Source organism: Streptosporangium sp. NPDC023825 (assembly GCF_040639575.1).
Classification (GTDB): domain Bacteria; phylum Actinomycetota; class Actinomycetes; order Streptosporangiales; family Streptosporangiaceae; genus Streptosporangium.
This window is the reverse complement of sequence record NZ_JBFAAE010000002.1, coordinates 225,059-282,729: the sequence shown is the minus strand read 5'-3', so window position 1 is coordinate 282,729 and position 57,671 is coordinate 225,059. Positions and strand designations below refer to the sequence as shown.

At 71.4% G+C, this 57,671-nt stretch carries 43 protein-coding genes (2 of these 43 running past the window's edge); 18 read left to right on the top strand and 25 right to left on the bottom strand.

All coding sequences use genetic code 11. From position 1 onward, the window contains the following. Positions 1 to 916, bottom strand: the 5' portion of a protein-coding gene (locus tag AB0G15_RS03030) for an AraC family transcriptional regulator (protein WP_362834764.1). It extends 74 nt beyond the left edge of the window; only the first 916 of its 990 coding nucleotides appear in the window; its start codon is at positions 914 to 916; its stop codon lies beyond the left edge, outside the window. Positions 917 to 1,100: 184 nt separating this feature from the next. On the opposite strand from AB0G15_RS03030, the gene AB0G15_RS03025 reads away from it, so the two are divergent. Then, positions 1,101 to 1,769 (top strand): alpha/beta hydrolase, encoded by a 669-nt coding sequence (locus tag AB0G15_RS03025; protein ID WP_362834763.1) that lies wholly within the window; start codon positions 1,101 to 1,103, stop codon positions 1,767 to 1,769. A 55-nt stretch (positions 1,770 to 1,824) separates the two neighbouring features. On the opposite strand, the gene AB0G15_RS03020 is transcribed toward AB0G15_RS03025, so the two are convergent. From AB0G15_RS03020 to wecB, 5 genes are all read right to left on the bottom strand, one after another. Beyond that, positions 1,825 to 2,718, bottom strand: a complete 894-nt coding sequence (locus tag AB0G15_RS03020; RefSeq protein WP_362834762.1) for an aldo/keto reductase — start codon at positions 2,716 to 2,718, stop codon at positions 1,825 to 1,827. A 153-nt stretch (positions 2,719 to 2,871) separates the two neighbouring features. Beyond that, complete coding sequence (locus tag AB0G15_RS03015; RefSeq protein WP_362834761.1) at positions 2,872 to 3,759, bottom strand: hypothetical protein; 888 nt, start codon at positions 3,757 to 3,759, stop codon at positions 2,872 to 2,874. Continuing rightward, complete coding sequence (locus tag AB0G15_RS03010) at positions 3,759 to 4,307, bottom strand: RNA polymerase sigma factor (RefSeq protein ID WP_362834760.1); 549 nt, start codon at positions 4,305 to 4,307, stop codon at positions 3,759 to 3,761. The genes AB0G15_RS03015 and AB0G15_RS03010 overlap by 1 nt, the downstream gene beginning before the upstream one ends. A gap of 876 nt (positions 4,308 to 5,183) precedes the next feature. Next, positions 5,184 to 7,241, bottom strand: coding sequence for a glycosyltransferase (locus AB0G15_RS03005; RefSeq protein WP_362834759.1), 2,058 nt, complete (start codon positions 7,239 to 7,241; stop codon positions 5,184 to 5,186). Positions 7,242 to 7,304: 63 nt separating this feature from the next. Then, complete coding sequence (wecB, locus tag AB0G15_RS03000) at positions 7,305 to 8,474, bottom strand: UDP-N-acetylglucosamine 2-epimerase (non-hydrolyzing) (protein ID WP_362834758.1); 1,170 nt, start codon at positions 8,472 to 8,474, stop codon at positions 7,305 to 7,307. A gap of 392 nt (positions 8,475 to 8,866) precedes the next feature. On the opposite strand from wecB, the gene AB0G15_RS02995 reads away from it, so the two are divergent. The 5 genes from AB0G15_RS02995 (at position 8,867) to AB0G15_RS02975 (ending at position 15,825) form a co-directional block, all read left to right on the top strand. Next, positions 8,867 to 10,720, top strand: a complete 1,854-nt coding sequence (locus tag AB0G15_RS02995; protein WP_362834757.1) for a glycosyltransferase — start codon at positions 8,867 to 8,869, stop codon at positions 10,718 to 10,720. 129 nt (positions 10,721 to 10,849) lie between these two features. Then, on the top strand, positions 10,850 to 12,115 hold the full coding sequence (locus AB0G15_RS02990; RefSeq protein ID WP_362834756.1) for a nucleotide sugar dehydrogenase: 1,266 nt from the start codon (positions 10,850 to 10,852) through the stop codon (positions 12,113 to 12,115). A 19-nt stretch (positions 12,116 to 12,134) separates the two neighbouring features. Beyond that, positions 12,135 to 13,223, top strand: coding sequence for a glycosyltransferase (locus AB0G15_RS02985; RefSeq protein ID WP_362689755.1), 1,089 nt, complete (start codon positions 12,135 to 12,137; stop codon positions 13,221 to 13,223). Positions 13,224 to 13,301: 78 nt separating this feature from the next. Beyond that, positions 13,302 to 15,137 carry a DUF4434 domain-containing protein gene (locus AB0G15_RS02980; RefSeq protein ID WP_362834755.1) on the top strand — a complete coding sequence of 612 codons (1,836 nt, stop codon included), beginning with the start codon at positions 13,302 to 13,304 and terminating at the stop codon, positions 15,135 to 15,137. 19 nt (positions 15,138 to 15,156) lie between these two features. After that, a complete protein-coding gene (locus AB0G15_RS02975) occupies positions 15,157 to 15,825 on the top strand; it encodes an NUDIX domain-containing protein (RefSeq protein WP_362834754.1) in 669 nt (222 codons plus the stop codon). Positions 15,826 to 15,929: 104 nt separating this feature from the next. On the opposite strand, the gene AB0G15_RS02970 is transcribed toward AB0G15_RS02975, so the two are convergent. Next, entirely contained in the window at positions 15,930 to 16,556 is a 627-nt protein-coding gene (locus tag AB0G15_RS02970; protein WP_362834753.1) for a Uma2 family endonuclease, read from the bottom strand. Positions 16,557 to 16,615: 59 nt separating this feature from the next. On the opposite strand from AB0G15_RS02970, the gene hisC reads away from it, so the two are divergent. Then, positions 16,616 to 17,677, top strand: coding sequence for a histidinol-phosphate transaminase (hisC, locus tag AB0G15_RS02965; RefSeq protein WP_362834752.1), 1,062 nt, complete (start codon positions 16,616 to 16,618; stop codon positions 17,675 to 17,677). A gap of 166 nt (positions 17,678 to 17,843) precedes the next feature. On the opposite strand, the gene AB0G15_RS02960 is transcribed toward hisC, so the two are convergent. The 5 genes from AB0G15_RS02960 to purD all read right to left on the bottom strand — a co-directional run bounded on the left by AB0G15_RS02960 (position 17,844) and on the right by purD (position 24,761). Continuing rightward, complete coding sequence (locus AB0G15_RS02960; RefSeq protein ID WP_362834751.1) at positions 17,844 to 18,791, bottom strand: EamA family transporter; 948 nt, start codon at positions 18,789 to 18,791, stop codon at positions 17,844 to 17,846. Between the two features lie 435 nt (positions 18,792 to 19,226). After that, on the bottom strand, positions 19,227 to 20,516 hold the full coding sequence (locus tag AB0G15_RS02955) for a GTP cyclohydrolase IIa (protein WP_344746819.1): 1,290 nt from the start codon (positions 20,514 to 20,516) through the stop codon (positions 19,227 to 19,229). Between the two features lie 225 nt (positions 20,517 to 20,741). Next, positions 20,742 to 22,010 carry a UDP-N-acetylglucosamine 1-carboxyvinyltransferase gene (murA, locus tag AB0G15_RS02950; protein ID WP_362689773.1) on the bottom strand — a complete coding sequence of 423 codons (1,269 nt, stop codon included), beginning with the start codon at positions 22,008 to 22,010 and terminating at the stop codon, positions 20,742 to 20,744. Between the two features lie 308 nt (positions 22,011 to 22,318). Next, positions 22,319 to 23,353, bottom strand: coding sequence for a hypothetical protein (locus AB0G15_RS02945; RefSeq protein ID WP_362834750.1), 1,035 nt, complete (start codon positions 23,351 to 23,353; stop codon positions 22,319 to 22,321). Between the two features lie 175 nt (positions 23,354 to 23,528). Then, the gene (gene purD, locus AB0G15_RS02940; protein WP_362689779.1) at positions 23,529 to 24,761 is read right to left on the bottom strand and encodes a phosphoribosylamine--glycine ligase; all 1,233 of its coding nucleotides are present in this window, start codon (positions 24,759 to 24,761) and stop codon (positions 23,529 to 23,531) included. A gap of 522 nt (positions 24,762 to 25,283) precedes the next feature. Here purD and corA point away from each other — a divergent pair. Further along, positions 25,284 to 26,438, top strand: a complete 1,155-nt coding sequence (gene corA, locus AB0G15_RS02935) for a magnesium/cobalt transporter CorA (RefSeq protein WP_362834749.1) — start codon at positions 25,284 to 25,286, stop codon at positions 26,436 to 26,438. Between the two features lie 25 nt (positions 26,439 to 26,463). Here corA and AB0G15_RS02930 read toward each other — a convergent pair whose 3' ends face one another. From AB0G15_RS02930 to fbaA, 4 genes are all read right to left on the bottom strand, one after another. Further along, a complete protein-coding gene (locus AB0G15_RS02930) occupies positions 26,464 to 27,390 on the bottom strand; it encodes a glycerophosphodiester phosphodiesterase family protein (RefSeq protein WP_362834748.1) in 927 nt (308 codons plus the stop codon). Between the two features lie 103 nt (positions 27,391 to 27,493). Continuing rightward, complete coding sequence (locus AB0G15_RS02925; RefSeq protein ID WP_362834747.1) at positions 27,494 to 28,777, bottom strand: adenylosuccinate synthase; 1,284 nt, start codon at positions 28,775 to 28,777, stop codon at positions 27,494 to 27,496. A 220-nt stretch (positions 28,778 to 28,997) separates the two neighbouring features. Next, positions 28,998 to 29,417 (bottom strand): DUF3151 domain-containing protein, encoded by a 420-nt coding sequence (locus tag AB0G15_RS02920; protein ID WP_362689791.1) that lies wholly within the window; start codon positions 29,415 to 29,417, stop codon positions 28,998 to 29,000. Positions 29,418 to 29,521: 104 nt separating this feature from the next. Further along, positions 29,522 to 30,544, bottom strand: a complete 1,023-nt coding sequence (gene fbaA / locus AB0G15_RS02915; RefSeq protein WP_362834746.1) for a class II fructose-bisphosphate aldolase — start codon at positions 30,542 to 30,544, stop codon at positions 29,522 to 29,524. Between the two features lie 312 nt (positions 30,545 to 30,856). Between fbaA and AB0G15_RS02910 the strand changes: the two genes are divergently transcribed. After that, a complete protein-coding gene (locus AB0G15_RS02910; RefSeq protein WP_362834745.1) occupies positions 30,857 to 31,282 on the top strand; it encodes a hypothetical protein in 426 nt (141 codons plus the stop codon). A 150-nt stretch (positions 31,283 to 31,432) separates the two neighbouring features. Here AB0G15_RS02910 and pyrE read toward each other — a convergent pair whose 3' ends face one another. Beyond that, positions 31,433 to 31,969, bottom strand: coding sequence for an orotate phosphoribosyltransferase (gene pyrE, locus AB0G15_RS02905; RefSeq protein WP_362834744.1), 537 nt, complete (start codon positions 31,967 to 31,969; stop codon positions 31,433 to 31,435). Positions 31,970 to 32,139: 170 nt separating this feature from the next. Here pyrE and AB0G15_RS02900 point away from each other — a divergent pair, with 170 nt between their 5' ends. Both AB0G15_RS02900 and AB0G15_RS02895 read left to right on the top strand, forming a co-directional pair. Further along, complete coding sequence (locus AB0G15_RS02900; protein WP_362834743.1) at positions 32,140 to 34,917, top strand: anti-sigma factor; 2,778 nt, start codon at positions 32,140 to 32,142, stop codon at positions 34,915 to 34,917. Between the two features lie 559 nt (positions 34,918 to 35,476). Further along, a complete protein-coding gene (locus AB0G15_RS02895; RefSeq protein WP_362834742.1) occupies positions 35,477 to 36,685 on the top strand; it encodes an NYN domain-containing protein in 1,209 nt (402 codons plus the stop codon). Positions 36,686 to 36,777: 92 nt separating this feature from the next. Here AB0G15_RS02895 and AB0G15_RS02890 read toward each other — a convergent pair whose 3' ends face one another. Together AB0G15_RS02890 and AB0G15_RS02885 are read right to left on the bottom strand one after the other, a co-directional pair. Continuing rightward, positions 36,778 to 37,410 carry a response regulator gene (locus AB0G15_RS02890; protein WP_362834741.1) on the bottom strand — a complete coding sequence of 211 codons (633 nt, stop codon included), beginning with the start codon at positions 37,408 to 37,410 and terminating at the stop codon, positions 36,778 to 36,780. Positions 37,411 to 37,413: 3 nt separating this feature from the next. Further along, on the bottom strand, positions 37,414 to 41,589 hold the full coding sequence (locus tag AB0G15_RS02885; RefSeq protein ID WP_362834740.1) for a HAMP domain-containing protein: 4,176 nt from the start codon (positions 41,587 to 41,589) through the stop codon (positions 37,414 to 37,416). A gap of 120 nt (positions 41,590 to 41,709) precedes the next feature. On the opposite strand from AB0G15_RS02885, the gene AB0G15_RS02880 reads away from it, so the two are divergent. Beyond that, entirely contained in the window at positions 41,710 to 43,248 is a 1,539-nt protein-coding gene (locus AB0G15_RS02880; protein ID WP_362834739.1) for a PP2C family protein-serine/threonine phosphatase, read from the top strand. Between the two features lie 121 nt (positions 43,249 to 43,369). Here AB0G15_RS02880 and AB0G15_RS02875 read toward each other — a convergent pair whose 3' ends face one another. The 3 genes from AB0G15_RS02875 to rho all read right to left on the bottom strand — a co-directional run bounded on the left by AB0G15_RS02875 (position 43,370) and on the right by rho (position 47,476). Then, complete coding sequence (locus AB0G15_RS02875; protein ID WP_362834738.1) at positions 43,370 to 45,136, bottom strand: prolyl oligopeptidase family serine peptidase; 1,767 nt, start codon at positions 45,134 to 45,136, stop codon at positions 43,370 to 43,372. A gap of 176 nt (positions 45,137 to 45,312) precedes the next feature. Further along, a complete protein-coding gene (locus AB0G15_RS02870) occupies positions 45,313 to 46,143 on the bottom strand; it encodes a putative RNA methyltransferase (protein ID WP_362834737.1) in 831 nt (276 codons plus the stop codon). Positions 46,144 to 46,237: 94 nt separating this feature from the next. Continuing rightward, entirely contained in the window at positions 46,238 to 47,476 is a 1,239-nt protein-coding gene (gene rho, locus AB0G15_RS02865) for a transcription termination factor Rho (protein ID WP_362834736.1), read from the bottom strand. A gap of 170 nt (positions 47,477 to 47,646) precedes the next feature. On the opposite strand from rho, the gene AB0G15_RS02860 reads away from it, so the two are divergent. Then, entirely contained in the window at positions 47,647 to 48,393 is a 747-nt protein-coding gene (locus tag AB0G15_RS02860) for an MBL fold metallo-hydrolase (protein WP_362834735.1), read from the top strand. A 185-nt stretch (positions 48,394 to 48,578) separates the two neighbouring features. On the opposite strand, the gene AB0G15_RS02855 is transcribed toward AB0G15_RS02860, so the two are convergent. Both AB0G15_RS02855 and AB0G15_RS02850 read right to left on the bottom strand, forming a co-directional pair. Continuing rightward, complete coding sequence (locus tag AB0G15_RS02855) at positions 48,579 to 49,811, bottom strand: MFS transporter (RefSeq protein ID WP_362834734.1); 1,233 nt, start codon at positions 49,809 to 49,811, stop codon at positions 48,579 to 48,581. A 63-nt stretch (positions 49,812 to 49,874) separates the two neighbouring features. Further along, complete coding sequence (locus AB0G15_RS02850) at positions 49,875 to 50,471, bottom strand: helix-turn-helix domain-containing protein (RefSeq protein WP_362834733.1); 597 nt, start codon at positions 50,469 to 50,471, stop codon at positions 49,875 to 49,877. Between the two features lie 69 nt (positions 50,472 to 50,540). On the opposite strand from AB0G15_RS02850, the gene AB0G15_RS02845 reads away from it, so the two are divergent. Further along, the gene (locus AB0G15_RS02845) at positions 50,541 to 51,821 is read left to right on the top strand and encodes a benzoate/H(+) symporter BenE family transporter (protein WP_362834732.1); all 1,281 of its coding nucleotides are present in this window, start codon (positions 50,541 to 50,543) and stop codon (positions 51,819 to 51,821) included. 12 nt (positions 51,822 to 51,833) lie between these two features. Here AB0G15_RS02845 and AB0G15_RS02840 read toward each other — a convergent pair whose 3' ends face one another. After that, the gene (locus AB0G15_RS02840) at positions 51,834 to 52,310 is read right to left on the bottom strand and encodes a hypothetical protein (protein ID WP_362834731.1); all 477 of its coding nucleotides are present in this window, start codon (positions 52,308 to 52,310) and stop codon (positions 51,834 to 51,836) included. Between the two features lie 114 nt (positions 52,311 to 52,424). Between AB0G15_RS02840 and AB0G15_RS02835 the strand changes: the two genes are divergently transcribed. From AB0G15_RS02835 to AB0G15_RS02820, 4 genes are all read left to right on the top strand, one after another. Then, complete coding sequence (locus AB0G15_RS02835; protein ID WP_362834730.1) at positions 52,425 to 53,540, top strand: FAD-dependent oxidoreductase; 1,116 nt, start codon at positions 52,425 to 52,427, stop codon at positions 53,538 to 53,540. Between the two features lie 101 nt (positions 53,541 to 53,641). After that, the gene (locus AB0G15_RS02830) at positions 53,642 to 54,607 is read left to right on the top strand and encodes a magnesium transporter CorA family protein (RefSeq protein WP_362834729.1); all 966 of its coding nucleotides are present in this window, start codon (positions 53,642 to 53,644) and stop codon (positions 54,605 to 54,607) included. A 132-nt stretch (positions 54,608 to 54,739) separates the two neighbouring features. Then, the gene (locus AB0G15_RS02825; RefSeq protein ID WP_362834728.1) at positions 54,740 to 57,355 is read left to right on the top strand and encodes a DUF4118 domain-containing protein; all 2,616 of its coding nucleotides are present in this window, start codon (positions 54,740 to 54,742) and stop codon (positions 57,353 to 57,355) included. Then, positions 57,352 to 57,671 carry the 5' portion of a response regulator gene (locus AB0G15_RS02820; protein ID WP_362834727.1) on the top strand. It continues 349 nt past the right edge of the window, so only the first 320 of its 669 coding nucleotides appear in the window; the start codon lies at positions 57,352 to 57,354; its stop codon lies off the right edge, out of view. The genes AB0G15_RS02825 and AB0G15_RS02820 overlap by 4 nt, the downstream gene beginning before the upstream one ends.

Genomic DNA, 57,671 nt, shown 5'->3' with positions numbered 1-57,671 from the left:
GGCGGCGGTACTCGCGCGGGGACGCGCCGGTGACCCGCTTGAACGCGTTGCTCAGCGCGCTCTCCGAACCGTAGCCGACCTCACGAGCGATCGCCGCCACCGTCTCGTCGCCGCGGCGCAGGCGCTGGGCGGTCAGTTCGATCCGCCAACCGGTCAGGTAGTCCAGCGGGCCCTGCCCGACGGCCTGCTTGAACCGGGCGGCCAGCGTCGACCGGGAAACCGCCGCGACCCCGGCCAGCTGGGCCACCGTCCAGGCGTGGGCCGGACGGGCGTGCATGGCCCCCAGCGCCGAGGCCACGATCGGGTCGGTGAGCCCGGCCAGCCAGCCGGACGCGGCGCCCGGCCCGGCGACGGCCAGGTGCAGGCGCAGCAGGTGGATCAGCATGATCATGGCGAGATGCTCGGTGACCAGTGTCGAGGCGAGCGGCCTATCGCGCAGCTCGGCGTCGATCTGCTCGAGCGCCCAGCGCACGGTCGCCGCCTCGGCGGTGCGGCCGGGCACGTGGATCACCGGCGGCAGCACATCGAGCAACAGTTCCCGTGCCCGCTCGCCGAAGTCGAATCGGCCGCCGATGAAGACCACGTCCTCGCCGGTTCCCACCCGGGCCACACCGTCGGTGGCCGCCGCGAAGACCGGGTGGGCCGGAACCGGCCGCACCCCCGGCCCGCTGGCCAAAATGAAGGCGCGTGGCCGGGTGAGCAGGAAGCAGTCGCCCTCGGCCAGATCGATCGGCTCCGGCACGCCGTCGACGGTGAGCAGGCCGTGGCCGCGGCGTACCGCGTTGAACTTGACCGCCGGCGGCGGCTCGAACGACAGCGCCCACTCGCCGCCGGCCACCAGCCCGACGGACAGGCGGCTGGTCGTGCCGACAAGGGTGAGGACGTCGTTGAGGGGATCGACTTGCTGGACGCTCACGCAACTATGTTGCACTCTGGATCATTCCAAGTCCAATCCTTGGAGCTTAGAGTTGCGGGCATGCCATGCGTCGGCACCCGTCCAAAGGCGTATCCCGCCCGCGTCGGGTTCGCCGACGGCCATCGGACCTTCCTGGCGGGCGGGTCGACCGAACTTCGCAAACGAGAACCTTGGAGCACCGTTCATGACTACCGTGATGCTCGTCCACGGCGCCTGGCACCGGCCGACCTGCTGGGCGAAGCTCGAGCCCGAGTTGCACGCCCTCGGCCATGACACGCGTTCGCCGGCGCTACGCAGCTCCGGCGAACATCCCACCGCGGGCATGCATGAGGACGCCGCCGTGCTGGCCGAGGAACTGGCGTCGATCGAGGGGCCGGTCGTGCTGCTCGGTCACTCCTACGGGGGCATCCCGATCACCGAGGCCGCCGCCGGAGCGGGCAACGTCGTGCGGCTGATCTACCTTGCCGCGTACATGCCGGACAAGGGACAGTCGCTGTACACCCTCCACGGCGCTCCCGATCCTGACGACATGAGCGGCCTGTTCCCGCTCATCGACGACCCGCGCACCTCGCTCTACGGCGACCTGACCGACGCCGAGGCCGAACAGGCGATGAGCGAGCTGGTCCAGCAGACCGTCCGATCGTTCGCGGAGAAGGTCGACGCCGCCGCCTGGCGGGACATCCCGTCCACCTACATCGTCGCCGAGCACGACAAGGCCATCCCGCCCGCGCTGCAGGAGCAGATGGCGGTCCAGGCCACCGAGATTCACCGGATCACCAGCGCTCACTGCCCGCTCCTGTCACAGCCACGCCGGCTGGCCGCCCTCGTCGACGAGATCGCGCGGCCGGCCTGAGGGGCGTCGCAGGCGAGAACGGACACCGATCGTCAGTGAGCGGACATCCCGGAGATCAGAAGGTGACCGGGGTCGCCCGTTCGAGGCGGGCGACCTCGTCCTCCGAGAGCCGCAGCGCACCGGCGGCCACGTTGGCGACCAGGTGGTCGGGGTTGCCGGTGCCCGGGATGGCCAGCACGTGCGGCCCGTGCCGCAGCGTCCACGCCAGCCGGACCTGCGCGGGCGTCGCCCCGTGGGCGCGCGCGACGGCGAGGACCTCGTCGTTCTCGGTGCCGCTCGCGCCCGTCTCGCGCCCGTCCCCGGCGATCGCGAAGAACGGCACGAACGCGATGCCCTGCTCGCCGCAGGCGTGCAGGAAATCCCGGCGCTCGGGGCTCGCGCCGAGACCGTACCTGTTCTGCACGCAGACCACCGGGGCGATGGCCAGGGCCTCGGCGAGATGCTTGGGCCTGACGTTGGAGACGCCCAGATGGCGGATCAGCCCGGCGTCGCGCAGTTCGGCCAGCGCGCCGAAGTGCTCGGCGATCGAGTCGGGTCCGTGGCCGCGCAGGTTCACCACGTCGAGGTGGTCGCGGCCGAGCTGGCGGAGGTTCTCCTCGACCTGGCCGCGCAACTGCTCCGGCCTGGCCAGGGGCAGCCACGCCCCCGAAGGGTCCTTGCCCGGCCCGACCTTCGTGGTGATCACCAGATCATCCGGGTACGGGGCCAACGCCCGGTTGATCAGCTCGTTGGCGGAACGCAGCGACGAGAAGTAGAACGCGGCGGTGTCGATGTGGTTCACCCCGAGCTCGACCGCGCGGCGCAGCACGCCGATCGCCCGGTCACGGTCGCTCGGCGTGCCGTCGGCGTTCGCCGTCAGCCGCATCGCGCCGAATCCGATCCGGTTGACGACCAGGTCGCCGAGCTCCCACGTACCCGCCACCGCCGCCGTGACGCTCTCCGAATCCATGGACGAAGTCTGCCACCACCGTCCAACCGCCCAGGAACGCCGACCAGCGGGTGCGGATCCTTGCGAATCCGGACAGCTTCGGAGAGAGGCGATCGCGAAGGCTCCTCGAGGCCCCTGTTCGCGAGGTCGACAACGCGCCGCTCGTCCGAGGGGTCAGGAAGGTCGCGGGCAGGGGTCGCCGGCCATGCCCGGGCCGGGCACCTCGGGCCGCTTGGGTATGGGCGTGACGAACAGGGTGGCCTTGCCCGCCTCGCTCATGTGGCCCTCCTGCACGTACCAGGTGCCGGGCACCGAGGAGCGGGAGCCCTTGCCGTCGAAGTACGTGCCCACGGTCACCCCGCGTTCCCGCAACAGCCCGCGCACGAGATCGACGGACCTGCCGAGGAAGGGCACGCAGTGCAGGGGCTCGCCGACCTCCTGGAGCGGGCGCAGCACGGTGTACCGCTCGCCCTGGTTGGCCTTGCGCCCGAGCGTCACGGTCGCCGACCCGGTGAAGTCGACGGGGACCTTCAGCCCGATCGGGCACTGCCACTGGACGGCGCAGGCTCCCGGCTTCCGGATCGCGGAGACATATTCCTCGCTCCGCTCGATCTCCTCCATACTCCGGCCGTCCATCCTCGTGTCCCAGGTGAAGATGCCGCCCTCGACGGCCGGAGGCACCGGTTCGACCCGCATCCGGATGTCGAGACCGCGCTCGCGGAGCTGGGCCTCGTACAGCTTCGGGTCGGCGAACAGGTCCTTGACGGTGACGACGTAGAAGGCTCCCCGCCGCTCGATGTCCAGCGCGTCGGCCTGGCTGGGGGTCACGCCCAGACCGCCCGGCAGCAGCCCGCCGACCATCACGACGGCGGCGGCGGACCCGGTGACCAGCAGGGCGGCCGTGCGCGGGCGGAGCGGTCCCCGGGAGAGTCGCCGGGTGACGGTGGCGGGCTCACGGGGGGTGGCCGTCAGCTCGTCGAGCAGTTCCAGCGCCCCGGCGGTCAGACCCGGGCCGGGGCCGGGGTCGATGTCGGCGACCATGCGGTCGATCCGGTGCCTCATCACTTCGCCTCCATCAGTTTCGTGGCACGCGAGCCGTACCGGGCCAGGTCGAGACCGGCTGAGGCGAGCTCCTTGGCCAGGCGTTTGCGCGCCCGGTGCAGCCGCACCCGTGCGGAGGGCCGGGAGCAGCCGAGCACGACCGCGATCTCCGTCGCGCCCAACCCCTCCCAGCCGGCGAGTGACAACACCTCGCGGTCGTCGGGCGACAGCCGTCCGAACGCCGCGCGGACCGCGTCCGGGTCCTGCTCCACCGCCGACTCGGCCAGCACGGTCAGCTCCGCGCGCAGCCGTACGGCGAGCGCGCCCTGCCGCTTCTCCCCTCGGCGCTGGTTCGCCAGCACCCGCCGCGCCACGCCGTACAACCACAGCCTGGCCTCGTCCGCCGGAGGGATCTCGCCGACCCTGCGCCAGGCGGTCGCGAATGTCTCGGCGATCGCGTCGGCGGCGTCGTCGGGCGAATCGGTCCGGCGCCGTACGTAGCTCGTCACCGTTTGGTAGTTGGTCATGTAGATCTCCTCGAACTGCTGCTTCGAGTCGGGCGGGGCCACACGGATGTCCTTCCCCCGGGGGTCTGCATCAGAGGAGATGTCCGGATATGCCACGTCGTTACAGCAGAAATCCGAGGATCGTGAAAACGTCGCCGCTCGCCCGGGAGGGGCACGGCCGACGCAGGAGACGGCAGCCGAAACCGGCGTCCTTGGGGAGAGTAGAAGTTCGGCTCAGTGACGACCTGCCAGGACCATGACCCGGTCACCGCGCTTCGGGCTCACGCCGAAACCCCCACCGGCCCGAAGTCGCCGCGTGTGGCCTTACGAGCATGGGCGTAGCGGGCGGGATCGGCCTTGATCCGAGCGCTCGCCCGCCAGCCTGCGATGACCTTCTGTGTGGTGACGTCGACATCCGGTTCCGCGGGAAACGATGGCCACCGGATGGGGCGTTCACCACGACACCGAGGCGGGCACCACCGTCTGGTTCCGTCTGCCAGCGGGCGACGTACTCCCCGACGGAACCCCATAAGCCACCCACGGCGAGCGAGCCCTGGCGAGCGCCCCCTGCGCTCCTTTCCGCGCTGGCGCTTCAGCTACGGTGCCTGGCCACGAACGTCGCCGTACGGATTGCTTCAGCGGCAAAGAGCCCGATGGGCGGCCCGTCGCAAAGCAGCTACGGTCTGCATGGCCTACGGCGAGACGAGTCGTGTGCGGAGGTGGGTGGGTGTTCCGGGCGGCTTATAAGAATCCGCAAGCAGCGCGCCCGCCAGGCCGGAGGCCTGACGCACCGGACGGTCACCAACGACGGCCGCCCGGAGCACCCGCCCACCGGAGCGCGAACCCACCTGACGCGCCGGTTCTTACCTGTCGGGAAGCCTGGCAGAGCAGCCGTCGTGCCCATACCTCAGAAAAACTTTCGGGAACCGCTCCACAACGTCAGATCATGACGTGCGCCTCAGGATGCCCGGCGAAGGAGAACTGGGCGTTGCGGGTGAGCTTGATGTCGTCGGCCTGCCACGTGTGCATGGACTTGTCGCCGCTGCGCCAGTAGACGAAGTTGAACCGGTCGGCCGAGTAGATCTTGACGCGGTCCTCCTTGAGGCGGCGGACCAGCCGGGTGTCCTCGCCGCGCGTGACGTCCTCGAACCCGTAGTGCCGGAACATGTCGGCCTTGCCGAGGAAGGTGCCGCCCTGCACCAGGAAGGCGTACCGGTGCTCCAGCCCGGGCAGGCGCAGCATCGTGGTGTTGCTGCCCTCGAAGTAGGCGTAGTGCGCGCCCTTGCCCACCAGTTCGGCGTCGGAGTAGTCGAAGGCACGGGCCAGATCCGACAGGTAGTGCTCGCCGTACAGGTTGTCGTCGTCCATCTTGGCGATCAGCTCGCCCTCGGCGGCGGCGATGCCCATGTTGAGGCAGGCGCCCAGCGACAGCGACTCGTCGGCGGGCAGGACCACCACGTCGGTGATCCCGGCCATCCGGGCCTTGTCGGCGACGACGACGGGGTCGATGTCGAGGCCGTGCAGGACCATGACGAGCTGGACGGGCCGGTGGATCTGCCGGGCCACCGAGGAGATCGCGTGCTCGATCTGGGAGGCGCGGTTGGTGGGCAGGACCACCGAGATCGACCGGGTCCGCTGCTGCACCGGCTTGCCGAGGATCCCCAGGATCTGGTCGACGCGGTGCGAGAACAGGTGCTTGTCGAAGACCTCGCGCATGGCCAGGTGACCCTGGCGGGCGCGCAGCTCCGGGCTGTTGATCAGGTGCAGGACCTGGTTGTACGACTCCAGCTCGTCACGGGCGATCGGGATCAGCGACCCGAAGGTCTCCTCGATGGCCCGGGACCAGCCGGAGACCATCGACGTCGAGCAGGCCGACAGCTCGAAGACGCGGCGGGCGCACATGGTCGGCGAGTCGAGCACCGAGTTCACGTTGAGGAAGACCTTGTACATCTTGTACGCGGCCAGCATCTGGTCGTACGGCAGCTCGCCCACGATGTGCGGGACGTACTCCTTCGGCCAGGCGTACTTCTCGTCCACGGTGCCGTTGCGGGCGAAGATGTGCAGCCCGAGCTCGCGGATCGGGGCGAGGACGGTCTCCATCTGCTCGCGGCGCTCGGGGTGCTTGTCCCGAAAGTACATGCCCGCGAAGACCACGTCGTTCACGCGCCCGCGCTTGTCCTGGATGGGGTTGTGCACCCGGGGCTGCGCGGCGAACTGCAGGACGTCGACCCGGTCGTGGCCCAGCACCTCGCGGTAGCGGGGGACCATGTCGCCGTCGCAGGTGAAGACGTAGTCGAACAGCTTGGCCGTGTCGATGAAGAAGTCGAAGTTCGGCGGGTCCTCCTTGTTCCAGAAGACCGTGGGGATCCCCTCGGCGCGGCACCAGTCGATGAGGGCGAGCAGCTCGGGCTTGGGAGCCTTCGTGCCGGTCATCTGGTAGCGCCAGCGGCCCTGGTTGCCGTGCCAGGCCGACTCCACGAACAGCAGCTCCGGCCGGCGCTCGGCGAAGATCTCCGGCCAGTCGCGGAGCCCGAACTCGATCTGGTCCCACTCGTACTTGAACGCCATCCGGGAGAAGTCGTCCAGGATGACCGCGACCTTCATGTCGGGGCGGACGATCGGCCCCGCGGGCCACTTGACCTGCGGCACGTCGACCACGGGCCCCTGGTTCTTGAGCTCCTCGACCACCTCGGCCACCGGGCGGGGCGGCTTGGGCCCCTTGCGGGCCTGCAACGCGGAGCGCAGCTTGCCGGGCAGCGCGGTGACCCCAGGACCCTTGGCCGCCGTCAGCGCCTCGGCCACCCGGTAGGGGCGCTGCACCTTGGTCGACTCCAGCTTCCACTGCGCGTAATCGGCCCGCGCCTCGGCGATGGCGAGCCGCCGCTCCAGGTCCTGGACGCGCTCCTCGAGGCGTTCGACGACCTTGCGCTCCTCGGGCAGCCAGTTGATCGGCCCGAGACGCTGGAACTTCGGCTCTTCTGGGGTCTCATCGCTCATGGGGAATCGCCTTTGTCAGGGGTCGTGCCAGCGTACGACCATAGCCGTACCGAAATAGTCGTTTTAAAGGGATTTGGGCGATACCGATTGTCCGGCCGGTGAGAGGTTGCCACCGCGCAGCCAGCTCTCGATCACCCGGGCGATCCGGGGGCCCGCCTTGCCGTCCCAGAGCGGGGGCAGCTCGCCGGACGGCGTCGCCGCGCCGTCCGCCAGCGCGCGATCGGCCGCGGCGGGCAGCTGCGCGGGGGTGACGAGCCGGTTGGTGCCGTGCGTGATGGTGATCGGCCGCTCGGTGTTGGGCCGCACCGTGAGGCAGGGGACGCCCAGCATGGTCGTCTCCTCCTGCACGCCGCCGGAGTCGGTGACGACCAGCGTCGCGCCCCGCACCAGTGACAGGAAGTCCACGTAGCCCAGCGGGTCGACGATGAGGAGGTTGTCCCCGTTCACCAGTCCGGCCTCCGCCAGACGGATCCGGCCGCGCGGGTGCAGCGGCACCACGACCGGGAGGCGCTCGCTCACCGACAGCACGGCGTCGACCAGCTCCTTGGCGGAGGCCGGGTCGTCGACGTTGCCGGGACGGTGCAGGGTGGCCACCGCGTACCGCTCGGGGATGCCGAGCCGGGAGCGGACCGGGGCGGGGTCGAGGTGGTCGAGCGCGGAGAACAGGCTGTCGATCATCGGGTTGCCGACGAGGTGCACCCGGGCCGGGTCGACGCCCTCGGCGGCCAGGTGGGAGAGCGCGTCCGGCGAGGTGGCGAAGAGGATGTCGGACAGGCCGTCGGTGACGACCCGGTTCACCTCCTCGGGCATCTCCCGGTCGAAGGAACGCAGGCCCGCCTCCACGTGCGCGGTCGGCACGTGGAGCTTGGCGCAGACGAGGATCGCGGCCAGCGTCGAGTTCACGTCGCCGTAGACGACGACCAGCGTGGGACGGTGCTCGAGCACCACGTCCTCCAGACCGACCAGCAGCGCCGCCGTCTGGCGGGCGTGCGAGCCGGAACCGACGCCGAGGTTGGCGATCGGCTCGGGGAGACCGAGGTCGGCGAAGAACACGTCCGACATGAGCGCGTCGTAGTGCTGACCGGTGTGGACGATGCCCTGTCGCACCCCGAGTTCGGTGAGCGCGCGCACCACGGGCGCGGCCTTCACGAAGTTGGGACGCGCGCCGAGCACGTGCAGGACGAGGGGATTGTCGGGGCCCTGAGCAGCGCCCGGACGGGCAAAGTCCCTCATTGACCTCGCCTTTCATGCGGCAGTGGGGCAAACGTTGCCTATGGTACGGTCACGGCGTGGTATCCGATGCCAACAGGCCAGACTCCCCCTCGGTTCCAGCGAAGGTTCCGGCGAAGCCCCCGGGTCCGGCGACATCCTCGGTGCCGGCGACACCCTCCCCCTCGGTGACGCCTCCGGCCGTTGAGACCCCCGCCGTCGAGCCCGCCGCTTCGGTGACCCCTCCAGACGTCGAGGCCCCCGCCGAGACCTCGGCTCCGGTGACGCCTCCGGCGGCCGGGACCTCCGCCTCCGCGGAACCGGAACGGTCCGAGACGCCCTCCGTTCCGAAGACGTCCCCCGTCCAGGAGACGCACTCCGTCCAGGAGACGACTCCGGTCGTGGAGGAGCCCGCCGTGGACACGCCCACGGAGCCGCCACCCCCGCCGAGCGCGGAGACGTCCCCGGCCCCGGACACGCTTCCCACCCCGGACACGCATCCCACTCCGGACACGCATCCCACCCCGGACACGCCTCCGGTCTCCGACATGCCCGCGGTCACGGCGAGGCCCTCGGACGAGGACGAGGAGAAGGTCCCCGCGTCGCTCCCGGCGTCGTCCACGCCTCCGGCGGCCCCGGTGTCGGCGAAGTCGGCCAGGGCGGGACTGCGCGGGCTGATCAAGGGCTTCGTCCAGCACCCGGTCATCGTCTCCCGGGTCGTGGCGACCAAGGTGAAGTCCGACCCGGTGCGCGTGGCGCAGGCGGCGGCCGAGACGCTCCCGCCGAGCGTCCGCCCCGTCGTGGGCCGGTTCGCCTGGCCCGTCGCGCGGCGCGCCAAGATCGTCGTGCGCAAGCTCGGCATGCGCCTGGTGAAGGGCCCGTGGAGCGAGGCGAAGGAGCACTTCGACTCCGGCCGGATGAGCGAGGCCGCCGCGGTGCTGCAGGCCCACACGCGCTACCCCTTCATCAAACGCCGGCACGCCTACTACGCCGGAGAGCTGGCCGCGATCCAGCCGAACCCGATCCCGCCCAAGGCGAAGGTGATCGTGGGCGAGCGGTTCCAGGGCCGGGTGCTGCACTGCGTGACCAACGCGCTGCCGTACACGCAGGCCGGATACACCGTCCGCACCCACCGCATCGTCACCTCGCAGAAGGCCGCCGGGCTCGACCCGCACGTCGTGACCAGCTGGGGCTGGCCGATGATGCAGGGTCACGCCGACGCGACGCCGTACGAGGAGATCGACGGCATCCCCTACCACCGGCTGATCCCGAGCGGCGAGGTGCCGTTCGAGAGCCAGGGGCGGATGATCCGCGGCGCCGGAGAGGTGACCGAGCTGGTCAGGACGCTGCGACCGCAGGTGCTGCACGCCGCGACCGACCACCGCAACGGATCGGTGGCGCTGGCGGTGCGCGAGCGCACCGGCACGCCGATGGTCTACGAGGTGCGGGGCTTCCTGGAGGAGACCTGGGCCTCCCGCGACCCCAAGCGCATCGGCAGCCAGCGGCACGTGCTCCAGCGCGACCGCGAGGCGTTCATCATGCGTTCCGCCGACGCCGTGGTCACCCTCGCGGAGACCATGGCCACCGAGATCGTCGAGCGCGGGGTGCCGAGGGAGAAGATCTATCTCGCGCCGAACGCGGTGGACGACGCGCTGCTCACCGCCGAGTACGACGGCGCGGCGTTCCGCGCCGCGTACGGCATCGAGCCCGGTGAGATCGTGATGGGCTCGGTGTCGAGCATCGTGGCCTACGAGGGCTTCGCCACCATGATCAACGCGGCCGCGCTCCTGCGGGACGAGGGCGCGCCGGTCAGGGTGCTGCTCGTCGGCGACGGCGTGGAGCGGGCGGCGCTGCTCGAACAGGTCGAGGAGCTGGGACTGGGCGACATCGCGATCCTGCCGGGACGGGTCGGCCCCGACGAGGCCCTGCAGGCGCAGGCGGCGATCGACATCTTCGTCTGCCCCCGTGAGGACCTGCGCGTCTGCCGACTCGTTACGCCATTGAAACCCGTCGAGGCGATGGCCCTCGGCAAGCCGGTCGTGCTGAGCGACCTGCCCGCCCTCTCCGAGCTCGTGGGCTCCGAAGGGGCCGGGCTTCTGGTGCCCGCGGGAGACCCCGAGGCGCTGGCCAAGGCGATCGCCGGGCTGCGTGACGATCCGGAGCGGAGGGCCGAGATGGGTGAGGCCGGACGGGCCGAGGTGGCGGCGAAGCGTACGTGGAGCCGCATCGCGGAGACTTACCGTGATATTTACCGATCGATTGCTGGTTGATGGTCTCGTGTTGGTAACGGGGAACCCAGTCGTTTGCGATGCGTTCAATCGCATTAGGCGTAGCTCGTTCGGACTTGAGATAGCCTTTGCGACCATGAAGTGTTGTTTCCGGCGTTCCAAGGTCATCCAGTGACTGCCTACGACCTGGCCATCATCGGTCTGGGCTACGTCGGCATGCCCCTGGCCAAGGAGGCCACGGCGGCTGGTCTGCGGGTCGTCGGCTTCGAGGTCGACCCCGTCAAGGTCGAGGCCCTCAACGCGGGCACGTCCTACATCGACGACCTGACCGACGCCGACCTTGAGCACATGCTGGCGGGGGGCTTCACCGCCACGCTGGACGAATCGGTCCTGGCCGACAGCCGGACCATCGTCATCTGCGTGCCGACCCCGCTGGACGAGGACCACCGCCCCGACCTGTCGGCGGTCGAGGGTGCCACCGGCACCGTCGCCCGCAACCTGCGCGCCGGCTCGCTGGTGGTCCTGGAGTCCACCACCTGGCCCGGCACCACCGACGAGGTCGCGCGGCCCATCCTGGAGAAGGGTTCGGGCCTGGCCGCGGGCACCGACTTCCACCTCGCCTTCTCGCCCGAGCGCATCGACCCGGGCAACCCCAAGTACGGCCTGCGCAACACCCCGAAGGTCGTCGGCGGCTACACCCCGGCCTGCAAGGACCGCGCGGTCGGGTTCTACTCGCAGTTCATCGAGCAGGTCGTGCCGGTCAGCGGCACCCGCGAGGCCGAGATGGCCAAGCTCCTGGAGAACACCTACCGCCACGTCAACATCGCCCTCGTCAACGAGATGGCGATCTTCTGCGACGAGCTCGGTGTCGACCTCTGGGAGTCGATCGAGGCCGCGGCCACCAAGCCGTTCGGGTTCCAGAAGTTCCTCCCCGGGCCCGGCGTCGGCGGGCACTGCATCCCCGTCGACCCGTCCTACCTCTCCTACACGGTGCGCAAGCTGGGCTACCCGTTCCGCTTCGTCGAGCTGGCCCAGGAGATCAACGAGCGGATGCCGTCGTACGTGGTGGCCCGCGTGCAGCGACTGCTCAACCGGCAGCGCAAGCCCGTCAACGGCTCCAGGGTGCTGCTGCTCGGTGTCACGTACAAGCCCGACATCGCCGACGAGCGCGAGACCCCGGCCCTGCCGGTCGCGCGGGCGCTGCTGGAGCTCGGCGCGGAGCTCGTCTTCGCCGACCCGTACGTCAAGGAATGGCGCGTCGACGACGTCGAGGTGCCGCGTGAGGAAGACCTCGCCACGGCAGTGGCCGAAGCCGACGTGACGCTGCTGCTGCAGCAGCACGCCGCCTTCGACCTGTCGGTCGTCGAGGACCAAGGCAAGCTCGTGCTCGACACCCGAGGCGTGCTCGCCGAGGGTGAACGCGTCGAGCGGCTCTAGCGACGGAGGGCTGCGCGCAGTGCACGTGCTCGTCATGACGGTGGTGCATCACCCCGAGGACGCCCGGATCCTGCACCGGCAGATCCGCGCGCTCGTGGACGCCGGTCATGAGGTCACGTATGCGGCCCCGTACACGGCGCGGGGCGTGATGGCCCGCTCCTGGGTGAACGGCGTCGACCTCCCCCGCGCCGCCGAGCGCAAGCGGTTCGCGGCCGTGCGCGCCGCGCGCAAGGTGTTCAAGCGCATGCGCGGGCAGGTCGACCTCGTGGTCATCCACGACCCGGAGCTGCTGCTCGCGGTGGTGGGCATGCGCAAGCGGCCCCCGGTGGTCTGGGACGTCCACGAGGACACTCCGGCGACGCTGTCGCTGAAGCCCTGGCTGCCCGCGTTCCTGCGCCCGCCGGTGCGGTTCCTGGCCCGCCTGCTCGAAGGCACGGCCGAGCGGCACCTGCACCTGCTGCTCGCCGAGACCGCCTACGCCGGACGGTTCCGCCAGGCCCACCTGGTGGTGCCCAACGAGACCTGGGTGCCCGACGAGGTGACCCCGCCGGGCGACGACCGCGTCGTCTACCTCGGCTGGCTGTCGGGGGCGCGCGGGGTGCGCGAGGCCATCGAGGTGGCCCGGCTGCTCCAGCCGTACCGGGTGGCGGTCGAGCTGATCGGCTACGCCGACCCGCAGTCGCGGCCGACGCTGAACGAGGCGGTCGCGGAGGGCGTGCTGGAGTGGCGCGACTTCATGCCGAACGACGAGGCTCTCAAGCGGCTCGACGGCGCGCTGGCGGGGCTCTCCCTGCTGCACGACGAGCCCAACTACCGGCACTCCATGCCCACGAAGATCGTGGAGTACATGGCCCACGGCATCCCGGTGATCACCACGCCCTCGCCTCGCGCGGTGGAGCTGGTCGAACGCTACGACAGCGGCATCGTCGTGCCCTGGCAGGACCCCAAGGCCGTGGCCCAGGCGGTGCTCTTCCTGCGAGACGACGCCAGGGAGCGGTATGGCCGGGGCGCCCGGGGGTATGCGGCGGCTCGTGCGAACCACCACTGGCCCAACTCGGCCCGCCGTTTCGTCTCCCAGCTGGAGGCGTGGGCGGGCGTCAAGAGCTGATCTCCGGTACGGAGGGGCTCACGGTGCTCGCCCGGCTCCTTATGTCTGCCTGATCACAAGAACGGTAGTGTCCTGAACGTGCGCTGGCTCATCGCTTTCCTGGGGGTGGCGATCCTCGCAGGGGTGGCGGCGTTCGTGGTGACCACCCCCGCCGGGAACGGCTCCCCGACGGCGGGGAGCTCGTCGCTCGCGGCCTCGCCCTCGCCCTCGCCCTCCGCCTCCCCCCTGGTCCCGGTGCCGGAGGTGGCCGAGTTCACCGACCCGTGTGGAACGTTCGACACGACGATGCGCTGGCCGTACGCCATCACCGGCTACTGGCTGATCCCGACCGCCGACCACTGCACCTGGCGCCGGCAGTTCGGCGCGATCCACGAGGTGGGCGGCGACACGGTGATCCGGATCGGCTGGGGCCTGCAGGCGCGCAACGTCGACGACGACGGCCGGATCCTCGACGGCGACGGCAACGTCGACGCCCGCTACGAGCCGTGCGAGGAGGACGGGGTCCCGTGCGCGCTGGCGGCGGAGAACGACCTCAGGGCCGCCAACCCCGGCAACCGGGTGAGCTGGACGTTCGTCTACCGCACCGACGAGGCGTTCGGGCCCGGCCTGTTCCGCTGCCCCGAGTTCGAGCGGAAGATCGTCACGGAGAAGACCGTCTTCTACCGGATCGTCGCCCCCGACGACGGCACCGACGACCCGAGCTGCTCGAACATCCGGGCCAGGGGGCGCGGCTACCACGTGATCCTGGTCGCGGCCGCGCACGAGGACAGCCTCACCGAGTTGCTCGACCTCGGCGACCGGTTCGGGGTGAAGGTCTACCCCGCGCTGCCGCTCGCCCCCCGCGACCCGGCGCAGAAGACCCGGGCCGCCAAGCAGGGCACGGACACGCTCACCACGCTCACCCGGCGGATCATGCAGGACTACGGGGCGCGCTTCCAGGACCGGGAGTCGCTGGGCGGCTTCTACCAGCCGTTCGAGCTGCAGATGCGCGAGATGAAGTACATCGGCGATTCCGAGGACGACCACCCGACGCTCAGGGTCTACGCCTCGCAGCACGAGATCGTCGAGCAGGAGATGCCCGGCAGGCCCGTCCTCGTCAGCCCCTATCTCGACGCCCGCAAGGAGCGGCCGTTCAGCGCCACCCCCAAGCAGGTCGCCAAGGGCTTCGAGGCCCTCGCCAGGACCGGCGTCGGGATCATCGCCCCGCAGGACAGCCGGGGTACGGGCAAGGTCGGGCTGTTCTGGCCCGACCAGCGCGAGGACGAGGTCGACGAGCGGCTGCGCCCGGCCGTCGACGAGAAGACCAACGGCGACGCCTACCACGGCTCGACCCGCGACTACTACCGCGAGATGTCCCTGGCCAGGACCAGGATGGTCGAGCAGGGCTTCAACGTGCAGCTCTGGGCCAACGTCGAGGCCTTCGAGCCGACCGGCGAGGAGCGGTGCGCCGCGGGTTCGGAGCGGGGGCGCACCGACAAGGAGCGGCTCGACACGGCCGTGGCGCAGGTCGGGCGCTACGTCTCCAAGGTCGTCTCCTACATGTGGAGCGACTTCTACACCTGCGGCTCCCCGTCCCTCGCCGAGGAGATCGCCCGCGACCACGACCGGCCCATCGCGGCCGACGCGATCCGCATGCAGCGCGACATCCAGGACGGCGTGGAGATCCGCGGCTACAACATCCCCATGGGCTCCAAGGTCACGCTCACCTGGAAGGGCCAGAAGGAGCCCCACGTCGTCGACGTGGCCGGGGTGAACCTGACCGAGCCGCCGCCGGACCTGCCGGTGCGGATGAGCACGGCGTGGATCCCGTTCGACTGGTCCAAGGTGCCGGACGACACCTGGGTCCAGGTCTCGGTCGCGGCGGCCGACGGACGCGCCGCCACCGAGCCGCTGCACGTCCGCGTGCGGGTCTGACCGGTGTAACGTGCCTGCCATGGTGCCGCGCATTCCCGTCAGCGTGGACCTTGTCGTCCTCACGGTGCGCCGCCAGGTGCTGAGCGCGCTCGTCTGGCGGCGCGACAATCCGCCGTACGAGGGACGCTGGGCCCTGTCAGGCGGCTTCATCCAGCTCGACGAGGACCTGCCCGCGGCCGCGGCCCGGGTCCTCGCGGAACGGGCGGGCCTGCCGGGCGCCCCCGTGCACCTGGAGCAGCTCCAGACCTACGGCTACCCCGACCGCGACCCGCGCCAGCGCGTGCTGAGCGTGGCCTACCTCGGTCTCGCCCCGCACCTGCCGACCTCCACCGAGGCGCACATGAGCTGGCAGCCGGTCTCCGCGCTGCTGCGCGAGATGGCCTTCGACCACCGGCGCATCATGGTCGACGGGATCGAGCGGGCCCGCGCCAAGCTGGAGTACACCCCGCTGGGCGCGGCCTTCTGCCCGCCGGAGTTCACCGTCGCCGAGCTGCGCCGGGTCTACGAGATCGTCTGGGGCCGTCCCCTCGACCCGCGCAACTTCCACCGCAAGGTCACCAAGGCCGAGGGTTTCCTGGTGCCCACCGGCGGCACCACCACCCGCGACGGCGGCCGCCCCGCCAAGCTCTACCGCCGCGGCCCCGCCGTGGCGCTGCACCCCCCGATGCTCCGCTCCCTGAAGGAGTAGCCGGCACCCGGCCGCTGGGCCGATCGCACCGCGCTCGCATGATGTTCCAGGAACACCGGCCGGTCATCGATCAGGGCCTGTACCGGCACGGTCGCCAGACGTGGCTATCGACCGCGAGGGTTGGCGATATCCGTCAGATCGATGTCGATGTCGAAGGGAAGACTGAGCTTCAGGCGATTCTGATGGACACCGGTGAGCGCGTACACCCTTGTCACCGGGTTCAGTTCGTGGACGTGGACGCTGGGGCGGCCCTCGATGTTCTCGACACGCCAGAAGTGGGGGATGCCGGCCTCGGCGTACATCTGGGGCTTGCGGTTGCGATCGCGCTCCTCGGATTCCTCGGAGACGACCTCGACGGCGAGCAGCACGTCCGCCGCCTCGTAGAAGGTCCGTGACATCTCGGAGGGTGCGTGTGCGTGGAGGATCACCAGGTCGGGCTCCGGCCGTTGACGTCGCCCCAGCTTCACCGTCATCTCCTGCTCCACCCGAAGATGGGCGGGAGCAGCCTGATCAAGCTCTTTGTGCAGGAGGAACAGCACGAGAGCGTGAAAACGGGTCTGGGGGCTCACGAACACGAGAGTGCCATCGATGAGTTCCGTGTGAGGGGGGATCCCCGGAAGCCGATCGAGGTCATCGGCGGTGAAGCCCTCTATGGGAGGAATTGCCCAGTCGGGAATGGGCTCGATGTCGGCCAGCGGTGCGATGCTCATGTCGTCCTTCCGGTCGGGCATGCCTCTCACCTCCAGTGTTACAGGATGCCCCATCCGCCCGCTGCTCATAAAGTAAGGCCATGCCTCGTTTCCGCGCGATCCTGGACACGATGCCCGCCTACCGGGCGGGCAAGGCCGTGGTGTCCGCCGACGGCCGGTCCTACAAGCTCTCCTCGAACGAATGCCCCTACGAGCCGCTGCCCTCGGTGGTCGAGGCGGTCGCCAGGGCGGCGACCCAGATGCACCGTTATCCCGACCCGGCGGCCACGGAGCTGACCGGGGCGATCGCCGAGAGATACGGCGTCCCGGCCGAGCACGTCGCCCTCGGCGCGGGCTCGGTGACGGTGGCCCAGCAGCTCTTCGAGACCGTGAGCGAGCCGGGCGCCGAGGTGATCTACGCCTGGCGGTCCTTCGAGGCGTACCCGCTCCTGGCCGACCTGGCAGGGGCGACCTCGGTGCGGGTCCCGCTGCTGGGGGAGACGCACCACCTGGAGGCCATGGCCGACGCGATCACCCCCCACACCCGCATGATCTTCGTCTGCAACCCGAACAACCCCACCGGCACGGTCGTCCACGCGGCCGAGCTGGAGGCCTTCCTCGACCGGGTGCCGGAGAGCGTGCTCGTCGTGCTCGACGAGGCCTACCGCGAGTACGTCAGGGACGCCGGGGTCACCGACGGGCTCACCGTCTACCGCGACCGGCCGAACGTGGCCGTGCTGCGGACCTTCTCCAAGGCGTACGGCCTGGCCGGGCTCCGGGTGGGTTACCTGATCGCCAACGAGCCGGTGGCGTCCGCCGTCCGCAAGACGACCGTGCCGTTCGCGGTCAACCACCTCGCCCAGGCCGCCGCGGTCGCCTCGCTGGCCGCCGAGGACGAGCTGATGGAGCGGGTCGAGGCCGTGGTCAAGGAGCGCGACCGGGTCCGCGAGGCGCTGATCGCCCAGGGCTGGGAGGTGCCGGTGAGCGAGGCCAACTTCGTCTGGCTCCGGCTGGGGGAGCGCACGCTCGACTTCGCCGGGGCGTGCGCGACCGAGGGCGTCGCGGTGCGGCCCTTCGCCGGGGAGGGCGCCCGCGTCTCCATCGGCGACCCGGAGGCCAACGACACCTTCCTGGCCGCCGCGTCGGCCTTCCGGAGCGCCTGACCCGGCTGAACCCGCCTGACCTGTCCGGCTCGGCCCGGCCGCGCGCCGGGCCGTCCCCATTCCGGCCCCCCTGTTCCGGCCCCCGCGCCGGACCGCCTTCGCGCCGGGTGCCCGCGGCCTGCACGGCCTGCACGGTCGCGGGCTGTACGGCCTGGACGGTCGCGGGCTACACGGTCGCGGGCTCCGGCTTCGCCTCCGGTGCGGGCTCCGGCTTCCCGCGCCGTTCGGTGGAGACCACCAGGGCCACTCCGATGACGATCACCACGCCGGCGGCGACCATCGAGCCGGTGACCGGCTCGCTCAGCACGAGGGCGCCCAGCACGACCGCCACGACCGGGTTGACGTAGGCGTAGGTGGAGACCAGCGAGATCGGGGCGTTGCCCAGCAGCCACACGTACGCCGTGAAGCCGACCAGCGACCCGATCAGGATCAGATAGGCCAGCGCGGTCCACGACCGCGCGGAGACGGTGGCGGCGTCGAGGCGCTCGCCCACCACGGCGGCGGTCAGGGCGAGCCCGACGCTACCCGCCGCCATCTCGACGGCGCTCGCGGAGAAGGGGTTCGCGGGCATCGGGATGCGGGAGGCCAGGAACGAGCCGATCGCCCACGACAGCGACGCCAGCAGGATGATGGCGATCCCGGCGCCGTCGGCCGCGTTGCCTCCGCCGCTCAGCGACAGCACCGCCACGCCGCCGAACCCGACGAGCACCCCCACGAGCGTCAGCATCCGTGGCCGGTCCCTGAACAGGATCCTGAAGACGACCAGCCAGAGCGGTGTCGAGGCCACCAGCAGCGCCGCCAGGCCGCTGGAGATGTGCTGCTCGGCCACGGCGACCATGCCGTTGCCGCCGGTCAGCAGCAGCAGGCCGACCAGGGCGGCCCCGCCCGCCTGCTTCCAGGTCATCCGGAAGGCGTCCCGGCCCTTCAGCAGGTACACCGCGGCGCCGAGGACGAGCGCGGCCGTGACGAAGCGGACAGCCCCGCTGAGCAGCGGCGGGATCGTCTCGATCGTGATCATGATCGCCAGGTACGTGGAACCCCACACCACGTACACGATCGCCAGCGCCCCCCAGACGAGGAGCGCTTTGCGGCTGTCAGTACTGTCTTGACCCATAGCTCATGACAATAGCGGTTGAAACCGACAATCCGCTCGCGGGTTTCGGACCTCGGGATCCGGCGGGGCGGACCGTGACCGGCCGGGTGCGGCGACACCTTCGGCGACACCGCGTCCGGCCGGATCCGGCGGAGCGCGTCCCGGGGAGTCGCGGCCCGGGAGCTTCGCCGCACCGGGCCGGGCGAGCCGTAACGGGCTGGCCGGAATGAACGGACCCGGTGAACAGGACCGGTGAACAGGCCAAAACAAACAGGCCGGAATGAACAAACCGCGGTGAACACGCCGGGCCGGGCGGGCCGTGGTGAACAGCCCGCGATGAGGCGCGCCGCGAGCCGGCGGGTCACGCCACGCCGGGACCGGCGCGCCGTGACCTGGGAGGTTCCGCCGCCCGGGTGCGGCGGAAGCCTCCAGGTCGGTGCGGACCGCGCGCGGGGCTCAGCGGGTGCCGAGCTTCTCCACGATCAGCCGGTACAGCTGCCGGGGGCGCCCCGGCTGCGGCGTCCGGTTCGGCGGAAGCGGCCACGCGAGTCCCTCGTCTACCAGCGTGCGCAGCAACCGCCGTGCCGTGCGCGGGGTGACGCCGAGCATCTTGCCCGCGCCCTCCGCGTCCACCACCGTGTCCCCGCCCTCCAGCTTGGCCGCCAGGCGGGCCAGGACCTCCACGCCCTTCGGCTTGAGCGGTCCGGCGCCCTGAGGGGGCATCCTGGGCGCCGGGATCAGCGCCCTGCCCTCGCGGTCGACCGCGAAGCCCTGGGCCTGCTTGCCCGCCTGGGTGCGCGCCAGCGCGGCCCTGGCGTGCGACTCGGCGTCGTGGGTGGTGCGGCCCATGCCGACGCCCACCTCGACCGCCAGGCCCAGCTCGTCGCGGACCCGCGCGGCGAACGGCAGGACCCGGAAGCCCTCGGTGGCCGCGGCGACCGAACCGCGGGTCGCGGTGACCATGTAGCTGTGGTCGTCGACCGCGGTGACCGACGCGTTGATCCGGTTGGCCTCCTGCACCAGCAACCGGTGCAGCGACAGCCGGAGCTCGTCGCGCCAGTAGCGCGGCGCGGCCCGGCGGACCGGCTCGCGCAGCGTGGGCACCTCCACCAGGACCACGGTGAGCTGCGACTCCTCCAGTCTGTGGTGCGCGCCCAGCAGGGCCGCCGTGTGCAGCGCCGTGCGCACCGCGGCGGAGGTGGGGCGGATCCTCACCACGGGCACCCCCGCGGTCTGGAGGCGGTCGGCGACCGCGGGCAGGCAGGTGAGCGCCCCGCTCGTGCTGCCCTGGCGGGCGAGGCGTTCGTGGAAGGCCGCGATCGTACCGGTGGCGCCCGGTTCGTCGCGGCTCTGCACATCCCCCGAGGGGAGACTTAGATCGTTGTACGCCTCCTCGACCTCTGCCCTGCCCAGGACGTCGATGCTGACCCTGCGCGGGTCTATCCGCTCGTCCAGCGCGGCCCTCGCCAGCGCGGCGATCAGCGCGGCGCCGCCGAGCTGGACATACGTCGCGGGCATCGTCAGCACCCCCGATCGCCGGGCCAGGTCGTAGGGGACCGGGCTGGCGAACAGACATGCGTCGACCCCGGCTCCCAGCCGGGTGACCTTGTCGGCTGCCTCCTGCTCGTCACGGTATGCCGCCGCCACCAGGCGGCAGGGTAACGGGGCAGCCGCATGCCCCATCAACATCACCCGTTCGACGAGGTCATGGGGGCCCACCACACCGATAGTGAGGTCCGGTGTCATGGCACCCGGGCGTGACACTCGTGGCGCTTCTTCGGCCCGCTCGACCAATGTTCGTCCCATCATGCCGTCCGTTTGTTTTCGGCTCTCTTTTGGAACGATCGCTCGCGAGGGCCGTAATGTCACGCCCGATTTGCGGCCAATTCCGGAAGCAACTTCCGGGTTAAAGCCATGACTGGCATCGTTTACACAGGTCAGAGCGGTTTTTGAGCGTCTCAAACCTGCTGATTATGAAGCTGAAATCTCTCGCCGCACATCGGCCCCCAGGGACTGCATACGCTCGGCCAGATAAGAGTGCCCGCGGTCGATGAGATATCCGGATTCGATCACGGTCTCCCCCTCGGCGGCCAGGCCCGCGAGCACGAGCGCGATTCCGGAACGCAGATCGTGCGCGGTCACCTGTGTCCCGGTGAGCGGAGTGGCGCCGCGAACGACAGCACTGTTCTCTTTCACCTCAATATCGGCGCCCATCTTGTTCAGCTCTGAGGCCAGAGCGAAACGCCCATCGAAGATGCGTTCATGAATGTAACTGGCACCGTCGGCGAGACAGGCGACCGTCATGATCGGCGACTGCAGATCCGTGGCGAAACCGGGGTAGGTGTCGGTGATCACGTTGATCGGGCGCAGCGGGCGGTCCCTGCGTACGTGGAGCACCGCGCCGTGGTCGGCGAACTCCACTCCCATCTGCTCCAGCTTGTAGCGGACCACGCCGAGGTGGTCCAGGTCGGCGCCGACCAGGTTGACCTCGCCGCCGGTGACGGCGGCGGCCATGGCGAACACGCCCGCGTCGAGGCGGTCGGGCATCACGGTGTGCTCGACGGCCTGGAGCTCCTCCACGCCCTCCACGGTGATGAAGCCCGTGCCGCCGCCGCTGATCTTCGCGCCCATCCGGGTCAGCATCTCGATCACGTCGAGGACCTCGGGCTCCAGCGCCGCGTTCTCGATCACGGTGGTGCCGCGCCCGAGGGCGGCGGCCATGATCAGATTCTCGGTGCCGGTGTGCGAGGGGGTGTCCAGGTACAGGGTGGCGCCGGTGAGGCCCGCCGACTTGACGTGGATGACCGAGTCGCCCTCGTCCACGAGCGCGCCCAGGCGCTTGTAGCCCAGGTAGTGGAAGTCGAGGTTGCGGCTGCCCAGGTTGCAGCCGCCCACGCCCTCGATGATCGCCTCACCGAGGCGGTGCAGCAGGGCGGGCACGAACAGCACGGAACCGCGGAAGCGGCGGGCGATCTCGGCGGGCAGGACCGGGCTGCTGAGCGTCGAGGCGTCGATCACCAGTGTGCGCTCCGCCTCGTGGAGCTCGACCGTGGCACCGACCGTCTCGGCCAGCTCGACCGCACGGCGGACGTCCTCGATGATGGGGACGTTGCGCAGGACCGTCCGGCCTCTGGACGCCAGCAGCGCCGCGCCGATCATGGGAAGCACGGCGTTCTTGGCGCCCTGGATGAAGGCGGTTCCACGAAGTGGGTTGCCACCGCGCACGCGGTAACGGACCATGCGTCATGCTCCTTGAAGTGGTTCGGGTGATTCATGTGGCGCGGGGCGGCAGCCGAGGTTTATCCGGCCAACAGTAGCCGTTGGATGCCCCTGAAACGGCCACTTCAGGGGGGAACTACCCCTCGGATCGCCGGTAATCATCGGCCCTCGCGGCGGCGGGCGCCGGCGGCCCGCCCGCCCGTGCTCCCCGGTGTCCCCGCGCCCCTTCGACCATGTCTCCCGCACCGCTCGCGGCCGTGCCGCGCAGAAGATCATCTCATGGTCCGGCGGCCGTGGGACATGCAGGGGCGCCGCTCTGGCGGGCGGCGCTACCTGTCCTTCGTGCCGCCCGCGGCGGTGAGCGGTGAGGCGGCCGACAGGAGGTTGTCGGCCCTCTGGTCCACGAAGCGGGTGACGACCTGCTGGCCGTACCCGAACGCCATCGCCCAGACCAGGATCGCGGGCTGCGAGCCCAGCCCCGCGAAACCGGGCACGAAGCCCGAGTTCAGGATCAGCAGCCCGAGCACCGAGGTGGCCACCCCCGCGGGCGCCTTGAGAAGGTTCTGGACGACCGCCAGCGAGTAGCGGGTGGACAGCTCCGAGCGGGTCGACAGCGAGGCCGCGGTGGCCAGCGCCGCGCCCAGCATGCCGATCAGGGCCACGAGCGGGACGTCGCCGTGGCCGGGCTGCAGGCCGCCCGTCGGGCAGATCTGGGCGGGCATCAGCCCCTGGGTGCGGATCACCGACTGGTTGCCGCACATCGGGATGACGTTCGGCCAGATCGCGCCGATGACCACCACGCCCAGCACGATCAGGGTCAGCATGACCACCCCGCCGAGCAGCAGGTTGCGGAAGCTGCGGACCCGCCCGGTCTCCATGGCCTGCGCGGTGTACGCGGCCCGCAGCACCGACTGCATCAGCGGCCTGTCGTTCTCCCCCAGGTCCCCCGCCGCGAGCCTGGCCTGGAGGTGGACCAGCCGGGGGTCGTCGCCGGGCAGGTAGGCCCGGCCGATCGCCGCCACCTCCGGGCCCCGCCCGCACAGCTCCGCCGTCGGCAGCACGCCGTACAGCATCACGGTCGCGCTGTTGACGTTGGACCAGGCGCCCTCGACGGCCTGGCCGGTCAGCCAGCGCCGCACGCCGTGCCTGCTGCGCGCGTACGTCTCCGCGCGGGCCAGGTGCGTGCCGATGCCCTCGCCCACCGAGACCAGCTGGCCCGCCTCGTCGCGCATCGTGAGGGCCCGCTCGGCGTCGGCCCTGATCTCCTCGCTCCGGGTGGCCACGTACACCCGCCAGGTGCCGGGCCAGCGCAGCACGCCGGTGTCGCCGATCCGCTCGGGGGGCATCGCGGGGTCAAGCGACATCGTTCCTCCGGGGGGAGCGGCCTGGGACGGGCATGCCGGGGCACTGCCGACTGCCCCAGGCTTACCGCGACATGCCGATCAAGCGCTACGCCCTCGGGAAAACCGGGGATTCGGGCGCTCGCGGGAAATCGGCACGTCGTCCCCGCGGCCATGAGCATCCCCGGGGAACCGCAGGTCAGGCGCCGCGGCCCGCGATGTCGGTGCGGTGGTGCGAGCCGCGCATCCGGATGCGCTCCACGGCCTCGTAGGCCGCCGCCCGGGCCGCGGGGACGTCGGGCCCGGTGCCGACCACGCTGAGCACCCGTCCCCCGTTGGAGACGATCCGGTCGCCGTCGAGGGCGGTGCCCGAGTGCAGCACGTAGGCGTCCTCGACCGGGTCGGACAGCCCCTCGATCACGTCGCCCTTCACCGGCTCCGCCGGGTAGTTCTCCGCGGCGATCACCACGGTCACCGCGGCGCCGTCGCGGTAGGAGAGCGGCCCGAACCGGTCGAGCGTCCCGTTCGCGCAGGCGAGCAGCAGGCCCGCGAGGGGCGTCTCCAGCCGGTCCAGCACGACCTGGGTCTCCGGGTCGCCGAACCTGGCGTTGAACTCGATCACCTTCGGGCCCTTGGACGTGAGGGCCAGCCCCACGTACAGCACCCCCGTGTAGGGCGTGCCGCGCCTGGCCAGCTCGGTCACGGTCGGCATGACGGTCTCGGCCATCACCTGGTCGGCGAGGTCGTCCGGCGCCCACGGCAGCGGGGTGTAGGCGCCCATCCCGCCGGTGTTGGGGCCCTGGTCGTCGTCGTAGGCGCGCTTGTGGTCCTGGGCGGGCTGGAGCGGCACGGCGGTGGAGCCGTCGCAGAGCGCGAACAGCGACACCTCGGGGCCGTCGAGGAACTCCTCGATCACGACCCGCCCGCAGGCGGCGGCGTGCCGGAGCGCCTCGTCGCGGTCGCCGGTGACCACCACGCCCTTGCCGGCGGCCAGGCCGTCGTCCTTGACCACGTACGGCGTGCCGAACTCGTCGAGCGCGGCGGCGACCTCCTCGGGCGTGACGCAGGTGTGCGACCGCCCGGTGGGAACGCCCGCCGCGACCATGACGTCCTTGGCGAAGGCCTTGGAACCCTCGATCAGCGCCGCCTCCCGCGAGGGCCCGAAGCAGGGGATCCCGGCCTCCCTGACGGCGTCGGCGACCCCGGCGACCAGGGGTGCCTCGGGGCCGATCACGACCAGGTCCGCCCCGAGCCTTCCGGCCAGCTCGGTGACCGAGGCAGGGTCGGTCGGCGCCACCGGGTGCAGGGTCGCGACCTGCGCGACACCCGCGTTTCCGGGAGCACAGTGAACCTCGGTGACCTGGGGGTCCGCCGCCAGCGACCGGCACAGGGCATGCTCACGCCCGCCGGATCCAATCACAAGAACGCGCACTCGTCAGAGCCTATCGTCCCCCCGGCGTCCCCCTCGGGCCCGCGCCCGCCACCCCCGGGTCCCGCGGCCCCGGACGGCTTTCCGAGCCCGCGTCCGCCAGGCTTCCCCCGCTCCCCGCGAGCAGGAGGCCGGCACTTCGGGAGGCCCGCGGCGGACGCGGATCCGCGGCGTCGTCCACAGCCTGTGGACGACGCCGGGCACCCGTACCCGGGGGGAGACGCCGTAAAGGGCGTGTGAATTTTGTCTGGTTGTGCATGATCAACACTTGAACCTGGGAGTAAACTGAGAGACGTCCCCCCGATCGTGTTAACTTTTGGGTGGCTTTGCGTGTCTCTTGCTGATTGGAGGTGGTTCGGGATGTCCTCTGGCGATCCCAGCAGTACGTGCTCGCGCACTCCTGCTGTGCGCACCCTCGACCACCCCATCTCGGTGCCCGACCGGCGCCACACGCATCACCTCCCTCACCGGGGGTGACATCGCATCGCGTGTGGATCCCGCCAGGTTGGGCGGGAAAGGCTCGCCATGCGCTCCTCGCTTCTTTTTCCCCGTATCAAGCACACCCGCACGATCCGTGCCGCGCACGTGCCCGCCGTCTCGCTCCGTGAGCGGATGACCGGCGTCTGCGTCCCGCCGAGCGACTCGCTCGTGGAGTACGCCGCCTACGTCGGCGGCAAGAAGATCGACGCCCTGGGCATCCCCGACGCCCTGGAGATCGTCCGCGCCCACAACGCGGCCCACGACGCGGCCTCCGACGGGGGTTCCGGCAAGGGCTCCGGCGGGGGCAACGCCTTCGTCTGGGTCGGCCTGCACGAGCCCGACGCCCCCGAGGTCGAGTGGCTGGCGGAGGTCTTCGCCCTGCACCCGCTCGCCGTCGAGGACGCCGTCAAGGCTCACCAGCGGCCCAAGGTCGAGCGCTACGGCGACTCGGTGTTCGTGGTCCTGAAGACCGTCGCCTACATCGACCACGACGTGCTGACCGCCACCAGCGAGATCATCGGCACCGGCGAGCTCATGGTGTTCGTCGGCCCCGACTTCGTGGTGACCGTGCGCCACGGCAGCCACTGCCCCCTCTCGGAGGTGCGCGCCCGCCTCGAGGACAAGCCCAAGCTCCTCAACCGGGGCCCCACCGGGGTGCTGCACGCGATCGCCGACCACGTCGTCGACAGGTACCTCAGCGTGGCCGACCGGATGCAGGCCGAGCTGGAGGACGTCGAGGCCATGGTCTTCGCCGACGTCAGCGCCCGCGACATCGGCCGGATCTACAACCTCAAGCGCGAGATGATCGAGATGAAGCGGTCCGTCATGCCGCTCCAGTCGCCGATGTCCACGCTGGCCCAGCGCCGGATGATCCCCTCCGAGATGCGCGAGTACTTCCGTGACGTCGTCGACCACCTCGCCCGCGTCTGCGAGCAGGTCGAGTCGTCCAACGAGCTCTGCAACTCCATACTGCAGGCGGCGCTCGCCCGCTCCAACGCGCTCGCCAACGAGGACATGCGGAAGATCTCCTCGTGGGTCGCCATCATGGCCGTCCCCACGATGATCGCCGGCATCTACGGGATGAACTTCGAGCACATGCCCGAGCTCGACTCCGTGTTCGGCTATCCGGTGGTGATCGGCGTGATGGTCGTCGCCTGCACGCTGCTCTACCGAGGCTTCCGCCGCAACGGCTGGATGTGATCTCCCGCGCTCCGCACCCCGGCCCTCAGGCGCTCAGGGGGTGCGCGGGGGTGACCGGCCTGGGGACGCGCATGCCCCGCCCGGCCCACAGGGCGATCATCCGGTCGGGATAGTCGGTGACGATCGCGGCCGCCCCGAGGTCGAGCAGCTCCGCGGCCCGCTCCGGGTCGTTGACGGTCCACACCGCCATCGGCAGGTCGGCCTTCTCGGCCAGCCGGGCGAACTCCCGGTCGACCATCACGTGCTCGGGGGAGAGCGTGGTGCCCCCGGCCTCGGCGGCGGCGGCCGGGACGTCGCCGTCGAAGTCCTCCAGGCGGAGGCCGTCGAGCCAGACGCTGTCCATGGTGGCGCGCTCGATCAGGGCGTACCGCCGGGTCGCGGGGGCCAGCGAGCGGGCGATCCGCAGGACGCGCCAGTCGAAACTGAGGATCGCCGCCCGGTCGAGCCGGCGGTGGCGGTCGAGCTCGGCGACGACCATCTCGGTGAACTCGGCGGGGTCGGCGCTCAGGTCGGGCCGGGTCGGATCGGATTTCAGCTCCACGTGCACCCGCACCCCGTCGGCGCCGTACGCGTCCATCAGCCCCAGCACGGAGCCCAGGGTCGGCATCCGGGTGTTCGGCACCGGCACCTGGGTCGGGGCGAAACGGTCGCCGGGGTGGCGCGGCACCCGTACCCCGCACTCCAGCGTGCGCAGCTGCGCCAGCGTGAGCGCGCCGACGGGCCGGCCCACGTACGGGAAGGCGGGGTCGCCCGCGAAGGCGGGGCGGACGTCGGCGCTGGTCACCGGGGACACGGTGAGATCGTGGGTGAGCACCAGCCGCCGGTCGGCCGTCAGCGCGACGTCGAGCTCCAGCGCGTCGACACCCAGTTCGAGGGCGTGGGCGAAGCCGGGCAGGGTGTTCTCGGGACGGAGCCCGCGGGCGCCGCGGTGACCGTGAATCTCGGCATGCACACAGGGACCTTATCCACCCCGGGCGCCGATCCTCCGGTACGGCTCGCCCCTCGGCGACGCCGGGCGCGGGCCGTACCGGTGAAAACCGCGGAAACCGTGGAAACTAGAGCATCGAGTGGATCTGGAGCGTCTCGGTACGGCCGGGGCCGACGCCGACGGCCGAGATCCTGGCGCCGCTCATCTCCTCCAGGGCCTTCACGTACGCCTGCGCGTTGGCGGGCAGGTCCTCGAAGCTCCGGGCACCGGTGATGTCCTCCTTCCAGCCGGGGAACTCCTCGTACACCGGCTTGGCGTGGTGGAAGTCGGTCTGGGTCATCGGGACCTCGTCGTGGCGGACGCCGTCGACCTCGTAGGCGACGCAGACGGGGATCCTGTCCAGGCCGGACAGCACGTCCAGCTTGGTGAGGAAGTAGTCGGTGACGCCGTTGATCCGGGTGGCGTAGCGGGCGATGACCGCGTCGAACCAGCCGCAGCGGCGGTTGCGGCCGGTGGTCACCCCGTACTCGCCGCCGGTGGTGCGCAGCCACTCGCCCATCTCGTCGTCGAGCTCGGTCGGGAACGGGCCGGAGCCGACGCGGGTGGTGTACGCCTTCAGGATGCCGATCACGCCGGTGAGCCGGGTCGGCGGGATGCCGGAACCGGAGCAGGCGCCGCCGCTCGTCGGGGAGGAGGAGGTGACGAAGGGGTAGGTGCCGTGGTCGATGTCGAGCAGGTTGCCCTGCCCGCCCTCGAGCAGCACGACCTTGTTCTCGTCCAGCGCCCTGTTGAGGATCAGCGAGGTGTCGGCGATGTGCGGCGTGAGGCGCTCGGCGTAGCCGAGATACTCCTCCAGGACCTTGCCCGCGTCGATCGCCCGGCGGTTGTAGATCTTGGTGAGGATCTGGTTCTTCTCGCCCAGCGCGACCTCGATCTTCTTCTGCAGGATGCCCGGGTCCAGCAGGTCCTGGACCCGCACGCCCATCCGGTAGATCTTGTCGCCGTACGCGGGGCCGATGCCGCGCCCGGTCGTGCCGATCTTGGCCTTGCCGAGGTAGCGCTCGGTGACCTTGTCGAGGGCCTTGTGGTGAGGCATGATCAGGTGCGCGTTGGCGGAGATCAGCAGGCGCTCGGAGGAGACCCCGCGGGCCTCCAGCCCGTCGATCTCGCTCAGCAGCACGCCCGGGTCGATGACGACGCCGTTGCCGATCACGGGGACGACGTTCGGGGAGAGCACTCCCGTGGGCAGCAGGTGCAGCGCGTACTTCTGGTCGCCGATGACGACCGTGTGGCCCGCGTTGTTGCCCCCCTGGTATCTGACGACGTAGTCGACCTGGTCTCCGAGCAGGTCGGTCGCCTTACCCTTGCCCTCATCGCCCCACTGGGCACCAACGAGAACGACAGCCGGCATCGTGAGTCTCCCACCACAAAAACGAAAACCCCTGACGCAATCGCGACAGGGGCTCTTGCGTGGAGAGAATACCCGACGGCGTCCGAAATGGGGATCTCCCACCTCGCGAAAGAGGGGTGCGGTGAGAGATCCCGGGGACGGGCCGGACGCTGACCGACGGCTCAGCGAGGCGGATCAGGGGTGGGACCGGGTGCGGGGCCGGGGGCCGGACAGCGCCTGGTCAGCGGCTGGTCAGCTCCTCGGACGCCTCGGCGCTGGAGTCCTTCAGGAACTGGAAACACCGCTCGGCCTCCTCCTTCTCCCCGATGCTCTGGGCGGCGCGGGCCAGCGCGTGCAGGCAGCGCAGGAACCCCTGGTTGGGAAGGTGCTGCCAGGGAATCGGGCCGTGACCCTTCCAGCCCGCCCTGCGGAGCTGGTCCAGGCCGCGGTGGTAGCCGGTGCGGGCGAAGGCGTACGACGTCACGGCGTGTCCCGCCGCGAAGTACTCGTCCGCGAGTACGGCCCAGGCGGCCGGGTACGCGGGGAAGCGCGCGGCGACGTCGGATGCTTGGGCGCCGGATTCCAGCGCCTCCCGGGCCTCGGGCAGGTCCGGGAGCAGGGTGGGCGGCGGGCCGGCGAGGAGGTTCTCGTGCGATTCCATAACGACAGTCCTACCCGGTGTACCCGCGTCAGGCCAAGATCGGCCCCCGGAGTCTTTCCGGAAGCCGATCTCGCGCGACCTTCCGCCGTGGCGCTTTCGCGGCCTTAGGAGATCTTGGTGCCCGCGGACTTCAGGTGCTGGGCGGCCTCGACGATGCGCGCCGCCATCGAGGTCTCGGCGGCCTTGCCGTAGGAGCGGGGGTCGTACACCTTCTTGTTGCCGACGTCGCCGTCGACCTTGAGCACGCCGTCGTAGTTCCTGAACATGTGGTCGGCGATCGGGCGGGTGAAGGCGTACTGCGTGTCGGTGTCGATGTTCATCTTCACCACGCCGTAGGAGATGGCCTCGTGGATCTCCTCGAGCAGCGAGCCGGAGCCGCCGTGGAAGACCAGGTCGAACGGCTTCTCCGTGCCGTACTTGGCGCTGACCGCGTCCTGGATCTCCTTGAGCACGCTCGGGCGGAGCTTGACGTGGCCCGGCTTGTAGACGCCGTGCACGTTGCCGAAGGTCGCGGCGAGCATGTAGCGGCCCCGCTCACCCAGGCCCAGGGCCTCGGCGGTCGCGAGGGCGTCCTCGGTGGTGGTGTAGAGCTTCTCGTTGATCTCGCCGACGACGCCGTCCTCCTCGCCGCCGACCACGCCGATCTCCACCTCCAGGACGATCCGCGCGCGGGCCGTCTTCTCGATGAGCTCCTTGGCGATCTCCAGGTTCTCGTCCAGCGGCACGGCGGAGCCGTCCCACATGTGCGACTGGAAGAGGGGGTCCTCGCCCCTGGCCACCCGCTCGAGGGAGATGTCGAGCAGCGGGCGCACGAAACCGTCCAGCTTGTCCTTGGGACAGTGGTCGGTGTGCAGGGCGATCGTCACGGGGTAGTTGGCCGCGACGACGCGGGCGTACTCCGCCAGCGCCACCGAGCCGGTCACCATGTTCTTGACCGTGGTGCCCGAGAGGAAATCGGCGCCGCCGGTCGACACCTGGACGATGCCGTCGCTCTCCGCCTCGGCGAACCCCCTGAGCGCCGCGTTGAGGGTCTGTGACGAGGTCACGTTGATGGCCGGGTAGGCGAAACCGCCTGCCTTGGCCCGGTCGAGCATCTCGGCGTAGACCTCTGGAGTAGCGATAGGCATCGTGTCATCTCCCTGGAGACGGCTGTGAACAGCTGGCGCGTGGCTATGAGGACATAGCCCGTGGGCCAGTATCCCGGGTTCATGCCCGGCCGGATAGCTCCAGTACCACTTCGATCCGTACCGATGTACCCCGGCCGTGTCTCCAACCTATCCCCGGCCCCTCCCCGGCCGGAGAGCCCGGGGCGCACGACCTGGGCGGGTGCGGACGATCTTCCGGATCCCCGTTCTTCCCGGCCGATCCGCCGGGACGGTCGTGAAATCTCCTCACGAACCGCTAACCTCCACAGTGTGGGACGCCACAGGTCTGACCCCATGGGTATCGCGCGCCTGGTCCTCGTCGGACTGGCGGTGCTGGCGCTCGTCGCCCTGATCGTGTTCGGAGCCCTCTCGCTGTTCGGCAGCCTGGGCTCCGGTACGGACACGGTCGCGTCGCCCGCCCCCTCGGCCGGCGTGTCGTCCGCCGCCGTCTCCCCGCCCCCCTCCGCCGCCCCCGAGCGCGTCCCGACGGTCCTCGTCGAGTGCATGCGGGAACACTGCCCCACGGTCTTCCTGAAGGTCACCGGTGGCGACGTGCTCCTCGACCGGGAGCTGACCCGCGGCGAGCGGTTCCAGGCCTTCGATCCCAAGGTCGACGTCGTCCTGGCCGACTCCGCCGCCGTCCGCGTCCAGGTGAACGGGGCCGTCCGCTCCCCGGGCAAGGCGGGGGAGCGCCAGGAGTTCACGGTCTCCCGCAAGTAGCCCCGGCCCTCCCGCCGGCTCCGGATCCCCCGCGCGAAAAGTCCTCCGGCCCCTGTACGCGGCTCCAGAGCAGACCGGGCCGGGTCGGGCCTGGTCGGGCTGGGCCGGGCAGATCAGGCCAGGCCGGGCCGGGGGCCGGAGGGCGTGGTTCTAGGCCAGGCCGAGGTCGGCCAGGTCGTAGGCGGTCCGGTACGGCAGTCCCGCCCCGGCGATCGCCGCGGCGGCGCCCCGGTCCACGATCGTGGCGACCGCCACGACCTCGGCGCCCGCCTCGCGCAGCGCCTCCACCGCGGTCAGCGGGGATCCGCCGGTGGTGGAGGTGTCCTCGACCACCAGCACCCGCCGCCCCGACACGTCCGGTCCCTCGATCCGGCGCTGCATGCCGTGGGTCTTCTGCGCCTTGCGGACCACGAACGTGTCGAGCCTCCCGCCGCGCGCGGCCGCCGCGTGCATCATGGCGGTCGCCACCGGGTCGGCGCCCAGAGTCAGGCCGCCGACCGCCTCGTAGTCGAGGTCCTCGGTGATGTCCAGCATGACCCGCCCCACCAGCGGCGCCGCCTGCCCGTCAAGGGTCACCCTGCGCATGTCCACGTAGAAGTCGGCCTCCATGCCCGAGGACAGCACGACCTTGCCGTGCACCACGGCCTTGCCCTTGATCTCCGCCAGCAGGTTCTCGCGATCGCTCATGGCACAAGGTTAGGGCGATCCCGGAACCCGTCCGATCGGACCCCGCCGGGAAACCGGGCCGCCGTAACGCGAGTTTCGGGCCGGAGGTGGCAAAAGTGCGATCCGGGTTTACTCGCGGCGCGTACTGCGGGATTATCCGGCAGGCAACTCCAGGTAATGGTGAGGTCACAATGAGTGTGAAAACATCTCAAGGCGACGCTGAACTGCTGGCTGCCACCAGGAACGGCGACGTGGCCGCCTACCGGGTGCTCCATCAGCGGCACGCCCCCGCGGCGCATGCCCTGGCCCGCCTGCTCCTGCCGGGCGAGGCCGACGTCGAGGGCGCCGTGGAGAGGACGTTCGCCGATGTCCACCACGTGATCGCCCAGGGACACGGCCCTGAACAGGCGTTCCGCGCCTACCTGCTCACCGCCCTCCGCCGTACCGCCGACGCCCGTCCCGCCGACGCCCGTCCCGGTACGACCGGTACGGGGAGCGGCCCGGCGGCCGCCGGGCCGGAAGCCGGCAGGAAAGCGGCGGGGGAGACCGGTGAGCGGGCGCAGGGGGAGGCCGGCGGAAGGACGCGGGAGGAGACCGGCGAGAGCGCGGACGGAGATGACGCAGAGGACGCAGAGGACGCAGAGGACGCAGAGGACGCAGAGGACGCAGAGGAAGGAGAGGACGCGGAGACCGGCGAGCGGGCGCAGGGGGAGATCGACGAGCGGGCGGACGGAGAGTCCCCTTCCGGCCCGCGCGTGTTTCTGGTCGACCCGTCGGTGGCGGGCCTGGAACGCTCGCCGGTGGCCAGGGCGTTCCTCTCCCTGCCCGAGCGGTGGCAGTTCGTCCTGTGGCACGCCGAGGTCGAGAGGCTCAGGGTCGAGGACGTCGGGCTCCTGCTGGGCCTGACGGTCAACGGCACGGCCGCGCTCGCCCACCGGGCACGGGAGGGTACGCGCCAGGCGTGCCTGCGCATCCACCTGGCCGAGACGTCCGCCCCCGAGTGCCGGCCCGTGCTGGCCAGGCTGGGGCCCTACACCCGCGGCGGCCTGCCCAGGGAACAGGGCAGGATCATCGACAGGCATCTGGACGGTTGCTCCGGCTGCCGCGCGGTGCTCGCGGAGCTGACCGGCATCGGCCAGGGCATCCGCTCGGTGATCGGGCCGCTCGTCGCAGGTCCCGCGTTCCCCGCCTACCTGACGGCACTCGCCAGGATGGGCGCCACGGCGGGTGGCGGGCTGGCCGGGCGATGGCACCGGGCTCCCCGGTCCGTACGGCGCGCCGTCGCGACCGGCGCGATGGCGACCGCGGTCGCGGTGGCCGCGGCCCTCGTGCTGGTGTCGGCCGAGGGACCCGCCCCCGGGCCGAGCACGGCCTCCGAGCCGATCGTCATGGCCCCCGCGCCCGGCTCCCCCGCCCCGCGGGAGGCCTCGGACGGGCCGGACACCTCCGGCTCGCCCGTACCGTCACTCTCCGGGCGGACGGCGGGTTCCGGCCGCGAGCCCGCCGGGACCGGTACGACGCCCGGATCCGGTGGGTCGAGTGCCGGTGCGGCACCAGGCGTCGAACTCGGGGAAACGGGAGCCGGGAGCGGTGACCCGGCGGAGACGCCGACGGAGACATTGACGGGGACACCGACGGGGACGGCAGGAGCGGGGCAGGACGGCCGGACGGGTTCCTGGCTCGCCCCCCGCCTGGTGGCCAAGATCGACGCGCTCGGCGCCCTGGTCAGGTCCGAGGCCGGGATCGTCGTGGTGCGTCTCCGCAACGCGGGCCGAGGTCAGAGCGAGGAGGTCGTCGCCGACGTCGGCCTGCCGCGGGGCGTGACGCTGCCGTCCGGGTCCCGCAGGGGAAACGCCGTCGGCGGCGTCACGCCGGTCGGCACGGTCGACGGCTGGTCCTGCCGGGCGAGGAGCCGGGGTGCCCGCTGCGTCCGCGGCCCGCTGCCCGCGGGCCGGGCCACGGCGGTCTTCCTGAGGGTCCTGGTGTCGGGCGACGCGCCCTACGGGGCGGTGCCCTCGGTCACGGTCTCCACCGCGGGGACGCGGGTGGCGGCCAGGTCGCGCGGCGGGGTACGGGCGACGGGCGCCCCGGCCCGGTTCGCCACCGACGGCCGGGTGGCCGTCTCCGCGATCGGCAACACCCTGATGAGCTGCGCGCCCTCGGAGCCCGCGTGCGAGGCCGCCCACTCGCGGCGGGGCGGCAGGCGCGACAACAACAGCTGGGAGATGCGTCCCCTCGACCGAGACGGGGATCTTTCGACGAGCAGTTCGAGCGCCGCCCGGCTCGTCCTGCCGGCGGCGAGCAAGGTGGTCTGGGCGGGACTCTACTGGTCGGCGAGCGCGCCCCCCAGCGGGCGGATCAAGCTCAAGGTGCCGGGCGAGAAGCGGTACCGGCAGGTCAGGGCCACGCAGGTGGTGGAGCGGGAGCTGCCCGCGGGACGCGGCTACCAGGCGTTCGCCGACGTGACGCGTCTGCTGGGCACGGTCCGCGGGACGTACTGGGTGGCCGACGCCTCCGTGCGGTCCGGGGTGGCGCGCCATGCCGGCTGGAGCCTGGTCATCATCGTGGCCGACCCGCGCCGGCCGTACAGCCAGGCCGTCGTCGTGGACACCGCGACGGTGCTGGACGGGGGGCACCGCTCGGCGCGGATGCCGCTCGGAGGGCTCACCCCCTCAGGCTCCGGCGCCCCCGCGAGGCTGGCCCTGGTGACCTGGGAGGGTGACGCGGGCGTCATGGGGGATCGGGTGAGGATCGGCGGACGGCCCCTGCGGCCCGCGGGCGGGGAGCGGGACCCGCGCAATCCCTTCGACGGGTCCGCCGCCGGGGCGCGGGGCACCGGCACGACCTTCGGCACGGACGTGGACCGCTTCCGGACGCCCCTCGGCCGCGACCCGGTGCTGGAGCTCAGCACGCGCCAGGACGTCCTGCTGTTCGGCGCGGCGGCGGTGAGCGTGCAGACCGCCTTCTGACGGCGTGCGCGGGCCGTGTGGTGTCAGGGCCGCGCGGTGTCAGGGCCGCGCGGTGCCAGGGCCGCGCGGTGCCAGGGCCGCGCGGTGTCGGCGGTGTAGACGGTGCCGGCAGGGCCGGGGAAGAGATGTCCTGCCGCTTTCCCGGTGGGCGTCCTCCGTGGTCGAAGAACCATGTCCCCGGTGGTGGAGGAGGGGCGCGCCGTTCGCCCGGGTCCGCCGTGCGGCAAAGGCGCATGCGGGGCGAGGGGACGGCGAAGGCGCATGCGGGGCGCGGGGACACAACGGGGGCACAGTGGGGGCCCAGCGGGGACATACGGGGCGGGGTGGCGGGAAACCGAGCGAGTGGCACCTCGCAGGGGGATCCACGAACGGGACAAACTGGTACGGTCGGCGTGAACGGTCCAGCGTATGGTCGAGCGCGGGTGGAATCGTCGGGATTCACCCTCGGATGGTCAGCTGCTTGATTACCCTGAGGAAGGGCCGTCTGTCCGGTCTCTTAGGGGTTCTTTCAGGCTTGTCTGAACCGAAGGATCGGGCCACGTAGGAAGGGCGGTGTCGTGTGGATCGTTGCGCGCTGTTCGTGGACGCCGGCTACCTGCTGGCCGACGGCGCGATGGCGGTGCACGGTACCCGCCACCGCGAGTCCGTCTCCTGGGATTACCCGGGGCTGCTCCAGCTGCTCAACAAGCTGTCGAGAGAGCGCACCGGCCTGCCACTGTTGCGCTGCTACTGGTACGAGGCGACCGTGGAGGGCCGTCGCACCCCGGAACACGACACGCTGGCCGACATCCCCGGCCTCAAGCTCCGCCTGTCGCGCATCCGCCCCGGCCGCCGCGAGGGCGTCGACGCCCAGGTCCACCGCGACCTGATGACCCTGGCCCGCAACGGCGCGGTCTGCGACGCGGTCGTGGTCAGCGGTGACGAGGACCTGGCGCAGGTCGTCTGCGACGCCCAGGACCTCGGCATCCGGGTCACCGTGGTCCACATCAGCGCCGACGGCAGCTGGGCCGTCTCCCGCACGCTGCGCCAGGAGTGCGACGACCTGATCGAGATCGGCGCCGGTCATCTGCGCCCCCACGTCAGCCTGCTCAGCGGCGAGACGCCCGCCCTGGTGGCCAACGGCCACCAGCACGGCTCCGGCAACGGCCAGTCCACCACCTCCCGCGGCGCCGGCGGCAGCAACGGCGCCCCGGCCACCAGCCCCATCCCCGCGGTCCAGACCTCCCGTGCGGCCCACGCCCAGCCCGCGCTGCCCTCCACCTACCCGAGCTACACCCAGGAGTCGCCGATCACCCCGGTCACTCCCGCCGCACCGCCGCCCTCGCCGGCCCCGCCGTCCTCGCCCTCCTCCGCGCCCTCGCACGCGGCCGCCGGCAACCACACCGGCCCGCTGCCGGCCGCGCCTCAGTACTCGCTGGGCAACACCGGCGGCATGCCGAGTTACCAGTCCCCGCAGATGGGCGCCTACACCGGTCCCCAGCCGGCCCCGGTTCCCCCGCAGAGCTCCGGAACCGGCACCGCGACGACTCTCTCCGACGCGGTGCAGGCCGCACACAAGGAAGGCCACGACTTCGGCGAGTCCGTGGCCAAGGACGCGCCCGCCCTGTGGCTGGAGGCGGTCCTCGCCCGCAAGCCCCGGATGCCCTCGGACCTGGAGGCACGCCTGCTCCAGGGCTCCTCCCTGCCGATCGACTTCCTCCTGCACGACGAGGTCCGCCACGCCCTGCGCCGCGGCTTCTGGGACGCCCTGGAGCGCGCCCGCCGCTGAGACGCGCACAGCGCTCAGAAACGCGAGACGCGCACAGCGCTCAGAAACGCGAGACGCGCACAACGCTCAGAAACGCACCGTGGGAACGTCCGTCAGGTAAGGGCGTCGAAGCCCGCGCGCAGGTGGTCGATGCGGTTGGACAGGTCGGCCACCGGCCCGGCGAGGGCGGGGTCGCCGCTCTTGCGGGCCAGCTCGGCGACCCGGCCGAGCTCCTCCTCGACGGCGGTGAGGCGCCTGGACAGCTCGGGCAGCACGGCTGCCTGGTCGGACGCCTCACCGGACGGCAGCTCCGCGCCGAGGCGCTCGCGGAGCATGGTGGCCTGCTCGGCCAGCCTGCGGTTCATGTTGTAGAGCTCCACGAACACCGCGACCTTGGCCCGGAGCACCCACGGGTCGAAGGGCTTGGTGAGATAGTCGACGGCGCCCGCCGCGTAGCTGCGGAAGGCGTAGTCGGGCGCGCTGTCGACCACGGTCAGGAAGATGATCGGGATGTTGCGGGTGCGCTCGCGGCGCTTGATGTGGGCCGCCGTCTCGAACCCGTCCATGCCCGGCATCCGGACGTCGAGCAGGATCAGGGCGAACTCCGTGCCGAGCAGGGCCTTCAGCGCCTCCTCCCCCGACTTGGCCCGGACGGGTATCAGATCGAGCGAGCTGAGAATGGCCTCGAGCGCGATCAGGTTCTCCTCCCGGTCGTCGACCAGGAGAATCTTGGCTCTGTCCGGCATCGATCACACGCCTTCGTTGGAGTCGCCGGCCGGCTTGCCCCGGGTCAGCCAGCCGCGCAACCTCTCCAGGAGGCGGTCGACGTCCACGGGCTTGGGCACGTAGTCGGAGGCGCCGGACGCGATGCTTTTCTCCCGGTCACCTCGCATGACCTTAGCGGTTAGCGCGATGATCGGCAGATCCGCGAACTGGGGCATCCGGCGGATCGCCGAGGTGGTGGCCCAACCGTCCATCTCCGGCATCATGATGTCCATCAGGACGAGGGAGACGTCCTCGTTGCGCTCGAGCTGCTCGATGCCCTCGCGGCCGTTCTCCGCGTAGATCACCGTGGAGCCGTAACGTTCGAGCACGCTGGTCAGCGCGAACACGTTGCGGATGTCGTCGTCCACGATCAGGATCTTCGCCCCGGTCAGCGGGTCGTCGCCCTTCCACGGCTTGCCCTCGCCCTGCGGGAACTGCGGCAGGGGCATGTCGTCGTTGAACGTCAGCTCCGGCAGGTCCTCCGGCTCCTCCAGCACGCCGACGAGCGCCGGGTTACGGGGGGAGGAGCTGGGGGCGCTCGCCCCGCCGTCGCGCGAGGCCAGCGGCCCGCCGTACGACGGGGGCAGGTAAAGGGTGAAGGTGCTGCCCTCGCCGACCTCGCTGATCACGTGGATCTCGCCGCCGAGCAGGCGGGCGATCTCCCGGCAGATGGACAGGCCCAGGCCCGTCCCCCCGTACTTGCGGCTGGTGGTCCCGTCGGCCTGGCGGAACGCCTCGAAGATGACCTCCAGCTTGTCGGAGGCGATCCCGATGCCGGTGTCGACCACCTCGAAGGCGAGGATGCCGTCGGCGCCGCGCAGGGTGTCGTCCACGAAGGAGACGGCGCGCCTGGCGTGGATCACGCGCAGCCGCACCTCTCCCTTGGGGGTGAACTTGATCGCGTTGGAGAGCAGGTTGCGCAGCACCTGCTGCAGGCGCTGCTCGTCGGTGCGAAGCTCCTGCGGGATCGAGGGATCGACCTCGACGGTGAACGACAGGCCCTTGTCCTGGGCCAGCGGCGCGAAGGTGGCCTCGAAGTAGTCGACGAGCTTGGGCAGGGAGATCTGCTGGGGGTGGATGTCCATCCGGCCCGCCTCGACCTTCGACAGGTCGAGGATGTCGTTGATCAGCTGCAGCAGGGCCGAGCCGGCGCCGTGGATGGTCCTGGCGAACTCCACCTGCTGGGCGGTGAGGTTGCCGTCGGCGTTCTCGGTGAGCAGCTTGGCCAGCACGAGGAGGCTGTTCAGCGGGGTGCGCAGCTCGTGGGACATGTTGGCGAGGAACTCGGACTTGTAGCGGGAGGAGACCGCGAGCTGCTCGGCGCGCTCCTCCAGCGTGCGGCGGGCCTGCTCGATCTGGAAGTTCTGGATCTCGATGGCCCGGTTCTGCTTGGCCAGCAGCGCGGCCTTGTCCTCCAGCTCGGCGTTGGAGCGGCGCAACTCCTCCTGCTGGCGCTGGAGCTCGTCGGAACGCTCCCGCAGCTCGGTGGTGAGGCGCTGCGACTCGGTCAGCAGGTCCTCGGTCCTGGAGTTGGCGATGATCGTGTTCATCGTGACACCGATGGTCTCGACGAGCTGGTTCAGGAAGTCGTGGTGGATCTCGCTGAACTCGCTGAACGAGGCCAGCTCCAGCACGCCGAGCACCTGCGTCTCGAACAGGACCGGCAGCACGACGATCTGCGCGGGCGTGGAGGTGCTCAGGCCGGTGTCGACGGTCAGGTAGCGGGCGGGCACGTTGCCGAGGATGATCCCCCTGCCCTCCATCGCGGCCTGGCCCACGATGCCCTCGCCGGTCGCGAACCGCTGCCGGGGGCCGTTGCCGGAGCGGGCGCCGTACCCGGCGATGAGGTGCAGGTCGCGGTCACCGGTGGGTTCGGCGAGGTAGAAGGCGCCGTAGTGGGCCGACACCAGCGGGGTCAGCTCGCTCATGATGAGCTTGGCGACCTCCATCAGGTCGCGGTGGCCCTGCATCAGGCGGGAGATCCTCGCCAGGTTGGACTTCAGCCAGTCCTGCTCCTGGTTGGCGGTGGTGGTGTCGCGCAGCACCGCCACCATCATGTTGATGTTGTCCTTCAGCTCGCCGATCTCGCCCTCGGCGTCGACGGTGATGGAGCGGGTCAGGTCGCCGGTGGCCACGGCGGTGGTGACCTCGGCGATGGCGCGCACCTGGGTGGTCAGGCGGGCGGCGAGCTCGTTGACGTTCTCGGTGAGGCGCTTCCAGATGCCCTCGGCGCCCTCGACACGGGCCTGGCCGCCCAGCTTGCCCTCGGAGCCGACCTCGCGGGCGACGCGGGTGACCTCCGCACCGAAGGACGACAGCTGGTCGACCATGGTGTTGATCGTGGTCTTCAGCGCGAGGATCTCGCCCTGCGCGTTCACGTCGATCTTGCGGGTCAGGTTGCCGGACGCGACCGCGGTGGTGACCTCGGCGATGTTGCGGACCTGGTAGGTGAGGTTGTTGGCCATGGAGTTGACGTTGTCGGTGAGGTCCTTCCAGACCCCGGAGACGCCGCGTACGCGGGCCTGGCCGCCGAGCTGGCCCTCGGTGCCGACCTCGCGGGCGACGCGGGTGACCTCGTCGGCGAACATCGACAGCTGGTCCACCATGGTGTTCAGGGTGTCCTTGAGCTGGAGGATCTCGCCCTGCGCGTCCGCGGTGATCTTCTTGGACAGGTTGCCCTGGGCGACGGCGGTGGACACCGCGGCGATCTGGCGGACCTGGGTGGTCAGGTTGTTCGCCATCACGTTGACGTTGTCGGTGAGGTCCTTCCAGGTGCCGGAGACACCGGGCACCTGCGCCTGGCCGCCGAGCTGGCCCTCGGAGCCGACCTCGCGGGCCACGCGGCTCACCTCGGAGGCGAACGACGACAGCTGGTCGACCATGGTGTTGATCGTGGTCTTCAGCGCAAGGATCTCGCCCTGCGCGTTCACGTCGATCTTGCGGGTCAGGTCTCCGTTGGCGACCGCGGTGGTGACCTCGGCGATGTTGCGGACCTGGTAGGTGAGGTTGTTGGCCATGGAGTTGACGTTGTCGGTGAGGTCCTTCCAGACCCCGGAGACGCCGCGTACGCGGGCCTGGCCGCCGAGCTGGCCCTCGGTGCCGACCTCGCGGGCGACGCGGGTGACCTCGTCGGCGAACATCGACAGCTGGTCCACCATGGTGTTCAGGGTGTCCTTGAGCTGGAGGATCTCGCCCTGCGCGTCCGCGGTGATCTTCTTGGACAGGTCACCCTGCGCCACCGCCGTGGAGACCGCCGCGATGGCGCGGACCTGGGTGGTCAGGTTGCCCGCCATCACGTTGACGTTGTCGGTGAGGTCCTTCCAGACCCCCGAGACGCCGCGCACCTGCGCCTGGCCGCCGAGCTGGCCCTCGGTGCCGACCTCGCGGGCCACCCGGGTGACCTCCTCGGCGAACGCCAGCAGCTGGTCGACCATGGTGTTGACGGTGTTCTTCAGCTCGAACATCTCGCCGACCGCGTCGACGGTGACCTTGCGGCTCAGGTCGCCTCGCGCGACCCCGGTGGTCACCGCGGCGATGTCGCGGACCTGCGCGGAGACGCGGCTGGACATGGTGTTGACGGCCTCGGTGAGGTCGCGCCAGCTTCCCGACATGCCGCGCACGTTCGCCCGGCCGCCCAGGCGGCCCTCGGTGCCGACCTCCCTGGCCACCCGCGTCACCTCGGAGGTGAACAGCGACAGCTGGTCGACCATGCCGTTGATCGCCTTGCCGAGGCGGCGCACCTCGCCCCTGGCACCGCGGTCGAGATCGATCCGGCGGGACAGATCACCCTTGGCGACCGCGTCGATCACGTCCGCGGCCCCGCTGACCGGGCCCACGAGCGCGTCGATCAGCGTGTTGACCGAATCGACGCTCTCGGCCCATGAGCCCACGCCGGGACCGGGGGTGAGGCGCTCGCCGAAGCGGCCCTCCTTCACCACCTCGCGGCGGACCCGGTGCAGCTCGTTGGCCAGGTGCTCGCGGCGATCGGCCACCTCGTTGAGCAGCAGGCGGATCTCGCTGAGGATTCCCGGCGGGGCGTGCGGCACCCGGCGGCGGAAGTCACCGTCGCGCCAGGTGATGAGCGTCTGCAAGATTGGTCGCAGATCCGATTCGCTGTAACGTCGCTCCTCGACGTCGGGCACGGTGTTGACCGTGGTCATATGACCTCCTTGACTCCCGGGGGCGCAGCCGTGAGTCACCCCAGTCTGTCACGGTGCGCAATGTGTAGTCCCACCTTCGATTCACCCCATGTCAACGGGAAGTGTGGTAGTCACGGAACAGTGACCAGTGCTCCACGCGCCGTCCTGGCGGCGACCTTCGCCCCAGGACACACGGCCGTTCCTGCCGCCAGGCGGTTCACCATCGAGGTGATGACCGCCTGGGCCGCCGCGCCTGTTCTGGCGGTCGCAGAGCGGCTGGCGGCCGACCTGTCGTCGCAGGCGACCGATGCCTCTTTTGAGATCGTCTGGAGCCATCTGGGCGACGGGCTGCAGATCGAGGTGCGCCAGAGACAGGCTCCCGACGCGAGCCCCGGCGCCCCGTCCGTACCGGTGGAGGAATGGGGTGTCACCTTCGCCGGTCAGCAGCGCACGCACTGGGCCAGGATCCGGCTGCCCGGCTCCTCCGGGCGGCCGTCCTCGGAGTGGACCGCCGAGGAACCCAGCCGCGGGCCGATATGGATGGGTTTTCTCGCCGACGCCAGCGACCTGCTGGCGGGCACGCTCGACCCTGACATGGTGCCCGCGATCATCTCGCAGATCGTGGTGCCACGGCTGGCCACCTGGTGTGCCGTCTACACCTGGAGCAACGGCGGCGGCCCGCAGCGTCCAGCCTACCTCTGGCACACCGACGAGCGGCGCATCGACGGGCTCCGGGAGGAGCTCGCCAGCGTCCAGATCCCGCAGGCCGGCGGATCCATGCAGTTCGCCGACTCGCAGGTGCTGGTCATCCCGCTCCTCGCGCGCGGGCGCACGCTGGGCGCGATGTGCCTGGGGCGGCCCGACCGGTTCGCCGAGGACGTCTTCCAGTACGCCGAGGACATCGGCCGCCGCGCCGCGCTCGCCCTGGACAACGCCCTGCTGTACGCCACCCAGGCGGCGGCCAACCGGGCCCTGCAGCGCAGCCTGCTCCCGCCCGACGAGCCCGGCGAGATCCCCGGCCTGGACCCCGCGGTGGTCTACGAGCCCGCGGGGGAGACCAACGAGGTCGGCGGGGACTTCTACGATCTCTTCGCGGCGGGCGACGGCTCCTGGCGGTTCGCGGTGGGCGACGTCTGCGGGACCGGCCCCGAGGCCGCCGCGGTCACCGGCCTGGCCCGCCACACCCTGCGCCTGCTCTCACGGGAGGGGTACGGGGTGGCCGCCGTCCTCGACCGCCTCAACCAGGCCATCCTGGAAGAGGGCGAGCGCGCCCGCTTCCTGACGCTGCTGCACGGGGAGATCAAGCCCGTGCCGACCGGCCTGGACGTGGCGATGGTCTCCGCGGGGCACCCGGAGGCGCTGCGGCTGCGGCCCAGTGGCGCCGTGGAGGCCGTGGTGACCTCGCAGTCGCTGCTGGGCGTCTTCCCCGAGGCGACCTTCAAGGCGGAGCTCGTCCACCTCGACCCCGGCGACGTGCTTCTCGCGGTGACCGACGGGGTCACCGAGCGTCGCAGGGACGGGCGGCTGCTCGACGACGACGGGGGGCTGGCCAAGCTGCTGGCCGAGTGCGTGGGGCTGTCGGCGCGGGCGGTCGCCGAGCGGATCCGCCGCGCGGTCCAGGACTTCGCCCCCGAGCCGAGCGCCGACGACATGGCGATCGTGGTCCTGCGGGCCCGCTGACGAGGGTCGTCCACCCGGTGGACGAGACCGTTGACGGGGCCGTTCACCGGCCAGGCGAGATCGCCCGCACGACCTGGGGACCGTACGGGCGGAGACCGTCACACCTCACCGGGCATGCGGGTCAGACGTCGGTGTTCACGTGCTTCCTGGCGAAGTCCAGCTGGGCCGACATCTGCGCGATCCGCTCGGAGACGACCAGGGAGCCGTGGCCCGCGTCGTAGCGGTACACCTGGTGCTCGTGGTCGCGCTCGGCGAGCCGGGCCACGTACGCCTCGATCTGCCCGATCGGGCAGCGCGGGTCGTTCTCCCCGGCGAGGATCAGCAGCGGGGCCTCGACCTGGTCGACGTAGGTGATCGGCGAGCTGTTCACGTACCGCTCGGGCTGCTCCTCGGGCGAGCCGCCGAGCAGCGCGCGGTGGTAGGAGCGCAGCGCCTCCGTCTCCTCCTCGTAGGTGGCGACGTGGTCGGCGATCGGCACCGTGGCGATGCCCGCCGCCCACATCTTGGGCTGGGTGCCCAGGCCGAGCAGCGTGAGGTAGCCGCCCCAGGAGGCGCCGGACAGCACCAGCCGGTCGGGGTCGCAGACGCCGCGGTCGACCATCGTGTCCCTGACGGCGGCCACGTCGGCCAGCTCGATGTGCCCGACGTCGCCGTGCAGGGCGTTCCGCCAGGCCGAGCCGTATCCGGTGGAGCCCCGGTAGTTGACCCGTACGACCGCGAAGCCGAGGTCCACCCAGGCGGCCACCTGCGGCACGAAGGAGTCGTCGTCCTGGGCGGTGGGCCCGCCGTGCAGCATGAAGACCGTGGGGAAGGGGCCCGAGCCGCGCTCGGGGCGGGAGACCAGGGCGTGGATGCGGCCGCCTGGCCCCTCCACGTCCACGTCCTCGACCGGGACCGACGGGGGTGAGGTGGGGCCGCCGTGGTTCATCACCACGTGGCCGCTGGTCGACCGGATCAGCGGCGGGTGGGCTCCGCTGGACCAGGAGTACTCGACGGAGCCGTCGGGGCGGGGCGCGGCGGCGTCGATCACGCCGTGCTGGGTCTCGATCGGGAAGAGCCCGCCGCCGGGAAGGTCGTAGCGGGTCAGGTAGGTGCGCCCCCGGTTGCCGCGCACGACGAGCAGCGAGCGGCCGTCGTCGTACCAGTCGGCGGTGATCTCGCCCGGGTCGCGCAGCCAGATCTCCCGCTGGTCGCCGGTCTCGGGGTCCCAGACGAGGGGCTCGCGGCGGCCCCTGCGCTCGTGCAGGGTGAGCAGGCGGCGGTCCCCGGACAGCGGGGCGAAGCGCAGGCCGACGACCCCCTTGCCGGGGCCGTCGTGCAGGTCGCCGACGACCTCGCCGTTGCGCCGGAGCACGCGCAACCCGGGGTGCCGGGCGTCGCCGTGCTCGCTGTGGCTGATCGCGATCAGCGAGCCGTCCAGGGAGACCGCGGAGACGGCGGCCGCCTCGGTGTGCTCGTAGATCGTCCGCGCGGGCTCGCCCGGCCGTACGAGATGGATGGTGAAGCCCTCTCCCGGCCTGGCCATGCCGATGACCGCGTCGCCCGTCGCCGAGAGCCCGAGCCCGGCGGGGAAGCCGGGGGCGAGGTCGACCGGCTGGTCGGGACCGCCGTAGAAGGGCTGGCGCATCCACCGGCCCCACTCGTCGCCGTCGGTGTCGTCGAACCACCAGATCCACTGCCCGGTGGGATCGATCGCGCCGTGCGAGGTGCCCTTGGGCCTGGAGGTCGCCTGACGGGCGGAGCCGCCCGCGCGGTCCCAGGCGTAGACCTCCCACGCCCCCGAGGCGTTGCTGCGGTAGACGGACCGGCTGGGAGCCTGGCACGCCCACACGGGCAACGTCGCGCGCGGCGCACGGAACCTGGCCTGCCAGCGCTCCTCCGCCTTCATATGGCGCTTCCCTCCGTCAAGGCGTCAGCTTCACGCGTCCAGGCGCGGGCTCGCCGGATTGCGGTCCAGTATGTCGTCTTCACCGGCTAATTGCTTGAGTAATGTCAGGGAATTTCGGACTAAAAGTCACATCAGTAACAGGTGCCCCGAAGGGGGCTGTCAAGCACACAGCTTGCTCAGAGACGGTGCTTAAAGATAGACATGCGGAAAGAAGCCTCCACGAGGCACATTTCTGGGAGTTCTGCGATCTTTCTTCGCATAACTTCCCTATCCGTGTGCCAGGCGCTGGGCCCCATTCCCACGACCGCCTCGACCGCGTCATGCCCCAGGGCCATCTCGAACGCGAGAGTGCTCCGGCCGGTCTCGACGAAGTACTCGTTCAGGCTTTCCGCCACACGCCGCTCCTTCGAGTCGTCCACCGACAGGAGCCCCAGCCGCTCCACCAGTGGCGATAGGTGCCGCGAGGTCGGTGTTACCACGACGAGCTCACCGTCCCCCTTGAGCACTCGTGCGAACTCTGCCCCATTTCTGGGGGCGAACACATTGAGGAGCACATCTATCGTGTCATCTCCCAGCGGCAGCGGTCTCCACACGTCGGCCACCACCGCCCCCAGCCGGGGATGGGCCCGCGCGGCCCGCCTGATCGCGTGTTTGGAGACGTCCAGCGCCACCCCGGCCGCATCCGGCAGCCCGTCGAGCGCCCGCGCGAGATAGTGGCCCGTCCCGGCACCGGCGTCGGCCACCACCTTCGCGCCGGTACGGCAGGCGCCGGCGACCGCCTCCGCCAGCGGGGCGTAGTGCCCGGCGGCGAGGAACTCGTCCCTGGCCGCCACCATGGCCGCGCTGTCGGCCGTTCCCGGAATCCGGGACCCCGTCAGCAGGCTGACGTATCCCTGCCTGGCCACGTCGAAGCCGTGCCCCAGGGCGCACCGCAGGACCTGCTCCCCGAGCTCCAGGGAGCCGCGGCAGACCGGGCAGGCGAGGTGTTCGACGACATCGTCCAGCATCTCCCCATCATCTCGCGTCCCGCGGAAGCCGGGATGTCGTGCCGGACGGGGGCGGGGGTTCGGGTGGTCCGCTGGATCCGGAGGGGACGGCGGATCAGGCGGTCTGCTGGATCTGCTGGAGGAAGGCCGCGTTGGAAGAGGTCTCGCTGAGCCTGCCGGTGAGGAGTTCCAGGGCCTGCTGCCGCTCCAGGCCGCCCAGCGTGCGGCGCAGCCGCCAGGTGAGCTGCCGCTCCCGAGGGTCGAGGAGGATCTCCTCGCGGCGGGTGCTTGAGGCGTCGAGGTCGACGGCGGGATAGAGGCGCTTGTCGGCGAGGGCGCGGCTGAGGCGCAGCTCCATGTTGCCGGTGCCCTTGAACTCCTCGAAGAGGCTGTCGTCCATCCGCGAGCCGGTCTCGACCAGCGCGGTGGCGAGGATGGTGAGCGAGCCGCCGTCGCGCAGGTTGCGGGCGGCGCCGAAGAAGCGGCGAGGGGGGAGCAGGGCCGTGGCGTCGATGCCTCCGGCGAGGGTGCGCCCGCCGCCGGGGGCGAGGTTGTTGTACGCGCGGGCGAGCCGGGTGAGGGAGTCCAGCAGGAGGACGACGTCGTGCCCGGCCTCGGCGAGGCGCTTGGCGCGCTCGACGGCGAGCTCGGCGACGGCGGTGTGGTCGCGGTCGGGGCGGTCGAACGTGGACGCGGCGACCTCGCCGTGGATGGACTCGCGCATCTCGGTGACCTCCTCGGGACGCTCACCGACGAGCACGACCATGAGGTGGCAGTCCGGGTGGTTGGCGGTGATCGCGGCGGCCAGGTCCTGCAGGACCATCGTCTTGCCCGCCTTGGGCGGGGCGACGATCAGCCCGCGCTGGCCCTTGCCGACCGGCGTGAACAGGTCGACGACCCTGCCGGTCAGCGACCCGGTCTCCAGGCGGAGCCGGTCGCGCGGGTGGATCGGGGTCATGTCCGCGAAGTCGGGCCGGTGCCGCCAGGCGGCGGCGCCGTTCACGCTCTTCACCCCCTCCAGCCTCTCGTACGGGGCCCGTGCGGTGGCCACGACGTGGTCGCCGGGGCGCAGGCCGTACTCGGAGATCTGGGACTGGGGCACGCGGACGTCGCGCGGGGACGGCAGGTAACCGCCGGTCCTGAGGTATCCGATCCGGTCGCGGACGTCGAGCAGCCCGGTCACGGTCACGGTTTCGGCGGGGGCGCCGCGTCCAGGGGGCCGACCGGCCGCGGTCGCGCCGTTCCTGCGGGGGGTCTTCCCGGTGGTGCCCGCGTCGCCTCCACGGGGGCGCGGCACCTTCTTGGCGGTGATGTTCTCGACGGTGGGTTCTTTGAAAACGGGTTCGGCGGTCATGAGTGACCTTTCACAGGGGATCGGAAGATCGGGACCGCACGCCTGAGACAGGGGCGGTGCCGAGAGAAAAAGCGAGAAACGGGGGCGGATCATCGCACGCGGCCTAGCCAGCGGTGCGTCACGCCCGGTATCACGGTAGCACCGTTGCCCCATCCCGAACAGGAGAGCGGATGCTACATCAACCCATAACGGTCGCCGGGGTCGAGGTGTTCCCGCTGTGCGACGCGGTGGGACAGATGGGCGACGCGATCCGGCGGCCGATGCCGCAGATGTTCCCCGGTGGCCGCCACGGCGAGTCGGACGAGTGGATCCTGCACTTCCACTGCTACCTGCTGCGCGACGCGGCGGGCCGTACGGTGCTGGTCGACACCGGCATCGGCCCCCGCGACTCGCCCGCGGCGAGCTGGGCGCCGGTGCCCGGCGTCCTGGGCGCGGAACTGGCCCGGGTGGGGACGGCCCCCGAGGAGGTGGACGCGGTGGTCGTCACGCACCTGCACAGCGACCACGCGAGCGGCGCGGTGGTCGCGGGGGCACCGGTCTTCGCCAACGCCCGGCACGTCCTGCAGCGCGCCGAGATCGACGCGGCGGGCGAGGCGGTCCTCGATCACGTCGTCCGGCCGCTGGGCGAGCGGGTGCAGGCGGTGGACGGCGGGGCGGAGGTGCTGCCCGGCATCCGGGTGCTGCTCACCCCCGGGCACACCCCCGGCCACCAGGTCGTGCAGGTCGGCGATCTGGTGCTGACCGGCGACGTGGTGCTGCATCCGGTGCAGCTGGAGGACCCTCGCGTGCCCTACCTCTACGACGCCGACCCCGAGCTGGCCGCCGCCACGCGCGTGGAACTGCTCGAACGGGTCAGGGCGGAGGGCGGGATCATCGGCACCGCCCACTTCGCCGAGCCCTTCACCAGGATCGTCTGAGCGGGAGCCTCCACAGGGTTCGGTTGACCCGGGGCTTTCGCGACGATCGTCAGGACCGGGATTTCCGGGGATCGGTTGACCTGGAGTTCGTCGCGAGGTTCGTCCGAGCCCGGGTCCTCCGTGAGATGAGCCGGGGTCCGCCGGGCGGCTCGTCCGAACCGGGGTCGTCAGGAGGAACCGGGTCGTCAGGAGCTCGCCTGGACGGCGGCGGCGGCCGGGAGCGGGCGGCGCCGCGCCTTGCCCCGGTAGCGGACGACCTGGACGGCGCCCAGCGCCCAGATCGGGTACTGGGTGGCGAACGCCCAGCGGAAGGCGTCCAGGCCGGTGCCGCCCAGGAGGTCGAGGGTGACGCCGATCAGGGCGATCACCACCACGGACGCGACGAAGCCGCCGCCGTTCACGATGCCGGTGGCCGCGCCGATCCGGGTGGCCGGGTTGAAGGTCCTGGCGTAGTCGAAGCCGATCATCGACCCGGGGCCGTTCGCCGCCAGCACCACCACGAGCGCCACCAGCAGCCACAACGGCGCCCGTCCCGGCCAGGCCAGTACGGCGGTCCACGCCCCGGCGGTGGTGCCGATCACGATGAGCACCATCCGGGAGCGGTGGAAGGGGAACCGCCCGGCGAGATAGCCGAGCAGCGGCCCGCACACCATGCCGCACAGGGTCAGCGTGGTCAGCAGCACGCCCGCCGTCGCGGGCGCCAGTCCCTGGCCCTGGACCAGGAACGGATACCCCCACAGCAGCAGGAACGCCGCGGCCGAGCACTGGGTGGCCGCGTGGGTCCACATGCCCAGCCGGGTGCCCGGCTCGGCCCAGGCGGCCTTCAGGCCCGGTGGCTCCCCCGTACGTTCGGGGCGGGGGTCGCGCAGCACCGTGACCAGCAGGAACACGGAGACCAAGCCCAGGGCGGCGGCGCCCAGGAAGGTCGGCGTCCAGCCGTACGTGTGCAGGGAGTAGATGAGGGGGACCGCGGAGGCGATCGCGCCGAGCTGGCCGAGCAGGCCGGTGAGCTGGACCATCAGCGGGTTGCGGCGGGCGGGGAAGGACAGGCCGACCAGCCTGATCACGCTGATGAACGTCATCGCGTCCCCGCACCCGATCAGCGCCCGCCCGGCGATCCCCGGCAGCAGCCCTCCGGCCAGGGCGAAGACGAGTTCGCCGCAGGCCATCACCGCGGCACCCATAACCAGCATGCGCTTGGACCCGAGCCGGTCGACCAGTATCCCGACGGGCACCTGCATGCCCGCGTAGACCAGCAGCTGGCACATGGCCAGGACCGAGAGTCCCGCCGCGCCGACGCCGAGCCTGGCCGCGGCCTCGATGCCCGCCACGCCCAGCGACTGCCGGTGGAAGACGGCGATGACGTAGGCCACCACGCCCGTGGCCCAGAAGAGAATCGCCATGGACCGTGGTGTCATGGGGGAAATATTACTTTTTACGTGTTTTAGGAATGCGATCGGGTCCGCCGAGGCCCGCCGGGGTCAGCGGCGCGGGTAGCGGATGAGCAGGCTGGCGTGGACGTCCCGGTCACCGAGGACGGCGTACGCGTGCGGGACGTCCGACCGCCAGGAGATGTGCTCGCCGGGACCGGCCCGCAGGGGAGCCTCGACCGGTCCGGCGCTGAGCGTTCCGGCGAAGACGGTGACGTGCTCGGTGACACCCTCGTGGTGGGCGGGCGAGACCTGCGTCGTCCCCGCCCGGAGCACCACCCGGTAGAGCTCGTAGGTGACCTCCTCGTCCTCGAAGACCTGGAGCAGCGTCCCCTCGACGGCCGTGCCGTGGACGACGGGGATCGCCCGGGTCCCGGTCCCGCTCCCGCTCGCGTCCACCGGCGGCGGGGTGCCGACGGCCATCGCCAGGGGGACGCCGAGCTCGGCGGTGATCGCCCAGAGGGTCTCCAGGGTGGGGTTGCGGGTGCCGTTCTCCAGGCCGGAGAGCGTGGCCTTGCCGACACCGGCGGCGCGGGCGAGGGCGGACAGGGAGATGCCGCGCTCCTCGCGCAGCCGGCGGATCCGCCGCCCGATGTCGGGCGTGCCGCCGTCCACGCCGGGCCTGGGGCTTTGTGCTCCGGAGTCCATGGGGTTATCGTGCAGCATGAGGGCCGTTCCGTTTACGGAACGGTCGGCGTCATCCCCCAAGGATCGAACATGACACGCATGCTTCAACCCGTGCTGGCCGGGGTGGTGACCACGGTGGTCGGTTTCGCCAGTTCCTTCGCCGTGGTCCTGGCAGGGCTCAGGGCGGTGGGCGCCGACGAGCGGCAGGCGGCGTCGGGGCTCCTCGCCCTCTGCGTGGCCAACGGCGTGGTGGCCGTCTGGCTGGGCCTGCGGCAGCGCATCCCGATCGTCGTGGCCTGGTCCACCCCGGGGGCGGCGCTGCTGGTCGCGACCGGGACCGTGCAGGGCGGTTTTCCCGTCGCGGTCGGGGCGTTCGCGGTCTCGGGACTCCTCCTCACCGCCGCCGGTCTCTTCCCCGTCCTGGGCCGGTGGATCGCGGCCATCCCCACGCCGATCGCCGGTGCCATGCTCGCCGGGGTCCTGCTCGACCTGTGTGTCGCGCCGGTCAGGGCGCTCGCCGAGATACCTCTGACGGCGGGTCCCGTCGTGCTCACCTGGGCGCTGCTGAGCAGGTTCGCCCGCAGATGGGCGATCCCGGTGGCACTCCTCGTCGCCGTCGTCGCCATCGCGCTGACCGGTCCCGGGCTGGGCGCGGTGGACATGCGGCCGGTACTGGAGGTGACCGCCCCGTCCTGGAGCGCCCAGGCGATGGTCGGCATCGCGCTCCCGCTGTTCCTGGTCACCATGGCCTCGCAGAACGTGCCGGGCATGGCGGTCCTCGCCGGGTACGGCTACCGTCCCCCGCTGCGCGGGATCCTCGTCTCCACCGGCCTGGCGAGCACGCTGGGTGCCCCGCTGGGCGGCCACGCGGTGAACCTGGCGGCGATCAGCGCCGCGCTGTCCGCCGGACCCGACGCCGACCCCGATCCGGCCCGCCGGTGGATCGCCTCGGTCGCCTCGGGCGTCTCGATGATCGTCCTTGGGATCGGCTCGGGGCTGGCCACCGCGCTCGTGCTGCTCTCCCCGCCGCTGCTCGTCGAGGCCGTCGCCGGCCTCGCCCTGCTCGGCGCGCTCGTCTCGGCCGTCGTCTCGGCCGTCGCCGACCCCGAGGGCAGGGAGGCCGCGGTCGTCACCTTCGTGGTCACCGCGTCGGGACTGACGCTCCTGGGCGTGGGCGCCGCGTTCTGGGGGCTCGTCGCGGGCGGGCTCATGACGCTCCTGCACCGTCGCGGGAAATCCGCTCGGACCCCGGCCGACGAGGGGCCGGTGGACGAGACCGTGCCGGATCGGGATCAGGATCGGGGTCCGGACGCGGGCGAGGGAGGTCCGTACATGCCTCAGCCGGTGCGGCCTGCGGGGCGCACCGGCTGAGAGAGGGTGTGACTAGCGGTGGTCCGAGCGTCCGTGGCGACCGGCCACGAGCTGGTCGGTGGAGGACTGACGGGGCACCTCGACCCGGGGGTGGGGCGCGGTGTCCTCGACGCGGTCGTCGACGCCGTCGCGGTCACGGTCGACCACGGGGGTCGTGGTCGTGGCGGTCGCGGGAGCCGCGGTCGCGGGGGTCTCTTCGAGCTTGCGCTCCAGCTCCCGCTTCTCCTCCTCCAGGCGGGTGACGCGGTCACGCGCCTCCATCCGCGAGGCGCGGAGGTTGCGACGCTTCGCGGCCGAGCGCCGCATACCGGAGAACATCATCCCCAGGCCGAGCAGGAAGACCGCTCCGGTGGCCACGCCCGCGAAGAAGAGCTCCAGCTGGGTGAACTGGAACAGGCGGTCGAACACGGTGAACGAAGCGGTGGTGGTCGATGCTGCGGTCTCGTCCCAGGAGACCGCGATCACGGTCGCACCCGCGAGTACGATCAAGAGAAGTCCCAGCACTATCATGTGGCTACCACCTCAGGCTTTGGCTGTTGTGGTAGCCACTGCTGCCCTCGGCGAGCGGGATTATTCATCGGATCCCCATGGTTGCCAGGGAATGTGAAGGACGAGCTGCCACGAAACGCCACGAACATCGACGTCGTCGTCATCGGCGCGGGGCAGGCGGGGCTCTCCAGCGCCTACTTCCTGCGCCGGGCCGGGCTGGACTTCACGGTGCTCGACCGCTCCCCCCGGCCCGGCGGCGCGTGGCAGTTCCGCTGGCCGTCCCTCACCCTCGGCGCCACCCACCACGTGCACGACCTGCCGGGGCTGCCGCTGGGCGCCGTCGACACGACCCGGCCCTCGGCCGAGGTCGTCTCCGAATACTTCGCCGCCTACGAGCGGGCCTTCGAGCTGCCGGTACACCGCCCGGTCGAGGTGCGGGCCGTCCGGGAGGGCGCGGAAGGGCGGCTGCTGGTGGAGACCGGGGCCGGTGACTGGTCGGCCCGCGCGCTGATCAACGCCACCGGCACCTGGGACCGCCCGTTCTGGCCCCGCTATCCGGGCCAGGAGACGTTCCGGGGGCGCCAGCTCCACACCGCCGACTACGTGAGCCGCGAGGAGTTCGCGGGCATGCGCGTGGTGGTGGTCGGCGCCGGGGCCTCGGGCGTGCAGCTCCTGATGGAGATCGCGGAGGTCGCCACGACCACCTGGGTCACCCGGCGCCCTCCCGCCTTCGTCAGGGGTCCGCTCAACGAGAACCTCGGCCGCGAGGCCGTCGCCAGGGTCGACGCCCGCGTCCGAGCCGGGCTCGTACCGGGCAGCGTGGTCGGGGCCACCGGCTATCCGGTGACCCCTCAGGTGGAGGCGGCCATGGCGGCGGGTGTCCTCGACCGGCTGCCGATGTTCGACAGGATCACCCCCGAGGGCGTGGCCTGGGACGCCGGGCCAGGCGGGCCCGCCCGCCGGGTCGAGGCGGACGTGATCCTCTGGGCGACCGGCTTCCGGCCCGTCGTCAGCCACCTGGCCCCGCTGCGCCTGCGCGAGCCCGGCGGCGGCATCCGGGTCGAGGACACCCGGGCCGTCCTCGACCCCCGGGTCCACCTGGTCGGCTACGGTCCCTCCGCCAGCACCGTCGGCGCCAACCGCGCCGGCCGCACCGCCGTGCGGCACGTCCGCCGCCTTCTCGCGGCACCCGCCGGTTCCGGGCGGCCGGTCCCCTCCGCGGCGGCCTGAAGGATCACGGTCGTCCTGAAGGATCACGGCCGTCTCGCGGGCGGAAATGCGGATCTCCCGGAGATTCCGGGCCTGTCGCGGCAGGTTTAAGGTTGACGCCCATGGACCGTACCCGCCTGTATCGCAACGGCGTCCTGGAGGCCGAGGGCTTTCCCATCGACGACATCTCCGAACACGTGGAGGACGAGTCCGCCGTCGTCTGGTTCGACCTATGCTCGCCCACGCAGGCGGACCTGGCGAAGATCAGCGAGGAGCTGGGCCTGCACCCCCTCGCGGTCGAGGACGCGCTGCACAGCCACCAGCGCCCCAAGCTCGACACCTACGACAGCCACCTGTTCGTCACCGTCTACGCGGCGAGACCGGCGGAGAAGGGGATCGACTTCATCGAGGTCTCGATCTTCGCCACCAAGAACGCCCTGGTCACCGTACGGGAGAACCCCGAGTTCGACATCGACGAGGTGATCAGGCGCTGGGACGCCAATGCCGCGATGGTCAGGTTCGGGGTGCCGTACCTGCTGCACGGCCTGCTCGACTACATCGTGGACGGCTACTTCGAGGTGCTGCAGGGGGTGGACGACCGGGTCGAGGAGCTGGAGGACGATCTCTTCCAGGACAATCCCGGGGACATGCCGCACATCCAGCGCCGGACCTTCGAGATGCACAAGAAGCTGGTGCGCTTCCGGCGGCTGGCGGTGCCGACGCGCGAGGTCGTGGGCAGCCTGCTGCGCAGGCAGGACGTCCTGGACCCCAAGCTGATCCCGTACTACCAGGACATCTACGACCACACCCTGCGCACCGCGGAGTGGAGCGAGTCGCTGCAGGACCTGGTGAGCAACGTCCGCGAGGCCCACATGAACCAGCAGGGGTTCCGGCTCAACGACATCATGAAGAAGATCACCAGCTGGGCGGCCATCATCGCGGTGCCCACGATGATCACCGGTTTCTACGGGCAGAACGTGCCCTACCCCGGTTTCGCCCAGTCCATTGGGTTCTGGACGTCCACGATCCTGATCATCGTGGGCACGGTACTGCTCTACCGGGCGTTCAAGAAGCGCAACTGGCTCTGACGTGACAGCCGTCCCCCACCGGGTCACCTGATCGGCCGGGAGACCGCCCGCCGTAGCCTGGCCTCAGGGGAGAACGGCCGGGTCCGGCCCGGCATCCGGCAGGGATTCGGCGATCGGTGAGGAACGAGCTGCATGGCACGCGGACGGCTGCGCGTCTACCTGGGGGCGGCCCCCGGGGTGGGCAAGACCTTCGCGATGCTGGCAGAGGGGCGTGGGCGCGGGGAGCACGGCACGGACGTGGTGGTCGGGCTGGTGGAGACGCACGGTCGCGAGCGCGTCGAGAGGCTGCTGGAGGGGATGGAGATCGTCCCGCGAGCGGCGGCGGAGCACCGCGGGGCCGTGTTCGGCGAGCTGGACGTGGACGCCGTCATCGCGCGGAGGCCGGAGGTCGTCCTGGTCGACGAGCTGGCCCACACCAACGTGCCGGGCTCGCGCAACGCCAAGCGCTGGCAGGACGTGGAGGAGATCCTGGAGGCCGGGATCGACGTGGTCTCCACCCTCGACGTCCAGCACCTGGAGTCACTCAGGGAGGCCGTCGAGGAGATCACCGGGGTGGTCCAGCGCGAGACGGTGCCCGACGAGGTGGTGCGGCGGGCCGGGCAGGTGGAGCTGGTGGACATGGCCCCGGAGGCGTTGCGCCGCCGGATGGCGCACGGCGACGTGTACGCGCCGGAGAGAGCTGAGGTGGCACTGTCGACGTACTTCCGGCCGGGCAACCTGACGGCGCTGCGCGAGCTGGCGCTGCTGTGGGTGGCGGGAGAGGTCGGCGACAGCCTCGGCCACCACCGCGCCGAGCACCGCGTCGCCGGGGTGCGGGAGACCCGGGAGCGGGTGGTGGTGGCGCTGGCGGGAGGCCCGGAGGGGGAGACCCTGGTGCGCCGGGCGGCGCGGATCGCGGCCAGGTCCCCGCGGGCGGACCTGCTGGCGGTGCACGTGACGATGGCCGACGGCCTGGCGAACGCCGATCCGGCGCGCCTGGCCCGGCAGCGCGCGCTGGTGGAGAGCCTGGGCGGCGGCTACCACCAGGTCGTGGGCGACGACGTGCCGCGGGCGCTGCTGGACTTCTCCCGGCGGGTGAACGCCACGCAGCTGGTGCTGGGGGTCTCCCGGCGCGGACGGCTCGCGCGGGCCCTGTCCCGGGGGGTCGGGGTGACCACGGCCGCGTCCTCGGGGACCGTCGACGTCCACATGGTCACCCACGAGGAGGCGGGGAGGTCCGGCGGCCGCCGCCCGTCGCGCGCCGCGCTCACCCGCTCCCGCAGGCTCGCCGGCTGGGGGACGGCGCTGCTCGGGCTCCCCCTGCTCACCGCCGCCCTCCTGGGCATCGGTCACGCGACGTTGCCGAGCGTGATACTGCTGTTCCTGCTGATGGTGGTCTGCGTCGCGCTGACCGGCGGCATGTGGCCCGCGATCACCGCCGCGGTGGCCGGGTTCGCCCTCCTCAACTGGTACTTCACGCCGCCGTTCCACTCGCTGGCCGTGACGCGACCGGAGAACCTGCTCGCCCTGGTCGTCTACGTGCTGGTCGCGATCATGGTGAGCGCGGTCGTCGACCTGGCGGCCCGCCGCGCCAGGGAGGCCGCCCTCGCGGGCGCGGAGGCCGAGGTGCTGGCGACCCTCGCCGGATACGTGCTCCGGGGCGAGGCGGCGCTGCCGTCCCTGCTCTCCCGGCTCAGGGAGATCTTCGGGCTGGCCTCCGTCACCCTGCTGGAACGCCGGCCCGACGGCCCGTCCGGTCCGTCCGGCTCCTCCGGTCCGGGCGGCTCCTCCGGCTCGGGCGGCCTCGATGGTTCGGGCGGCTCGGACGGCTGGCGGATCGTGGCGACCGGGGGCGGGGAACCGTCCACCCGTCCCGGCGTCGCCGGCACCGACGTGGTCGTCGACGACGACCTGGTACTGGCCGTACGCGGGTGGCTGCCCGGCACGTCCGGCCGCAGGGTGCTGGAGGCGTTCGCCGCCGAGGCGGCGGTGGCGCTGCGCCACCGCCGCCTCGCCGAGCAGGCGGGGCGGCTGCGCCCGCTCGCCGAGGCCGACAGGATGCGCACCGCGCTGCTCGCCGCGGTCAGCCACGACCTGCGCACCCCGCTCGCCTCGGCCAGGGCCGCCGTGGAGGGCCTGCGCGCCACCGACGTCGACTGGGCGCCGGACGACAGGGAGGAACTGCTCGCCACGGCCGACGAGTCCCTGGCCAAGCTGGACCGCCTGGTCGTCAACCTGCTCGACATGAGCCGCCTGCAGGCCGGAGTGCTCGGGCTGACGCTCCAGCCGACGGCGCTCGAGGAGATCGTCCCCCGGGTCGTCGACGAACTGGGCCCGCCGCACGACCGGGTGCTGAACCGCCTGCCCGAGGATCTCCCCGAGATCGCCGCCGACCCCGCGCTGCTCGAACGCGTACTGGTCAACCTCGTCTCCAACGCCGTCCGCCACAGCCCGCCGGGCGTCGCCGTGCTGGTCGGGGCGAGCGTGGACGGCGACGACGGCGGACACGTGGGGATCCGGGTCGTCGACCGGGGGCCGGGGATCCCCGAGGAGTCGCGCGACCGGGTCTTCATGCCCTTCCAGCGGCTCGGCGACCGGGACAACGCCACCGGCGTCGGTCTCGGCCTCGCGCTCTCCCGGGGGCTGGCGGAGGCCATGGGCGGCACCCTCGTACCGGACGAGACGCCGGGCGGGGGCCTCACCATGGTCCTGACCCTGCCCGTCTTCCCGCGGCACCGGGCCGCGCCCGCACCTGTGGAGAACCTGTGACGCGCATCCTCGTCGTCGACGACGAGCCCCAGCTCCTGCGGGCGCTGCGGATCAACCTGGCCGCCCGCGGGTACGAGGTGGCCGTGGCCGGCGACGGCGCCGCCGCCCTGCGCCAGGCCGCCGACCGGCACCCCGACCTGGTCGTGCTCGACCTCGGACTGCCCGACATGGACGGGGTGGAGGTCATCCACGGGCTGCGCGGCTGGACCACCGTCCCGATCATCGTGCTGTCCGGCAGGGCCGAGAGCCGCGACAAGGTGGAGGCCCTCGACGCGGGCGCCGACGACTACGTCATCAAGCCGTTCGGCGTCGACGA

Excerpts from the sequence above, each read along its gene's own strand:
- AB0G15_RS03025 (WP_362834763.1), top strand. The coding sequence starts at position 1,101 with ATGACTACCGTGATGCTCGTCCACGGCGCCTGGCACCGGCCGACCTGC.
- AB0G15_RS03020 (WP_362834762.1), bottom strand. The coding sequence starts at position 2,718 with ATGGATTCGGAGAGCGTCACGGCGGCGGTGGCGGGTACGTGGGAGCTC.
- AB0G15_RS03015 (WP_362834761.1), bottom strand. The coding sequence starts at position 3,759 with ATGAGGCACCGGATCGACCGCATGGTCGCCGACATCGACCCCGGCCCC.
- AB0G15_RS03005 (WP_362834759.1), bottom strand. The coding sequence starts at position 7,241 with ATGAGCGATGAGACCCCAGAAGAGCCGAAGTTCCAGCGTCTCGGGCCG.
- wecB (WP_362834758.1), bottom strand. The coding sequence starts at position 8,474 with ATGAGGGACTTTGCCCGTCCGGGCGCTGCTCAGGGCCCCGACAATCCC.
- AB0G15_RS02975 (WP_362834754.1), top strand. The coding sequence starts at position 15,157 with ATGGTGCCGCGCATTCCCGTCAGCGTGGACCTTGTCGTCCTCACGGTG.
- AB0G15_RS02970 (WP_362834753.1), bottom strand. The coding sequence starts at position 16,556 with ATGCCCGACCGGAAGGACGACATGAGCATCGCACCGCTGGCCGACATC.
- hisC (WP_362834752.1), top strand. The coding sequence starts at position 16,616 with ATGCCTCGTTTCCGCGCGATCCTGGACACGATGCCCGCCTACCGGGCG.
- AB0G15_RS02960 (WP_362834751.1), bottom strand. The coding sequence starts at position 18,791 with ATGGGTCAAGACAGTACTGACAGCCGCAAAGCGCTCCTCGTCTGGGGG.
- AB0G15_RS02955 (WP_344746819.1), bottom strand. The coding sequence starts at position 20,516 with ATGACACCGGACCTCACTATCGGTGTGGTGGGCCCCCATGACCTCGTC.
- murA (WP_362689773.1), bottom strand. The coding sequence starts at position 22,010 with ATGGTCCGTTACCGCGTGCGCGGTGGCAACCCACTTCGTGGAACCGCC.
- AB0G15_RS02945 (WP_362834750.1), bottom strand. The coding sequence starts at position 23,353 with ATGTCGCTTGACCCCGCGATGCCCCCCGAGCGGATCGGCGACACCGGC.
- corA (WP_362834749.1), top strand. The coding sequence starts at position 25,284 with ATGCGCTCCTCGCTTCTTTTTCCCCGTATCAAGCACACCCGCACGATC.
- AB0G15_RS02925 (WP_362834747.1), bottom strand. The coding sequence starts at position 28,777 with ATGCCGGCTGTCGTTCTCGTTGGTGCCCAGTGGGGCGATGAGGGCAAG.
- AB0G15_RS02920 (WP_362689791.1), bottom strand. The coding sequence starts at position 29,417 with ATGGAATCGCACGAGAACCTCCTCGCCGGCCCGCCGCCCACCCTGCTC.
- fbaA (WP_362834746.1), bottom strand. The coding sequence starts at position 30,544 with ATGCCTATCGCTACTCCAGAGGTCTACGCCGAGATGCTCGACCGGGCC.
- AB0G15_RS02910 (WP_362834745.1), top strand. The coding sequence starts at position 30,857 with ATGGGTATCGCGCGCCTGGTCCTCGTCGGACTGGCGGTGCTGGCGCTC.
- pyrE (WP_362834744.1), bottom strand. The coding sequence starts at position 31,969 with ATGAGCGATCGCGAGAACCTGCTGGCGGAGATCAAGGGCAAGGCCGTG.
- AB0G15_RS02900 (WP_362834743.1), top strand. The coding sequence starts at position 32,140 with ATGAGTGTGAAAACATCTCAAGGCGACGCTGAACTGCTGGCTGCCACC.
- AB0G15_RS02890 (WP_362834741.1), bottom strand. The coding sequence starts at position 37,410 with ATGCCGGACAGAGCCAAGATTCTCCTGGTCGACGACCGGGAGGAGAAC.
- AB0G15_RS02885 (WP_362834740.1), bottom strand. The coding sequence starts at position 41,589 with ATGACCACGGTCAACACCGTGCCCGACGTCGAGGAGCGACGTTACAGC.
- AB0G15_RS02875 (WP_362834738.1), bottom strand. The coding sequence starts at position 45,136 with ATGAAGGCGGAGGAGCGCTGGCAGGCCAGGTTCCGTGCGCCGCGCGCG.
- AB0G15_RS02870 (WP_362834737.1), bottom strand. The coding sequence starts at position 46,143 with ATGCTGGACGATGTCGTCGAACACCTCGCCTGCCCGGTCTGCCGCGGC.
- rho (WP_362834736.1), bottom strand. The coding sequence starts at position 47,476 with ATGACCGCCGAACCCGTTTTCAAAGAACCCACCGTCGAGAACATCACC.
- AB0G15_RS02860 (WP_362834735.1), top strand. The coding sequence starts at position 47,647 with ATGCTACATCAACCCATAACGGTCGCCGGGGTCGAGGTGTTCCCGCTG.
- AB0G15_RS02855 (WP_362834734.1), bottom strand. The coding sequence starts at position 49,811 with ATGACACCACGGTCCATGGCGATTCTCTTCTGGGCCACGGGCGTGGTG.
- AB0G15_RS02850 (WP_362834733.1), bottom strand. The coding sequence starts at position 50,471 with ATGGACTCCGGAGCACAAAGCCCCAGGCCCGGCGTGGACGGCGGCACG.
- AB0G15_RS02845 (WP_362834732.1), top strand. The coding sequence starts at position 50,541 with ATGACACGCATGCTTCAACCCGTGCTGGCCGGGGTGGTGACCACGGTG.
- AB0G15_RS02830 (WP_362834729.1), top strand. The coding sequence starts at position 53,642 with ATGGACCGTACCCGCCTGTATCGCAACGGCGTCCTGGAGGCCGAGGGC.
- AB0G15_RS02825 (WP_362834728.1), top strand. The coding sequence starts at position 54,740 with ATGGCACGCGGACGGCTGCGCGTCTACCTGGGGGCGGCCCCCGGGGTG.